This is a genomic window from Microbacterium sp. MYb64, assembly GCF_002979495.1.
Taxonomy (GTDB): Bacteria; Actinomycetota; Actinomycetes; order Actinomycetales; family Microbacteriaceae; genus Microbacterium; species Microbacterium azadirachtae_A.
In genome coordinates this window covers 1-54,895 of the sequence record NZ_PCOW01000021.1, presented here as the reverse complement: position 1 = coordinate 54,895, position 54,895 = coordinate 1, and the positions used below count along the sequence as shown (strand labels likewise).

Annotated in this window: 56 protein-coding genes (1 of these 56 cut by a window edge); 29 read left to right on the top strand and 27 right to left on the bottom strand. The window is 71.2% G+C overall.

Annotated features, from left to right (window positions below):
* Positions 1–1,511, bottom strand: the 5' portion of a protein-coding gene (locus CQ044_RS16005) for an NCS2 family permease (RefSeq protein ID WP_105689376.1). 34 nt of this gene lie to the left of the window's left edge; the window shows 1,511 of its 1,545 coding nt (coding positions 1–1,511); its start codon is at positions 1,509–1,511; the stop codon falls past the left edge of the window.
* 28 nt (positions 1,512–1,539) lie between these two features.
* Positions 1,540–2,049: a nucleoside deaminase gene (locus CQ044_RS16000; RefSeq protein WP_105689375.1), complete on the bottom strand. Its 510-nt coding sequence runs from the start codon at positions 2,047–2,049 to the stop codon at positions 1,540–1,542.
* A gap of 243 nt (positions 2,050–2,292) precedes the next feature.
* Between CQ044_RS16000 and CQ044_RS15995 the strand changes: the two genes are divergently transcribed.
* From CQ044_RS15995 to moaA, 5 genes are all read left to right on the top strand, one after another.
* Positions 2,293–2,700, top strand: coding sequence for a molybdopterin-binding protein (locus tag CQ044_RS15995; protein ID WP_045271894.1), 408 nt, complete (start codon positions 2,293–2,295; stop codon positions 2,698–2,700).
* A complete protein-coding gene (gene modA / locus CQ044_RS15990; RefSeq protein ID WP_105689374.1) occupies positions 2,697–3,512 on the top strand; it encodes a molybdate ABC transporter substrate-binding protein in 816 nt (271 codons plus the stop codon). Before CQ044_RS15995 ends, modA begins: the two co-directional genes overlap by 4 nt.
* A gap of 41 nt (positions 3,513–3,553) precedes the next feature.
* Positions 3,554–4,420 (top strand): ABC transporter permease, encoded by an 867-nt coding sequence (locus CQ044_RS15985; protein ID WP_105689373.1) that lies wholly within the window; start codon positions 3,554–3,556, stop codon positions 4,418–4,420.
* A 35-nt stretch (positions 4,421–4,455) separates the two neighbouring features.
* Positions 4,456–5,595: an ABC transporter ATP-binding protein gene (locus tag CQ044_RS15980; protein ID WP_181158345.1), complete on the top strand. Its 1,140-nt coding sequence runs from the start codon at positions 4,456–4,458 to the stop codon at positions 5,593–5,595.
* A gap of 180 nt (positions 5,596–5,775) precedes the next feature.
* Entirely contained in the window at positions 5,776–6,900 is a 1,125-nt protein-coding gene (gene moaA / locus CQ044_RS15975) for a GTP 3',8-cyclase MoaA (protein ID WP_105689371.1), read from the top strand.
* 194 nt (positions 6,901–7,094) lie between these two features.
* Here moaA and CQ044_RS15970 read toward each other — a convergent pair whose 3' ends face one another.
* Entirely contained in the window at positions 7,095–7,505 is a 411-nt protein-coding gene (locus CQ044_RS15970) for a molybdenum cofactor biosynthesis protein MoaE (protein WP_045271824.1), read from the bottom strand.
* Positions 7,502–8,665, bottom strand: a complete 1,164-nt coding sequence (locus CQ044_RS15965) for a ThiF family adenylyltransferase (protein ID WP_105689370.1) — start codon at positions 8,663–8,665, stop codon at positions 7,502–7,504. Before CQ044_RS15965 ends, CQ044_RS15970 begins: the two co-directional genes overlap by 4 nt.
* 91 nt (positions 8,666–8,756) lie before the next feature.
* On the opposite strand from CQ044_RS15965, the gene CQ044_RS15960 reads away from it, so the two are divergent.
* From CQ044_RS15960 to CQ044_RS15940, 5 genes are all read left to right on the top strand, one after another.
* Positions 8,757–9,014: a MoaD/ThiS family protein gene (locus tag CQ044_RS15960; RefSeq protein ID WP_105689369.1), complete on the top strand. Its 258-nt coding sequence runs from the start codon at positions 8,757–8,759 to the stop codon at positions 9,012–9,014.
* 23 nt (positions 9,015–9,037) lie between these two features.
* A complete protein-coding gene (gene moaC, locus CQ044_RS15955; RefSeq protein WP_105689368.1) occupies positions 9,038–9,508 on the top strand; it encodes a cyclic pyranopterin monophosphate synthase MoaC in 471 nt (156 codons plus the stop codon).
* Positions 9,505–10,008: a molybdenum cofactor biosynthesis protein B gene (locus CQ044_RS15950; RefSeq protein ID WP_105689367.1), complete on the top strand. Its 504-nt coding sequence runs from the start codon at positions 9,505–9,507 to the stop codon at positions 10,006–10,008. The genes moaC and CQ044_RS15950 overlap by 4 nt, the downstream gene beginning before the upstream one ends.
* Before the next feature lie 12 nt (positions 10,009–10,020).
* A complete protein-coding gene (locus tag CQ044_RS15945; protein WP_105689366.1) occupies positions 10,021–10,560 on the top strand; it encodes a YaeQ family protein in 540 nt (179 codons plus the stop codon).
* Positions 10,561–10,764: 204 nt separating this feature from the next.
* Positions 10,765–12,090 carry a serine hydrolase gene (locus tag CQ044_RS15940; RefSeq protein WP_258133344.1) on the top strand — a complete coding sequence of 442 codons (1,326 nt, stop codon included), beginning with the start codon at positions 10,765–10,767 and terminating at the stop codon, positions 12,088–12,090.
* 13 nt (positions 12,091–12,103) lie between these two features.
* On the opposite strand, the gene CQ044_RS15935 is transcribed toward CQ044_RS15940, so the two are convergent.
* Positions 12,104–15,403 carry an efflux RND transporter permease subunit gene (locus tag CQ044_RS15935; protein ID WP_105689364.1) on the bottom strand — a complete coding sequence of 1,100 codons (3,300 nt, stop codon included), beginning with the start codon at positions 15,401–15,403 and terminating at the stop codon, positions 12,104–12,106.
* A 145-nt stretch (positions 15,404–15,548) separates the two neighbouring features.
* On the opposite strand from CQ044_RS15935, the gene CQ044_RS15930 reads away from it, so the two are divergent.
* Complete coding sequence (locus CQ044_RS15930; protein ID WP_105689363.1) at positions 15,549–16,031, top strand: nucleoside deaminase; 483 nt, start codon at positions 15,549–15,551, stop codon at positions 16,029–16,031.
* A 13-nt stretch (positions 16,032–16,044) separates the two neighbouring features.
* Here CQ044_RS15930 and CQ044_RS15925 read toward each other — a convergent pair whose 3' ends face one another.
* A complete protein-coding gene (locus CQ044_RS15925; protein ID WP_105689362.1) occupies positions 16,045–16,410 on the bottom strand; it encodes a CrcB family protein in 366 nt (121 codons plus the stop codon).
* Positions 16,407–16,814, bottom strand: a complete 408-nt coding sequence (locus tag CQ044_RS19885; RefSeq protein WP_105689361.1) for a CrcB family protein — start codon at positions 16,812–16,814, stop codon at positions 16,407–16,409. The genes CQ044_RS15925 and CQ044_RS19885 overlap by 4 nt, the downstream gene beginning before the upstream one ends.
* Before the next feature lie 256 nt (positions 16,815–17,070).
* Here CQ044_RS19885 and CQ044_RS15915 point away from each other — a divergent pair, with 256 nt between their 5' ends.
* Entirely contained in the window at positions 17,071–17,811 is a 741-nt protein-coding gene (locus CQ044_RS15915; protein WP_146116809.1) for a Pr6Pr family membrane protein, read from the top strand.
* 2 nt (positions 17,812–17,813) lie between these two features.
* Here CQ044_RS15915 and CQ044_RS15910 read toward each other — a convergent pair whose 3' ends face one another.
* Entirely contained in the window at positions 17,814–19,199 is a 1,386-nt protein-coding gene (locus CQ044_RS15910) for an FAD-dependent oxidoreductase (protein ID WP_105689359.1), read from the bottom strand.
* 179 nt (positions 19,200–19,378) lie between these two features.
* Positions 19,379–20,269 (bottom strand): TipAS antibiotic-recognition domain-containing protein, encoded by an 891-nt coding sequence (locus tag CQ044_RS15905; protein WP_105689358.1) that lies wholly within the window; start codon positions 20,267–20,269, stop codon positions 19,379–19,381.
* 54 nt (positions 20,270–20,323) lie between these two features.
* Between CQ044_RS15905 and CQ044_RS15900 the strand changes: the two genes are divergently transcribed.
* The 4 genes from CQ044_RS15900 to CQ044_RS15885 all read left to right on the top strand — a co-directional run bounded on the left by CQ044_RS15900 (position 20,324) and on the right by CQ044_RS15885 (position 25,233).
* Positions 20,324–22,855 (top strand): glycogen/starch/alpha-glucan phosphorylase, encoded by a 2,532-nt coding sequence (locus CQ044_RS15900; RefSeq protein WP_105689357.1) that lies wholly within the window; start codon positions 20,324–20,326, stop codon positions 22,853–22,855.
* Positions 22,856–22,964: 109 nt separating this feature from the next.
* Positions 22,965–23,540, top strand: coding sequence for a hypothetical protein (locus tag CQ044_RS15895; protein WP_105689356.1), 576 nt, complete (start codon positions 22,965–22,967; stop codon positions 23,538–23,540).
* Positions 23,541–23,737: 197 nt separating this feature from the next.
* On the top strand, positions 23,738–24,589 hold the full coding sequence (locus CQ044_RS15890; RefSeq protein ID WP_105689355.1) for a DUF4097 family beta strand repeat-containing protein: 852 nt from the start codon (positions 23,738–23,740) through the stop codon (positions 24,587–24,589).
* Positions 24,586–25,233, top strand: a complete 648-nt coding sequence (locus CQ044_RS15885) for a PadR family transcriptional regulator (protein WP_105689354.1) — start codon at positions 24,586–24,588, stop codon at positions 25,231–25,233. Before CQ044_RS15890 ends, CQ044_RS15885 begins: the two co-directional genes overlap by 4 nt.
* 130 nt (positions 25,234–25,363) lie before the next feature.
* Here CQ044_RS15885 and CQ044_RS15880 read toward each other — a convergent pair whose 3' ends face one another.
* Positions 25,364–25,906, bottom strand: coding sequence for a universal stress protein (locus CQ044_RS15880; RefSeq protein ID WP_105689390.1), 543 nt, complete (start codon positions 25,904–25,906; stop codon positions 25,364–25,366).
* 160 nt (positions 25,907–26,066) lie between these two features.
* Here CQ044_RS15880 and CQ044_RS15875 point away from each other — a divergent pair, with 160 nt between their 5' ends.
* Together CQ044_RS15875 and CQ044_RS15870 are read left to right on the top strand one after the other, a co-directional pair.
* Positions 26,067–26,252 carry a DUF3073 domain-containing protein gene (locus CQ044_RS15875; RefSeq protein WP_045271809.1) on the top strand — a complete coding sequence of 62 codons (186 nt, stop codon included), beginning with the start codon at positions 26,067–26,069 and terminating at the stop codon, positions 26,250–26,252.
* Positions 26,253–26,385: 133 nt separating this feature from the next.
* Positions 26,386–27,210 (top strand): MOSC domain-containing protein, encoded by an 825-nt coding sequence (locus CQ044_RS15870; protein ID WP_105689353.1) that lies wholly within the window; start codon positions 26,386–26,388, stop codon positions 27,208–27,210.
* Positions 27,211–27,292: 82 nt separating this feature from the next.
* Here CQ044_RS15870 and CQ044_RS15865 read toward each other — a convergent pair whose 3' ends face one another.
* From CQ044_RS15865 to purM, 3 genes are read right to left on the bottom strand one after another with little or no spacing between them, the layout of a single operon-like run.
* Positions 27,293–28,639 (bottom strand): CynX/NimT family MFS transporter, encoded by a 1,347-nt coding sequence (locus CQ044_RS15865; RefSeq protein WP_258133342.1) that lies wholly within the window; start codon positions 28,637–28,639, stop codon positions 27,293–27,295.
* Complete coding sequence (gene purF, locus CQ044_RS15860) at positions 28,636–30,093, bottom strand: amidophosphoribosyltransferase (RefSeq protein ID WP_105689352.1); 1,458 nt, start codon at positions 30,091–30,093, stop codon at positions 28,636–28,638. The genes CQ044_RS15865 and purF overlap by 4 nt, the downstream gene beginning before the upstream one ends.
* A gap of 5 nt (positions 30,094–30,098) precedes the next feature.
* Entirely contained in the window at positions 30,099–31,214 is a 1,116-nt protein-coding gene (purM, locus tag CQ044_RS15855; protein WP_105689351.1) for a phosphoribosylformylglycinamidine cyclo-ligase, read from the bottom strand.
* 140 nt (positions 31,215–31,354) lie between these two features.
* Here purM and CQ044_RS15850 point away from each other — a divergent pair, with 140 nt between their 5' ends.
* The gene (locus tag CQ044_RS15850; protein ID WP_045271797.1) at positions 31,355–31,954 is read left to right on the top strand and encodes a hypothetical protein; all 600 of its coding nucleotides are present in this window, start codon (positions 31,355–31,357) and stop codon (positions 31,952–31,954) included.
* Between the two features lie 289 nt (positions 31,955–32,243).
* Here CQ044_RS15850 and CQ044_RS15845 read toward each other — a convergent pair whose 3' ends face one another.
* Both CQ044_RS15845 and CQ044_RS15840 read right to left on the bottom strand, forming a co-directional pair.
* Positions 32,244–32,561 carry a potassium transporter Trk gene (locus tag CQ044_RS15845; protein WP_105689350.1) on the bottom strand — a complete coding sequence of 106 codons (318 nt, stop codon included), beginning with the start codon at positions 32,559–32,561 and terminating at the stop codon, positions 32,244–32,246.
* A gap of 61 nt (positions 32,562–32,622) precedes the next feature.
* A complete protein-coding gene (locus CQ044_RS15840; RefSeq protein WP_105689349.1) occupies positions 32,623–32,991 on the bottom strand; it encodes a sterol carrier family protein in 369 nt (122 codons plus the stop codon).
* 38 nt (positions 32,992–33,029) lie between these two features.
* On the opposite strand from CQ044_RS15840, the gene CQ044_RS15835 reads away from it, so the two are divergent.
* Positions 33,030–33,728 carry a CoA pyrophosphatase gene (locus CQ044_RS15835; protein WP_105689348.1) on the top strand — a complete coding sequence of 233 codons (699 nt, stop codon included), beginning with the start codon at positions 33,030–33,032 and terminating at the stop codon, positions 33,726–33,728.
* 56 nt (positions 33,729–33,784) lie between these two features.
* Entirely contained in the window at positions 33,785–35,062 is a 1,278-nt protein-coding gene (purD, locus tag CQ044_RS15830; protein ID WP_105689347.1) for a phosphoribosylamine--glycine ligase, read from the top strand.
* 213 nt (positions 35,063–35,275) lie between these two features.
* On the opposite strand, the gene CQ044_RS15825 is transcribed toward purD, so the two are convergent.
* From CQ044_RS15825 to CQ044_RS15815, 3 genes are all read right to left on the bottom strand, one after another.
* Entirely contained in the window at positions 35,276–36,763 is a 1,488-nt protein-coding gene (locus tag CQ044_RS15825; RefSeq protein WP_105689346.1) for a DHA2 family efflux MFS transporter permease subunit, read from the bottom strand.
* Entirely contained in the window at positions 36,756–37,367 is a 612-nt protein-coding gene (locus CQ044_RS15820) for a PadR family transcriptional regulator (RefSeq protein WP_105689345.1), read from the bottom strand. The genes CQ044_RS15825 and CQ044_RS15820 overlap by 8 nt, the downstream gene beginning before the upstream one ends.
* 85 nt (positions 37,368–37,452) lie before the next feature.
* Positions 37,453–38,046: a GNAT family N-acetyltransferase gene (locus CQ044_RS15815; protein WP_258133341.1), complete on the bottom strand. Its 594-nt coding sequence runs from the start codon at positions 38,044–38,046 to the stop codon at positions 37,453–37,455.
* An 80-nt stretch (positions 38,047–38,126) separates the two neighbouring features.
* Between CQ044_RS15815 and CQ044_RS15810 the strand changes: the two genes are divergently transcribed.
* Together CQ044_RS15810 and CQ044_RS15805 are read left to right on the top strand one after the other, a co-directional pair.
* Positions 38,127–39,002 (top strand): phosphoribosylaminoimidazolesuccinocarboxamide synthase, encoded by an 876-nt coding sequence (locus tag CQ044_RS15810; protein WP_105689344.1) that lies wholly within the window; start codon positions 38,127–38,129, stop codon positions 39,000–39,002.
* A 122-nt stretch (positions 39,003–39,124) separates the two neighbouring features.
* The gene (locus CQ044_RS15805) at positions 39,125–40,471 is read left to right on the top strand and encodes a uracil-xanthine permease family protein (protein WP_105689343.1); all 1,347 of its coding nucleotides are present in this window, start codon (positions 39,125–39,127) and stop codon (positions 40,469–40,471) included.
* A gap of 12 nt (positions 40,472–40,483) precedes the next feature.
* On the opposite strand, the gene CQ044_RS15800 is transcribed toward CQ044_RS15805, so the two are convergent.
* The gene (locus CQ044_RS15800) at positions 40,484–41,230 is read right to left on the bottom strand and encodes a TetR/AcrR family transcriptional regulator (RefSeq protein WP_105689342.1); all 747 of its coding nucleotides are present in this window, start codon (positions 41,228–41,230) and stop codon (positions 40,484–40,486) included.
* A gap of 105 nt (positions 41,231–41,335) precedes the next feature.
* Between CQ044_RS15800 and CQ044_RS15795 the strand changes: the two genes are divergently transcribed.
* On the top strand, positions 41,336–42,211 hold the full coding sequence (locus CQ044_RS15795; RefSeq protein WP_105689341.1) for a DUF1266 domain-containing protein: 876 nt from the start codon (positions 41,336–41,338) through the stop codon (positions 42,209–42,211).
* Positions 42,208–43,281, top strand: coding sequence for a hypothetical protein (locus CQ044_RS15790; RefSeq protein WP_146116808.1), 1,074 nt, complete (start codon positions 42,208–42,210; stop codon positions 43,279–43,281). Before CQ044_RS15795 ends, CQ044_RS15790 begins: the two co-directional genes overlap by 4 nt.
* Before the next feature lie 121 nt (positions 43,282–43,402).
* Here the strand turns inward: CQ044_RS15790 and CQ044_RS15785 are convergent, their stop codons facing one another.
* The 4 genes from CQ044_RS15785 to CQ044_RS15770 form a co-directional block, all read right to left on the bottom strand.
* Positions 43,403–44,029: a response regulator transcription factor gene (locus tag CQ044_RS15785; protein ID WP_105689339.1), complete on the bottom strand. Its 627-nt coding sequence runs from the start codon at positions 44,027–44,029 to the stop codon at positions 43,403–43,405.
* Positions 44,026–45,324 (bottom strand): sensor histidine kinase, encoded by a 1,299-nt coding sequence (locus tag CQ044_RS15780; RefSeq protein ID WP_219844980.1) that lies wholly within the window; start codon positions 45,322–45,324, stop codon positions 44,026–44,028. Before CQ044_RS15780 ends, CQ044_RS15785 begins: the two co-directional genes overlap by 4 nt.
* Positions 45,325–45,443: 119 nt before the next feature.
* Entirely contained in the window at positions 45,444–46,478 is a 1,035-nt protein-coding gene (locus CQ044_RS15775) for a LacI family DNA-binding transcriptional regulator (protein ID WP_105689338.1), read from the bottom strand.
* Positions 46,479–46,481: 3 nt separating this feature from the next.
* The gene (locus tag CQ044_RS15770) at positions 46,482–47,957 is read right to left on the bottom strand and encodes a glycoside hydrolase family 1 protein (RefSeq protein ID WP_105689337.1); all 1,476 of its coding nucleotides are present in this window, start codon (positions 47,955–47,957) and stop codon (positions 46,482–46,484) included.
* Between the two features lie 313 nt (positions 47,958–48,270).
* Here CQ044_RS15770 and CQ044_RS15765 point away from each other — a divergent pair, with 313 nt between their 5' ends.
* From CQ044_RS15765 to CQ044_RS15750, 4 genes are all read left to right on the top strand, one after another.
* On the top strand, positions 48,271–48,792 hold the full coding sequence (locus CQ044_RS15765; protein WP_105689336.1) for an adenine phosphoribosyltransferase: 522 nt from the start codon (positions 48,271–48,273) through the stop codon (positions 48,790–48,792).
* A gap of 70 nt (positions 48,793–48,862) precedes the next feature.
* Entirely contained in the window at positions 48,863–49,111 is a 249-nt protein-coding gene (purS, locus tag CQ044_RS15760) for a phosphoribosylformylglycinamidine synthase subunit PurS (RefSeq protein ID WP_045271780.1), read from the top strand.
* The gene (gene purQ / locus CQ044_RS15755) at positions 49,108–49,815 is read left to right on the top strand and encodes a phosphoribosylformylglycinamidine synthase subunit PurQ (protein ID WP_105689335.1); all 708 of its coding nucleotides are present in this window, start codon (positions 49,108–49,110) and stop codon (positions 49,813–49,815) included. Before purS ends, purQ begins: the two co-directional genes overlap by 4 nt.
* A gap of 149 nt (positions 49,816–49,964) precedes the next feature.
* Positions 49,965–50,555 (top strand): dihydrofolate reductase family protein, encoded by a 591-nt coding sequence (locus CQ044_RS15750; protein ID WP_105689334.1) that lies wholly within the window; start codon positions 49,965–49,967, stop codon positions 50,553–50,555.
* A gap of 265 nt (positions 50,556–50,820) precedes the next feature.
* Here CQ044_RS15750 and CQ044_RS15745 read toward each other — a convergent pair whose 3' ends face one another.
* The 4 genes from CQ044_RS15745 to CQ044_RS15730 all read right to left on the bottom strand — a co-directional run bounded on the left by CQ044_RS15745 (position 50,821) and on the right by CQ044_RS15730 (position 54,768).
* Entirely contained in the window at positions 50,821–51,249 is a 429-nt protein-coding gene (locus CQ044_RS15745; RefSeq protein ID WP_045271777.1) for a DUF1761 domain-containing protein, read from the bottom strand.
* A gap of 247 nt (positions 51,250–51,496) precedes the next feature.
* Entirely contained in the window at positions 51,497–53,053 is a 1,557-nt protein-coding gene (locus CQ044_RS15740) for an SDR family oxidoreductase (protein WP_258133340.1), read from the bottom strand.
* A 145-nt stretch (positions 53,054–53,198) separates the two neighbouring features.
* Complete coding sequence (locus tag CQ044_RS15735) at positions 53,199–53,957, bottom strand: SDR family NAD(P)-dependent oxidoreductase (protein WP_105689333.1); 759 nt, start codon at positions 53,955–53,957, stop codon at positions 53,199–53,201.
* A 28-nt stretch (positions 53,958–53,985) separates the two neighbouring features.
* A complete protein-coding gene (locus CQ044_RS15730) occupies positions 53,986–54,768 on the bottom strand; it encodes an ATP-NAD kinase family protein (protein ID WP_181158343.1) in 783 nt (260 codons plus the stop codon).
* Positions 54,769–54,895: the final 127 nt, after the last annotated feature.

Genomic DNA, 54,895 nt, shown 5'->3' with positions numbered 1-54,895 from the left:
ACGAAGTAGAGCGCGAACCCGGCGGCGACGACCCACATCAGCCAGTGGACCTTCTTCGCCCGTCCGGAGAGGACGTTGATGAGCGCCCACGAGATGCAGCCGACACCGATGCCGTTGGCGATCGAGTAGGTCAGCGGCATCGTCACGATCGTGAGGAACGCCGGGAGGGCGACCGCGAAATTGGTGAACTTGATCTCGCGGATCTGTCCCATCATCATCGCGCCGACGATGACGAGGGCGGCCGAGCCGACCTCGATCGGCACCACGAGCGTGAGCGGCGTCAGGAACATCGACAGCAGGAACAGCACGCCGACCACGAGCGAGGCGAGACCCGTGCGGGCGCCCTCGCCGATGCCGGAGGCGCTGTCGACGTAGACCGTATTCGACGAGGTCGAGGTCATGCCTCCCGCGACGGCGCCGAAGCCCTCGACGACGAACGCGGAGCGCAGGCGCGGGAACGTGCCGTCCTTGTAGGCCAGGCCCGCGTTCTTCGCGAGACCGGTCATCGTGCCCATCGCGTCGAAGAAGTTCGAGAACACCAGGGTGAAGACGAGCATCGTCGCCGACAGTGCACCGACGCGGCCGAAGGCGCCGAACAGGTCGAACTGCCCCACCAGACTGAAGTCCGGAATCGTGACCAGCGAGCTCGGCAGCTCGGGGATCGTCATGTGCCAGCCGTTCGGGTCCTTGAACGAGGGGCCGAGCTGCAGCACCGCCTGGGCGATGAGCGCGACGATGGTGGTCGCGACGATGCCGATCAGGATGCCGCCAGGAACCTTCCGCGCCACCAGGATCCCGATGACGACGAGGCCCAGCAGGAAGATGAGCGTCGGGACCGAGGTGATGGATCCGTCGTTGCCGAGCTGCACAGGCGGGCCGCCGGGACCCGCGGTGCGGTTGACGAAGCCCGAGTCGACGAAGCCGATGAAGGCGATGAACAGGCCGATGCCGACGGTGATCGCGGCCTTGAGCGGCTGCGGCACGGCATGGAAGATCGCGGTCCGGATGCCGGTGGCTCCGAACAGCACGATCAGGATGCCGTTGATGACCACGAGCCCCATGGCCTCGGCCCAGGTCACCTGACCGACGACCGCGACCGCGAGGAAGGAGTTGATGCCGAGGCCCGCGGCGAGCGCGAAGGGCAGCCGTGCGATCACGCCGAACAGGATGGTCATGACGCCGGCGGTGAGGCCGGTCGCCGCGCCGATCTGCGCCGCATCCAGGGCGTGGCCCGCGACGTCCTTCGTGCCGCCGAGGATCAGCGGGTTCAGGATGACGATGTAGGCCATCGTGACGAAGGTCACGATGCCGCCTCGGATCTCACGACCGACGGTCGAACCGCGGCGGGTGATGCTGAAGAACCGGTCAAGGCCGTTCTTGGGCTCGACCTCGACGGTCGAGGTGGCACCGGTCTTCAGAGGAGGAAGCGTTTCCTCCTGGCGGGAGAACAGGGCCGTGGCCTCGTTCTCGGGTGTTCCCTCTGCTTCGGGGGTGGGAGTGGGGGACGTCATTGTCTTCTCCTGGATTCGTCGGGTCGGGTCAGTACTCGATACGGGTGGTGGTGAGGTTCCACTCGGTGAAGGGCGCGACGCGCTCCTCAGCGGGCAGGGCGATGTCGGAGACGGGCATGAGCGCCTTGTCCTCGGGCCCTCCCTCGAAATAGCGGTAGAACACCGCGTCGTCGAAGCCGGCGTCGGCGGCGTCGTCGCGGTTGGCCGCGAAGTACACGCGGTCGACGCGCGCCCACAGCGACGTCGCGAGGCACATCGGGCACGGCTCACAGCTCGTGTAGAGCGTGGCGCCGGAGAGGTCGAACGTGCCGAGCTGCTGGCACGCGTTGCGGATCGCGGTCACTTCGGCGTGCGCCGAGGGATCGAGGTTCGCGGTCACCCGGTTGACGCCTTCGAAGACCCGGCCGTCGGCCGAGACGATGAGGGCGCCGAACGGACCTCCGGCGTTTCGGACGTTGTCCGTGGCGAGGGCGACGGCCTGAGCGAGATACTCGGCGGGCGTCGCCGGCGCGGATGAAGGCGCACTGGTGCTGTTCATGGAGAGCTTCCTTGCTGTCGTCGCAGTGATACGGCTTCCGGTCGGGCCCCTCGTCGGGCCCTTCCTCGAGATAAGTACGTCGAACCGCTAGGTTGTCATCCCGCCTCCGGCTGCTGGTACGGCCTCGGGCTGGAATGACACTAACAGCGTTCCCCTGCCACGTCCACGGTTTTTTGGAACCCATATTCCACATCGTGATAATCCGTGTTGCTTCTCCGCATTCGCGGCGCTATGGTCGTCGCCATGACGCATTTTCGGATCCGCGAGGCTGCCGGCCTTCTGGGAGTCAGCGATGACACCGTGCGCCGCTGGGCGGCGGACGGCATCCTGACCCTGTCCACCGACGCGACCGGGCACCAGGTCGTGCCCGGCGCCGAGCTCGCCGAACGCGCCCAGGCGCTGGCCAGCGAACCGGATCCGGGCGACAACGTGCTGCGCAGCGCGCGCAACCGCTTCGTGGGCCTCGTCACCGCCGTACGCGTCGAAGGGCTGATGGCGCAGATCGAGCTGCAGAGCGGTCCGCACCGCATCGTGTCGCTCATGAGCGCCGAGGCCGCCGCCGAGCTCGGGCTCGAGGTCGGGAGCAAGGCCGTCGCCGTCACCAAAGCCACCATGATGATCATAGAAACCGAAAGGACCGAGTCACGATGACCCGATCCCCCCTCCCGTTCCGCCTGTCCGCGATCGCCGCCACGGCTCTTGCCGCAGCTCTCGCCCTGACCGCATGCTCCGGCTCGTCCCCCGCTGCGACGCCCACGCCCACCAGCACCGCCGCGGCCTCGACCGTGAGCGGCGAGCTCACCGTGTTCGCGGCGGCATCGCTGAGCCAGGCGTTCGACCAGATCACCACGGCCTTCGAGGCGGAGAACCCGAAGGTGCACGTCAACCCGATCACGTACGACGGATCTTCGACGCTCGCGACGCAGATCATCGAGGGGGCGCCGGTCGACGTGTTCGCCTCGGCGGATCAGAAGAACATGGACAAGGTGACCCAGGCGAGCCTCGCGGGGGATGCGCCGGTCTTCACGACGAACGTCCTGCAGATCGCGGTCGCGCCGGGCAACCCGCTCAAGGTCAAGGATCTCGCCTCGCTCGCGGACCCCGGTCTCAAGCTCGTGCTGTGCGCCCCCGCCGTGCCGTGCGGCAACGCCGCGAAGACGCTGCTCGACGCGGCGAGCGTGACCGTGACGCCCGCCAGCGAGGAGCAGAACGTGACGGCGGTGCTCGCGAAGGTCAAGGCCGGCGAGGCCGATGCCGGGCTCGTGTACTCGACCGACGTCAAGGCCGCGGGATCCGCCGTGACCGGCATCGCCATCGCGGGCGCCGACAAGGCGACCAACAAGTACCCGATCACGGTGCTCAAGGCCTCGAAGAACGCCGAGGCCGCCACCGCGTTCCAGGAGTTCGTGCTGTCGGACAAGGGCCAGAAGATCCTCAAGGATCTGGGGTTCGGCGGCGCATGAGAACGGGGGGCCGGAGGGCGCCGCGCGCGGTCGGGTCGTCGATGACGGCGGCCGCGCGCGGCGACTCCCCGACCCCGGATGCCGCCCCCTCGCTCCCCGCGTCCGTCCCCCGGCGGCGGGGGGAGCACCTGCCCGCCTGGTTGCTGATCCCGGCGATCATCGCGGTGCTGCTGCTGGTGCTGCCCTTCGTCGCGCTGCTGGTGCGGCTGGACTGGGCGACGGTTCCGGCGGCGATCACGTCTCCCGCAGCGCTGCAGGCGCTCGGGCTCTCCCTGACCACCGCCGCGATCGCGACCGTGATCTGCGCGATCCTCGGGGTGCCGCTCGCCGTCGCGATGGCGCGCAGTCCCGGCTGGCTGGCCTCGGTGCTGCGCACGCTGACCACCCTGCCGCTCGTGCTGCCCCCGCTCGTCGGGGGCATCGCGCTGCTCGCCCTGCTGGGCCGCAACGGACTGCTCGGCGGAGCGCTGGCCGTCGCCGGGATCAGGATCCCGTTCACGACCGCTGCCGTGGTGATCGCGCAGGCGTTCGTCGCGCTGCCGTTCCTGGTGATCTCGATCGAGGGCGCCCTGCGCGCGATCGGCACCGAGCACGAGCGGGTCGCGGCGGGTCTCGGCGCGAGCCGGTTCACGGTCTTCCGCAGGGTGACGCTGCCCCTCGCCGCTCCCGGGCTCATCGCGGGCACCGTGCTGTGCTTCGCCCGGGCTCTCGGCGAGTTCGGCGCGACCGCGCTGTTCGCGGGCAACGCCGCCGGGGTCACCCGCACCATGCCGCTCGCGATCTACACGGCGTTCAACGGCGCAGGGGTCGAGGAGGACACGGCGATCGCGCTGTCGCTCCTGCTGATCCTCGTCGCCCTCGCGGTGCTCGTGCTGGTGCGCGGCTGGCGGGCGGGGGCCGTGCGATGAGGGTCGATCTGAGCACGCGCCGCGGCGGATTCGCGATGTCCGCGGCGTTCGAGGCGCAGCCGGGAGAGATCCTCGCGGTGATCGGCCCGAACGGATCGGGCAAGTCGACGTTGCTGAACGCGATCGCGGGTCTCCTTCCCGCCGCCGGATCCGTCGCGGTCGGCGACCGCGTGCTCGACGCCCCGGCCGGCCCCGGTGCGGCACGCGGGATCCATGTCCCCCCGGCGCGCCGGCGCATCGCGCTGCTCGGCCAGCGCCCGCTGCTGTTCCCGCATCTGTCCGTGCGCGAGAACGTGGCGTTCGGGCCGCGCGCGCAGGGTGTTCCGCGCGCCGAGGCCCGGCGTCGCGCCGACCGGCGGCTGGAGGAGGTGGGGCTCGGCGGCCTCGCCGCGCGCCGTCCCGCGGAGCTCTCCGGCGGGCAGCAGCAGCGCGCCGCGATCGCGCGCGCCCTCGCCTCCGAGCCCGATGCACTGCTGCTGGACGAGCCGTTCGCCGCGCTCGACGCGCCGTCCGCCGCGCAGGCCCGCCGCCTGATCACCGCGCAGCAGGGCGAGAGCCCCGCGATCCCGATCGTGCTCGTCACGCACGACCCGATGGACGCGCTGATCCTGGCCGCGCGCACGCTCGTGATGCACGACGGCTCCGTGGTGCAGGGCGGCAGCACCTCCGAAGTGCTGGGGCATCCGCGATCGGAGTTCGTGGCGGCGCTCGCCGGCGTGAACCGCCTCGAGGCGGTCGGAGCGGATGACGGCGCCGTCTCCGCGGGCGGGCTCCTGCTCCGCGGACAGGGCCATGCGCTGCGGGTGGGCGAGGCCGGCAGCGTCGTGTTCGCACCAGGCTCCGTGCGGGTGGATCCGCTCGACGATTCCGGAGGCCTCGGCCGCTCCGCGAACCCGGAATCCGCCCCGGCGCCGAACCACTGGACGGGGCGCGTCGCGCAGCTCGATCCGATCCCCGGCGGGATCCGCCTGCACACCGCGGAGCATCCCGGCATCGCCGTGGACTGCCCGTCCACGCACGCCGTCGGCCTCGGCCTGCACCCCGGACAGCGCCTCTCGTTCCGCATCGACGAGGCCGATGTCTCGATCCGCGGCGACGCCGGCTGGCCCTCGAGCCGGTCCCTGAGCGAGCGGAGCGAGACGGTCCCTGAGCCAGCGGAGCGAGACGGTCCCTGAGCAAGCGGAGCGAGACGGTCCCTGAGCAAGCGGAGCGAGACGGTCCCTGAGCAAGCGGAGCGAGACGGTCCCTGAGCGAGCGGAGCGAGACGAAGGGCGTCCCGCGGCCTCGTGTTGCGCCACGCGGATCCCGCTCCCTCCCAGCGGTGCTACGGTTGCCCATCGAAAGGGGGCCGACCGATGACGATCTCGCCGCGATCACTCGAGACCGATGCCGCTCCGGCGCGCGCCGGCTCGTCCCCCGACGTCCCCCGAAGCGCTCGGAGGCTGCCCTCGACCGGCGTCCTCGACACCAGGGACCGCCCGCTGCGCGACCTGCGGATCTCCGTCACCGACCGGTGCAATTTCCGCTGCGTCTACTGCATGCCGCGCGAGGTGTTCGGCCGGGACTATGCATTCCTGGAACGGCATGAACTGCTCACCTTCGAGGAGATCGAGCGGATCGCGCGAGCCGCTCTCGCGAACGGCGTCCGCAAGCTGCGCCTCACCGGAGGGGAGCCGCTGCTGCGGCGAGGGATCGAAGATCTGATCGCACGGCTCGCGGCTCTGCGCACCCTCGACGACGCCAAGCCGGAGATCGCGCTGACGACGAACGGATCCGCCCTCGCCGTCAAGGCCGATGCGCTCAAGGAGGCGGGCGTCGACCGCGTCACAGTGTCGATCGATTCCCTCGACGATCAGCTGTTCCGGCGCATGAACGACGTGGAGTTCCCCGTCGCGCGCGTGCTGCAGGGCATCGACGCCGCGCAGGCCGCCGGCATGCCCGTGAAGCTCAACACCGTCGTCAAACGCGGCCTCAACGACGGCGAGATCCTGAGTCTCGCGGAGCACTTCCGCGGCACCGGTCATGTGCTGCGCTTCATCGAATATATGGACGTCGGCGCGACCAACGGCTGGAGCCTCGACGAGGTGGTCCCCTCGGCGGAGATCGTCGCGACGATCGACGCCCGGTTCCCGCTCGAGCCCGTCTCCCCCGCCGCCACCGGCGAGACGGCGAAGCGCTGGCGCTACGCCGACGGTTCCGGGGAGATCGGCGTGATCTCGTCCGTCACCAACGCGTTCTGCGGCACCTGCAACCGCGCGCGGCTCTCGACCGAGGGGCGCCTGTTCACGTGCCTGTTCGCGACCGAGGGCCACGACCTGCGCGCGCTGCTGCGCGGCGGCGCGGACGATGCGGAGCTCACCGCGACGCTCGCCCGGATCTGGGGCGTGCGCGACGACCGCTACTCCGAGATCCGATCGAGCCTCACCCCCGAGCTGCGCGCCGCCCGCGACCGCATCGAGATGAGCTACATCGGGGGCTGAGGGGGAGGGGTCTCGCCCTCCCCGCACGTCTCGCCGGTCGTCGACGCCCCCTCTGAGGATCCACGCCCCCTCTGAGATGCGTACCTGTGAGGGGGCGCCGGTCGCCAGAGGGGGCGTCGAGGCCAGGCCGCGCCCCAGAACGGCGCCCCAAGAACGGCGCCCCGCCCGGCGTCACCCCGCCGGAGGCGGGCCCGTCAGAGCCCGACCCACTCCGAGACGCCGTCGGCGTAGTGCTGGCGCTTCCAGATCGGCACGCCGCGCTTGATCTCCTCGACCAGGCGCTCGCACGCCTCGAACGCCTCCTTGCGGTGTCCGGCCGACGCGGCCGCGAACAGCGCGACGTCGCCGATCCGGAGGTCGCCCACCCGGTGCGCCGCGGCGACGAGCAGCCCGGTCTCGGCCGTCACGCGCTCCACGATCTCCTCGAGGAACCGCTCCGCGTCGGGATGCGCGCGGTAGTCCAGGGAGCGCACCGCCTGCCCGCCGTCGTGGTCGCGCACCACGCCGCAGAACATCACGGTCGCGCCGTGCGCCGCGTCGCCGACCGCCGCCCGGATGACCGCCTCGTCCAGGGGTTCGTCACTGATGATCGCGCGTTCGCTCATTCCGGCTCCGTCCGCTCGCTCGGCGCGTCCGCAGCGCCCGTGCCCGCGGTCTTCCCGCCGACGGCGGCGAAGGCCCTGATCCCGCCCGCGAGGTAGTGCGCGTCGATCCCGCGCTCGCGCAGCACGCGCACCGCACGCTGCGAGCGCGGATCCTTCTCGCAGAACACGACGACCGGCCCGTCGCCGAGCGCCCCCGGAATCGGCGCACCGCCTTCGAGCGCACCGAGCGGCAGCGCCGTGGCCCCCGGGATGCCCCGCAGCAGAGTCTCGTGCGGCTCGCGCACGTCGAGGAGTCGCACGTCGCCCTCGCGCCGCATCCGCAGCACCTCGGCGGCCGACAGCGCGGAGGCGTCGCCGGCGGCGGCCGTGCCGCAGAACAGCTCGTAGTCGATCAGCCCGTCCACGGCCGGCGCGTCCTCGGCCCGCTCGAACCCGATCTCACGGGTGCGCGCGGCGAGCGCGTCGTAGAACAGCACACGACCGACGAGCGGTTCGCCGATGCCCGTGATGAGCTTGACGACCTCGGTCGCCATGAAGGATCCGATCGCGGTGCACAGGCTCGCGAGCACTCCGCCGAGCTCGCACGACAGCACCTCGTCCGCGGCCGGCGGCGCAGGGAAGAGGTCGCGGAACCCGACCTCGGGCACGGCCACGCCGACCTGCCCCTGGAAGCGCAGGATGGATCCCCAGACCAGGGGCTTCCCGGCGAGGCGCGCGGCGTCGTCGGCGAGGTAGCGGGTGGGGAAGTTGTCGCTGCCGTCGACGAGGAGGTCGTACTCGGCCAGTATCCCCGGCAGGGTCTCGGCGGTCGCACGCTCCCGGTAGGGGCGCACCAGGATCTCGGGATCGATGTCGCGCACGGTGTCGGCGAGGGATCCGACCTTGGACCGTCCGATGTCGTCCATGCCGTGGCTGAGCTGACGGTGCAGGTTGGACAGCTCCACCACGTCGTCGTCGATGACGCCGATCGTGCCGACGCCGCTCCCCGCGAGCGCGGGGACGAGGGCGCTGCCGAGCCCGCCCGCCCCGATCACGAGCACGCGGGCCGCACGGAGGCGCCGCTGCGCGGTCTCGCCGAAGCCCGGCAGCATGAGCTGGCGGCTGTACCGGGCGATGTGTTCGGGCGGCAGTTCCGGCCCCGGCTCGACGAGCGCGATCATAGGATCGAGTGTACGCGGGGAAAGCCTCGCGGGACATTCTAATTTCCATGATGCGGATGCTGAATTCCGCAATACGGGCTAGATTGAGGACATGGCCACCATCACCGTGCGGTACTTCGCCGCGGCCGCCGAGGCCGCCGGACGCGATCAGGAGCAGCTGACCGTCGACGGCCCGGATGCCGCCTCGACGGTCGGAGCACTGCGCGCGGAGCTGCTCGGACGCTACGGTGAGCCGATGGCGAAGGTCCTGAGATCCGGATCCTTCCTCGTCGACGGCACGGTCAGCCGCGACGACGCCCGACCGCTGGGAGCGACCGTCGACATCCTGCCGCCCTTCGCCGGCGGCTGAGCACGCACGAGTCTGGAGACGTGATGAGCGAGCTGACGCACCTGAGGGCCGATGGATCCGCGCACATGGTGGACGTGACAGACAAGGCCGTGACCCGCCGCGAGGCGCGCGCGCAGGCCGTGCTGCAGACCACCGCGGACGTGGTCGCGAAGATCGCCGACGGCTCCCTGCCCAAGGGCGAGGCGCTCGGCACGGCCCGCATCGCCGGGATCATGGGCGCGAAGCAGACCTCGGCGCTCATCCCGCTCTGCCACCCGCTGCCGCTGAGCCGGGTCGAGATCGACCTCGTGCCGGAGGGCGACCGCGTGCGCATCATCGCCACCGCCGTCACGAAGGGCGTCACGGGCGTCGAGATGGAGGCGCTCACGGCCGCGAGCGTCGCGGCGCTCACCCTCTACGACATGATCAAGGCCGTCGACAAGCACGCCGTGATCGGCGACATCCGCGTGCTCGCGAAGTCCGGCGGCAAGAGCGGCGACTGGACCGCGGAGTGACCACGGAGCAGTCGTCCTCCCGGTCCGCGACCGTGCTCGTGGTGTCGACCCGTGCCTCCGCGGGCGTCTACGCCGACGAGACGGGTCCGATCATCCGAGCATGGCTCGCCGAGCGCGGGTTCGCGACCGAGGATCCGGTCGTCGTCGCCGACGCCTCCGTCGCGGACGCCCTCAGGGCCGCTCTCGAGGATGCTCCGGATCTGCTGCTCACCACGGGCGGCACCGGGCTCTCCCCCGACGACCGCACGCCCGAGGCGACCGCGGCACTTCTCGACCGCGAGATCCCCGGGCTCATGGAGGACCTGCGTCGCCGCGGCCTCGCCGCGACCCCTATGGCGCTGCTCACCCGCGGCGTGGCCGGAGTCTCGGGTCGTACGGTCGTGATGAACCTGCCGGGCTCGCGGGGCGGAGTGCGCGACGGACTCGCCGTGCTGGATCCGATCCTCGACCACCTGCTCGCCCAGCTCCGCGGCGCGGGCGACCACGGACGCACCCCGTAGGCTGAGACGCCTATGGCTATCGGGGCGACGATCCACACCTTCGACGTGCAGCTGGCGGACACCGACCGCGGCGTCTACGAGGACTACTCGCTGCGCGTGGCGCGGCACCCCTCCGAGACCGACGCGTACATGCTGACCCGGCTGCTCGCCTACGGGCTGGAGTTCACCGAGGGCGTCGCGTTCAGCGAGGGTCTCTCCTCCACCGACGAGCCCGCCGTCGTCGTGCGCGATCTCACCGGGCGCATCACGGGATGGATCGAGGTCGGCGCTCCGGACGCCGAGCGCCTGCACTACGGCAGCCGCCTGGCCGATCGCACCGTCGTCTACACGCACCGCGATCCGGCCAAGGTCATGGCGCCGTGGGAGGGCAAGCGGATCCACCGCGCAGAGGACATCCGCGTCTACAGCTTCGACCCCGGCTTCGTCGAGTCCGCCGTACCGCTGCTCGAGCGCCGCAACACCGTGACGATGACCGTCACCGAGCAGGTGCTGTACCTCGACCTCAACGGCACGACGCTGACGACCACGATCCACGCGCACGAACTCGGCTGACCCCGGGGCGCGATCTCCGGGCGTCATCGACATGATCGCGCCGGACCCCTACAGTGTGCTCAAGAACGTGTCTGGTCCGTACCCGACACCGCAGGGTCGCCCTCCCCGCCCGGGCGCCACCCGATCCGACGACGGCCGGCCCTGAGGATTCGCCCCGCTGGAGATCCGATTCCGCGCCCCGCGCGCAGCACGGAGGACGTCCCGATGCCCATGGTCGAACCGCACCGTCTGCGCCCCCGTGGTCAGCACCCCTCCCGGTCCCTGAGCTCCCGGTCCCTGAGCTCGCGAGGCGCGGTGGCCCTGGCGAGCGCCCTCCTGCTCGTCCTGACGGGATGCACCGCCACTCGCACCGCACCGCCCTCCCCCCGTGCGCCGTCCTCGGCCGCGGCGATCGATCCGGCGGCGTGCGTCCCCGACCCCGCGGCGGTGGTCGACCGCCGGCCAGGCACCGCGACGAAGGGGAACCTCTCCCCCGCGCTGACCGAGTCCCTCGACGCCGCGGCCTCGGCAGCGTTCACCGCGACGACCGCGCCGGGTGCGGTCGTCGCGGTGCGGTCCCCGAAGGGCACCTGGGTCGACGCCTACGGCGTCGCGGATCTGACGACCGGGGCGCCGCTCACCACCGACGTCCACCATCGGATCGGATCGGTGACCAAGACGTTCACGACGACGCTGATCATGCAGCTGGTCGCACGCAAGAAGCTGTCCTTGAGCGATCCGATCAGCACCTACGTGCCGAATGTGCCGAACGGATCCGAGATCACGATCCTCCAGCTCGCGAACATGACCAGCGGCATCGCCAACTACACCGACGATCTCGAGTTCATGAAGCTGTATCTCACCGACTACAGCATCATCTGGACCGTCGACCAGCGGCTGGCGACGGCTTTCGCGATGCCCCCGACGTCCGCGCCCGGCGCCGAGTTCCACTACTCGAACACCAACACGGTGCTGCTCGGGGAGGTCGTGGAGAAGATCACCGGGCACACGCTCGCCGAAGAACTCCAGCGACAGATCTTCGATCCGCTCCGCCTGACCGCCACCTCGTACCCGCTGGCCAGCGCTGTCATGCCCGACCCGCATGCGCACGGCTACACGAACCTCGGGATCGTCTCCGGCGCGATCAGCGCGGATGCGCCGCTGCGGGACACCACCGCCTGGAACGTCTCCCAGGCCGGCGCATCCGGGGAGATCATCAGCCGCGTCGACGATCTGCTCACGTACGGACGCGCTCTCGGCACCGGGCAGGGGCTGCTCCCCCGGGACGCGCAGATCCAGCGGCTTTCATCCATCCCGGTGCCCTCGGGCTACGGCATCGGCATGAACTGCGTGCAGGGCTGGATCGGCCACAACGGGCAGGTGCCCGGCTTCAACACGGCGCTGTACTACGACACCCGCACCGACACCACGGTCGTCGTCGAGGTCAACGGAGACCACCCCACCGGAACGACGGGGACGACTCCGGCGGACGCGATCTTCTACGCCGTCGCAGCCGCCCTCGGGCGGGGCCTCGAAGGGCCGACCGGCTGACCGCACCGCGGACTCAGTCGGACTCTGGCTTCTCCTCGGCGGGGTGCTCCGTGACGGACTCCTCCTCGGCGGGCTGACCGTTCTCGCGCAGCTCTCGGCGGGTGGGGTGGTGCGGAGGCGCCGAAGCGTCGTCCGCGGAAGACGCCTCGGTCGAGGCCGAACCGGCGAACACCGCGCCCGCACCGGCTCCGGCGAGCACCGCGCCCGCATCGGCTCCGGCGAGCGCCGCGTCAGCGCTGCCCCCTGCCTTCGCCGCGCGCTTGGCAGCCCGGCGTTCCCTGGCGCCCTCGACGAGGTTGTAGAGCGTGGGCAGCACGAGCAGCGTCAGCACGGTCGACGACACCAGGCCGCCGATCACGACGATCGCGAGCGGCTGCGAGATGAAGCCGCCGTGGCCGGTGATGCCGAGGGCCATCGGGGTGAGCGCGAAGATCGTGGCGAGCGCGGTCATCAGGATCGGCCGGAGGCGCCGGGATCCGCCGGCGATCGTGGCGTCGTGCGCGTTCATGCCCTTCTCGCGGTACTGGTTCACCAGGTCCACGAGCACGATCGCGTTGGTCACCACGATGCCGATGAGCATGAGCACGCCGATGAGGGACGCGACGCCGAGCGGCACGCCGGTCGCGATCTGCAGCAGGATGGCGCCGGTTGCCGCGAACGGCACCGAGCTCAGCAGCAGGATCGGCTGCCGCAGCGACTTGAAGGTCGCCACCATCACGATGTAGACGATGAGGATCGCTGCGAGCATCGCGAGCCCGAGCTGGCCGAACGCGTCCTGCTGCTGCGTGACCACTCCGCCGAGCGACGCGTCGGCACCGGAGGGGAGCTTCGCGCTCGTGATCGCCTTCGACACCGAGGTCGAGGCGCTCGCGAGGTCGTTGCCCTTCGGCGTCACCGAGACGGTCGCGGTGCGCTGCCCGCGCTGGGTCGTGACCGACGCCGGGCTCTCGCTCTGCTGCACGGTCGCGATCTGGTCGAGTCGGATGAGCCCTGCCCGGCTCGGGATCGTCAGCGCCTTCAGCTCATCGACCGTGGTCGGCGGGTTCGCGCTCTGCAGGTAGACGGTGAGCGAGGATCCATCGATCTCCACGGATCCGATCTGCTGCGGACGCATCGCCTGCGAGACGATGCCGCCGACCGCGACCTCGCTGAGGCCGTGCTGCGCGGCGGCCGCGCGGTCGACCTGCACCGAGATGAACGGCAGCGAGGCAGAGAGGTTGCTCGTGACCTGGTTGACGCCAGCCGAGCCCTTGAGCTCCTTCACGAGTGCGTCGGTCGCATCGGTCAGCGTCTTCTCGTCCGGCGCGGTGATCTTCACCTGGATGTCGCTGGACCCGAAGCCCTGGGAGGCGGCGATCGTGATGTCGCCGACACCGTCGAGCTTCTTCACGGCCGCGCGCACGTCCGCCTGGACGGTCTCCTGGTTCGCCGACGGATCCGTCGTGATCGAGTAGGTGATGCCGGATCCGCCGCCGGAGAACGCGTCCCGCAGGGCGGATCCGCTCGAGCCGATCGAGACCTGCACGGTCTTGATGCCCTTGATGTCCTTGATCGCCTCCTCGACCTTCTGCGCCGCCTTGTCCTCGGCGTCGAGGCTGGGCGCCTGGCCCAGCGACTGCGTCATCGTGAAGGTGTTCTGACCGCTGGATCCGAGGAAGTTCACCTTCATGAGCGGGGCTGCGGCCATCGTGCCGATGAGCACGACGACAGCGAGGACGAGCGTGATCCACGAGTGCCGGAGCGTCCAGCGCAGGATCGGCAGGTACGCCTTCTGCAGCCGGGTCGGCGGGGCATCCTCGTGCTCGGGGTCGATCGCGTGACCGTCCGCGCCGAGCAGCGGCTTGCCGGGGCGCAGGAACCAGTACGCGAGCACGGGCACGATCGTGAGCGCGACGAGCAGCGATGCCGTCATCGCGATGGTCACCGTGAGCGCGAACGGGCGGAAGAGCTCGCCGGTCATGTCGCCGACGAAGGCGATCGGCAGGAACACCGCGACCGTCGTGATCGTCGAGGCGGTGACGGCCATCGCGACCTCGCGCACGGCGCTGATGATCGCGGCCTTCTTGTCTGCGCCCTGCACGTAGTGCCGCTTGATGTTCTCGATCACGACGATCGAGTCGTCGACGACGCGGCCGATCGCGATCGTGAGCGCGCCGAGCGTGAGGATGTTCAGCGAGTACCCGAAGGCCTGGATCCCGATGAAGGTGATGAGGACGCTCGTCGGGATCGAGATCGCGGTGACGAGCGTCGAGCGCACCGACAGCAGGAAGATCAGGATCACGATCACCGCGAAGACGAGGCCCAGCAGGCCCTCCTGGGCGAGCGACTCGATCGACTGCTGGATGAACGGCGCCTGGTCGAACACCGTCGTGAACGTCGCGCCGGGCAGGTCCTTCTTGAGCTGCGGGATCAGATCGGTGACGGCCTTCGACACGTCCACCGTGTTCGCGGACGGAAGCTTGGTCACCGCGATCGTGAGGGCCGTCTTGCCGTCGACGCGAGAGAGCGACGTGACCGGATCCCCGTCGATCTCGACCTTCGCGACGGATCCGACCGTGGCGCCCGGCGTCGTCCCGCCGATGAGCGGGATCGCCTGCACCTGCTCGACGCTCGTGAGCTTCTCGCCGGTCTGCACCGTGAGCGTGTTGTCGTTCTCGGTGATGGATCCGCCGGGGAACAGCGTGCCGTTCTGCTGCAGCGCATCCTTGATCGCGCTCGAGGGGAGCCCGGCCGCCAGCAGTGCGGTGTTGTCGGGTGTGATCGTGAGGCGCTTGCCCTGCCCGCCGACGAGGGAGGCGGCGTTCACGCCCTTGAGCCGCTCGATCTTCGGGATGACCGTGTTCGTGAGGCGCTGCTGCGCCGTCTCGGCGTCGGAGAACCCGGTCACCGCGAGCTGGATCACGGGGAAGTCGTCGATCGACGCGGTGATGACCTGCGGATCCACGCCGTCGGGCAGCTGCGACTTGATGCGCCCGATCGCCTGGTTGATCTTCTGCTCGGCGGTCGCGAGGTTGGTGCCGTACGCGAAGGATGCCTGGATCACGGACGAGTTGGTCGTGCTCGTCGCCGTGGACGTGTCGAGACCCGGAACGCCCTGGATCGCGGTCTCGATCGGGGTGGACACGTCGTGCTCGACGACCTCGGGCGAGGCCCCGGGGTAGCTCGCGACGATCGCGAGCTGCGGGAACTCGATCGACGGGATCAGCTCCTGCTTCAGGTTCGTGAGCGCGAGACCGCCGAACACCGCGGCCACGATCGTGATGAGCGCGATCAGCGCGCGGTTGCGCAGGCTCAGAACGGCGAGCTTCGACACGGGTCCCCCTTCGTAGCCCGGTGCGGAGGATCGGGCGTACAGGCCAGATTCTAGAACCCCCGGGTATCGTCCTCGTCACAGCCGACGTCCGGCGCCTCTGCAGCGGCACCCTGGACGCGCACGAGCGCCTGAATACGATGGCACCATGCAGCTGAGCGCAGACGATCGTCGCTTCCTCGATCTGGCCGTCGAACAGGCCAGGATCGGCTGGGCTGAGGGCGGTATCCCGATCGGCGCCGCGCTCGTGCACGACGGTGAGGTGCTGGCCGTGGGCCGCAACCGCCGCGTGCAGCTGGGCAGCGTCATCCGCCACGGCGAGACGGACTGCCTGGAGAACGCGGGCCGGCTGCCGGCGCGCGTCTACCGGGAGAGCGTCCTCTACACGACCCTCTCCCCCTGCTACATGTGCGCCGGCACCGCGACGCTCTACGAGATCCCGCGCATCGTGATCGGCGAGAACCGCAGCTTCCAGGAGTCGGAGGCGTGGCTGCGCTCGAACGGCAAGGAGCTCGTGATCGCCGACGACGCCGACTGCATCGCGCTCATGGACCGGATGATGCGAGAGCGTCCAGAGCTGTGGGCCGAGGACATCGGCGTCGAGGCGAGCGACCTCGAGTCCCGCTCCTGAGCGGGACTCGCGCCTAGCCCGCGAGGGCGGTGCCGAGCGTGAGCCCGGCGACGGCGGCGAGCACGCCGAGGATCAGCATGCCCACGGCGTTGAAGAGCGCGGCCCGCGAGGATCCGTCCCGCCACAGCGCGACCGTGTCGAGCATGGCCGTGCTGAACGTCGTGTAGCCGCCGAGGAGGCCAGCCCCGACGATGAACGCCGCCCCGGGGAAGCCGCCCGTGACCACGCCCAGTGCGAAGGATCCGGTCAGGTTGATCACGAGCACGCCCCAGGGATACCGGGTGCCGACCAGTCGAGCGACGCCGAGGTCGACGAGGTAGCGCAGACCAGCGCCGACGCCTCCGGCGAGCGCGGCGTACAGGAAGATCAGCGGGCTCATCCGTGCGCCTGCGTGTGCGAGGAGCGGGGCCGGGCGAGATCGAGTCCGAGCGCCGCGGCGCCGAGGCCGAACACGAGGCTGCTGATCGCGTAGGCCGCGGCGAGCCAGGGCTGAGCGTGCCACAGCGTGACGCTGCCGACGGCGAACGCGCTGTAGGTGGTGAAGCCGCCGAGCACCCCGGTGCCGAGGAGGATCCGGACGCCGCTCGACGACGGCAGCCGGGCGGCGAGCACCCCGATGAGGAACGCGCCGACGACATTCGCGATGAGCGTGGCCCACGGGACGGCGCCGAGGCCGCTCCCGCCCGGAGCCGGCATCACGAGCCCCAGCCCGAGCCGCGCGGCGGAGCCGATCACGCCCCCCGCCACGACGAGCGCGAGACGGAGCGGCACGGGCGAAGTCACGCCCGCCAGCCTAGACCCGGGTCCCTTTCGGGGACCCTGCTCCGGTTTCGGGGCGCCCTTCGCTGCGTTTCGGGGTGCACTTGGCTGGGTTTCGGGGTGTTTCGGGGCGCACCTCCCCGTCTTGGGGCGCACCCCGCCACGAAAACCCGGCCGCACGCGCCCCAAAACGACAGAGTGCGCCCCCGAACCCGGCCGTGCACAGGCTCGAATCCCCCGGATCCGGACCGGGCACATCGGGGTTCCGTAGACTCGGCCGGTGACGGGCGACCCGACCCGAGGGCCGTCGAACAGCCCGGCCGAGGAGGACGACGCGCGAGTGACCATGAGGATGGCCTTCGGCTGGTCGCGTCTGCTCACCGCGGGCGTGTGCGGAGTCGCCCTCGTCGACCGTCTGTTCTGGGGCCTGGGCTCGCAGACCATCGCCGGCCAGAACTACCTCGCGTACCTCACGATCGAGTCGAACATCGTGTTCGCGATCCTCGCCCTGATCGCCGGGATCATCGCACTGCGCACCCCGGAGGATCCGGCGTGGCTCACCACCGCCAGGGCCGTCGTGCTCAGCTGGACCATCACGGCCGGCCTCGCGTTCGCCCTGATCGTGTGGCAGGCGGGCCTGCACGGCATCCCGATCTGGGTGCCGTGGTCGGACATCGTGCTGCACTTCGTGCTTCCCGCCTGGACGATCATCGCCTGGGTCTTCGGCCCCGGCCGGCGTGCCGCATCCTGGCGGATCGTGCCGTACGTCGTCCTGTACCCGGCCCTCTGGGGCGTGTTCACGATCTGGCGAGGGGGCGTGGTCGGCTGGTACCCGTATTACTTCCTGGATCCGCGACAGGTCTCGGGGACGCCCGAGATGATCCTGACGTGCGCGATCGCCCTGGCGATCTTCGCGCTCGTCGCCAGCGGCCTCGTCGCGCTCAGCCGGCTGCACACCATGGCCAGGACGGATCTGCACCGCGCGCCCAGACCCGACGGGGGCGAGCCGGATCCCGCCTGAGCTCAGGGCGTGGGCGTCGCCGAGACGAAGAACCGGAGGGACTCGCGCACGGCGGCCTCCGCGTCGCCGTCTCCGAGCTTCGCGAAGGCCTCGGCCTCCGGCCCGCCGACCAGGCCGACGAGCACGGGCCTGCCGGTCACGGGCTGCAGGTTCAGCCAGGTGCGGATCGGGCCGTCGCCGCCGACGACGTGCCAGATGTCGGCGTCGACCTTCCAGAAGGCCTCGTCGAACTGCGCCCACACGGTCTCGACGTATCCCGAGGCGAGCGCGGCGATCGCACCCCGGTGGCCGAACGGCAGCGGGGGCGCGAACTCGATCGCCTGATGCTGCAGCACGCCGAGCGGAGCGGTCACGACGACGCGGTCGAAGGACAGCGACTCGCCCGTGCCCAGGCGCAGGCTCACCCCTGAGTCGTCGTACGCGATGCGCGTCACGGGCGAGGCGAGCGTGACCTTGATGCCGTCGAGCGGCGAATTCACGAGCACGCCGACATCGCCGTCCGCGCCGACGAGCGCCTCAGGGACGAATGCCGGCGGGAACCAGCTCGATGCCTTCGCGGCGTCTGCGCCGGTGGTCGCCTGAACCCAGGCGAGAGCGGCGGCGAGCGCGGGATCGGCAGGATCTGCTCCCGCGGCGCTGAGCGCGGCGTCGATCGGGACGTCGGAGGGCGCGTTCGCCGCCTTGTCGACGGCGTTCCGCAGCGGTCCCGCATCGATCGCGGGTGCGGCGCCGTCCTTCGACCAGCCGGTCGGCCGGTCGAACGTCACGCGGTGGACCCCCTGGGCGGCGAGCTCGCCCCCCAGGGTTCCCGCACCCTCGCCCGCCGAGAGCCAGGCGCCGAGCTGCACCGGGATCGGCCATGCCTTGTCGGCGACCGAGCGGATCCGGCCGCCGGTGCGCTCGCGCGCCTCGAGCACGGTCACCGTGCGCCCCGCATCGGTGAGAGCGCGGGCGGCGGCGGCCCCGGCGGCGCCCGCGCCGACGACGGCGATGCGCTCGCCGCTGGTCGAGGCCGCGATGAGCTGGGCGGCGGCGCGCTGGCCGGAGTCGATCGCGCCGGGAACCGTTCCGGGGTGATCCGGATCCGTGGCCTCTCCGGCGAGGAACACACGGGCGCCGATCGGCACGGCGAGATCCTTGCGCAGCTGCGGCGTCGTCCCGGCGGGCAGATAGCTCATCGCCCCGCGGGAGTACGCGTCCGTCGACCAGGTGCTGCGCATCCAGGCCGCCGGCTCCGGTGCGGCGCCCGGCGTGACCGTCGGCGTCGGCGAGGGCGGGGCGGTGGTCGGCGTCTTCGTCGGCTGCGGCTCCGGCGTGCAGGCCGCGAGGAGCACCGCGACGGCACCGGCCCCGGCGCCGACGAGCAGGGTTCGCCGCGAGATGCCCATCGTGGTGCCAGCCTATCCCGGGTCCGTTCGGCGGCGCCCGGGGGTCGTTGAGCGTCCTTCGTCTCGCTGCGCTCGCTCAGGAACCATCACCGGTCCCTGAGCGAGGAGCGCCCGCTCAGGAACCCACCACCGGTCCCTGAGCGAGGAGCGCAGCGACGAGACGAAGGGCGCAGCCATCCTTACAGGTTGCCCTCCGCGTAGATGCGCAGGGCGTCGCGGACGAACTCCGCGCCGACTGTGCCGGCCGTTCCCGATCCTGCCGCCGCGGCCCGGTCGGCGTCGGTGGCGTAGTTCGCGCCGAAGCGCGGATCCGCCACGTACATCTCGCCGAGGCCGATGACGTACGCCTTGCGGTCTCCGGCCGCGCCGTAGGCGGGGGTGCCGGGGATGCCGGTGAGCCAGTCGACGTGGCGGCGGGCCACGTCCTGCGCCTCGGGCGATGCCGGGTCCGTGCCCGCTTCGGCGAGCGCGATCCAGCTCCGGTTGAGGTCGGCGACGACCGCCTTCCACGCGTTCTGCCCCTCGGCGCCGAGCCCGCGCCACCAGCGGTCGCTGTCGGCGTAGGCCTTGGTGCCCCAGCGGGACTCGACCTCGTCCTTGTACTGGGTGTGATCGAAGCCGTCGAACATGTCGTCAGGCATGAGTGCTCCTCCTTCTCTGAGTGTGGTGATGGTGTTCTCTACCGACGCGATCTGCCGCGCCAGCCTGGTCTGCTCCGCGCGCAGCAGCGCGAGGTGCTTCTCCAGGGCCGCCGCCTCGATCGAGGCGCCCGCCTTCCGGTCCGCCCCGGGCGCTGCCGCCGCTTCGGGCGGCTCGGCGACCGGACCCGGCGACCGGACGGCTCCTGGCGCTCCGACGACCTCGGCGATCGCCGGCAGGCCCAGCCCCAGCTCGCGCAGCAGCAGGATGCGCTGCAGGCGCAGGAGCGCGCCCTGGTCGTAGTGGCGGTAGCCGTTCGCGGCGACCCGCGTCGGCGGCAGCAGACCGATGTCGTCGTAGTGCCGCAGGGTGCGGCTCGTGGTGCCGGTCAGCCGTGCGATCTCCTGGATCGACCAGTCCCGATTCGTCATGCGATCCTCCTTCCGTCGTCGATATGACCAACCGTAGAAGTTGACGTTGCGTTAATGTCAAGCGCATCGGGAGGATGCGACGGATCCCTGCGGTACGTTCGTCGCGTGACCTCCTCTGATGCCACCGCCCCGCACCCGCCCGTTCCCGCGCTCGAGCTTCCGCCGACCGCGGACGGCTTCACGGCGCAGTTCCTGCGCAACCTGAACTTCGACGGCGGGGTGACGCTCGCCGACGCCAGCACGAACGACCGCTATCTCGCCCTCGCCCGCACGGTGCGCGACTATCTGATGCTGCATGCGCTGGCCGATCAGCAGCGCCAGGCCGGGGCGCAGGCCAAGGCCGTCTGCTACCTGTCCGCGGAGTACCTGCTCGGCAACCAGCTCGACAACGACCTGCTCGCGGGAGACCTTGCCGGGGTCGCGGCGGACGCCATGGCCGCCTGCGGGATCGACCTCGACGAACTGCGCCGGCACGAGATCGAACCGGGCCTCGGCAACGGCGGTCTCGGACGCCTCGCCGCGTGCTTCATCGACTCCCTCGCCACGCTCGGCGTGCCGAGCATCGGCTACGGGATCCGGTACGAGTACGGCATCTTCCGCCAGACGTTCGAGGACGGCCAGCAGGTCGAGCAGCCCGACGCCTGGCTCACGCTCGGCGCCCCCTGGGAGCAGCCCCGTCCCGAAGCGGCGCAGACCGTGTCGTTCGGCGGCCGCACCGAAACGGTGGACGATGCCGGAACCGTCCGGTCGCGATGGATCCCGGAGTGGAACGTCAGCGCCGTGCCCTACGACTACCTCGTGCCGGGGTTCAGGAACGGCCGCGTGAACACCCTGCGGCTGTGGCGGGCGAAGGCGACGGACGCCTTCGATCTGCGCATCTTCAACTCCGGCGACTACGAGCAGGCCGTGCGCGCGCAGACCTTCGCCGAGAACATCTCCAAGGTGCTCTACCCCGAGGACTCCACCCCGCAGGGCAAGGAGCTGCGCCTCCAGCAGCAGTACTTCTTCGTCGCCGCGTCGATCCGCGACTTCCTCGATCGGCTGCCGGAGGACTTCGACCTCGCGCGGCTGCCGGAGCGGGTGATCTTCCAGCTCAACGACACCCACCCCGTGATCGCGGTGCCGGAGCTCATGCGCGTGCTCGTCGACGAGCGCGGCCTGACCTGGGACGCGGCCTGGGCGGTGACGCAGCAGTGCTTCGCGTACACCTGCCACACGCTGCTGCCTGAGGCGCTCGAGGTGTGGCCCGTCGAGCTGCTCGGCCGCCTGCTGCCGCGGCACCTGGAGATCGTCTACCGGATCAACGAGGAGTTCCTCGCCGCGGTGCGCGCGCGGTTCGGGGACGACGAGATGCGGATCCGCGACATGTCGATCATCGCCGAGTTCCCGGTGCGCGCCGTGCGCATGGCGTATCTCGCGACCGTCGCCGGCAGCAGGGTCAACGGCGTGGCCGAACTGCACTCGCAGCTGCTGCGCGACAAGGTGCTGCCCGCGTTCGCCGAGTTCTTCCCGGAGAAGTTCACCAACGTGACCAACGGCGTCACCCCGCGCCGGTTCCTGCGGCTCGCGAACCCCGGCCTGTCCGCTCTCATCACGGACGCGATCGGCGACGGCTGGGTCACCGATCTGGAGCGGCTGCGCGAACTCGAGCCCCTCGCCGAGGACGCCGCGTTCCGTGCGGCGTTCGCCGCGGTCAAGGCCGCCAACAAGCGCCGTCTGAACGACGTGCTGCAGGCGCGCGACGGGATGCGGGTCGGCGACGGCCACCTCGTGGACGTGATGGTCAAGCGCCTGCACGAGTACAAGAGGCAGCTGCTCAAGGTGCTGCATGTGGTGAGCGAGTACGAGGGCGTCGTGTCCGGCCGCATCGCGCTCGCGGACCTGCAGCCGCGCACCGTGCTCTTCGGCGCGAAGGCCGCCCCCGGGTACGCGATGGCGAAGCGGATCATCCATCTCATCAACGCGGTCGGATCCGTCGTCAACACGGATCCGCGCCTCGACGGGCGCCTCCAGGTGCTGTTCCCGCCGAACTACAACGTCACGCTCGCGGAGAGCGTGATCCCCGCGGCCGACCTCAGCGAGCAGATCTCGCTGGCCGGCAAGGAGGCGTCGGGCACCGGCAACATGAAGTTCGCGCTCAACGGCGCGCTCACGATCGGCACGGACGACGGCGCGAACGTCGAGATCCGCGAGCTCGTCGGCGACGACAACTTCTTCCTGTTCGGGATGACCGAGCCCGAGGTCGCCGATCTCGCCCAGGCCGGTTACCACCCCGCTGCGTTTTACCAGGAGGATGCCGGGCTCCGCCGCGCGATCGACCTCATCGCCTCGGGGGCGTTCTCCGGCGGCGACCGCTCGGTCTTCGAGCCCGTGGTCTCGAACCTGCTCTACGAGGACCGGTTCATGGTGCTCGCCGACTACTCCGCCTACATGGCGGCGCAGCAGCGCGTGGATGCGGCCTACGCCGACGAGGACGGCTGGACGCGCGCCGCGATCCTCAACGTCGCCCGCTGCGGCTTCTTCTCCTCCGACCGTTCGATCCGCGACTACATCGACCGCATCTGGCACACCCCGCCGACGAGCTGACGACAGCGCCGTGGCGGGGGCGCGGCGCTGGCGCTGACGGCCAGCGGTTCGCGTGCCACTCAGCTGACGCATAGGCTTGCGACACGCACGTTCCACCGGAGGGGACCCCATGACTGACGAGACCACGATCGCCGCGCGCAGACTCCCGCGACGCACCATCCTGAAGACCACCGCGTGGTCGATCCCGGTGGTGGCCGCCGCCGCTGCCATGCCGCTCGCCGCGGCTAGCGTGGCTGCAGACCTCGTACTGGCGCCGCAGCCGGTCGGCGAAGGCATCACGGGCACGAGTCCGGACGGTCTGAGCAACTATCAGCTCGGCTGGACCTCGCGTTACACCGCGTCCACCTCCGGCGCCGTCGCGACCCCCGCCGGGGCGATGATCGCGATCAGCTTCGACTCCCGCGTCTTCGCGGCGGCCAACGCGAGCAGCGGGCCCGTGAGCCTGGTCCTGGCGAGCAGCTCGACCACCGGAAACGTCACGACGGCGATGTTCACCGTTCCCGACCCGATCCCGGCATCGGGCGGTTCGATCGTGATCACCATCGGCTTCGACGCGGGAGGTGCGCCCACTCCGCCGTGGTACACCGACGTGCAGCCGATCACGGTCTCACTGCTGCCCCCTTCGGGTTACACGGACGCGATCCCGGCGAACAACACGCACACGTTCAGCCCCGTCTATTCCTGAGCCCGGAGCCTGACGCGCCCACCGGCGCCTGACAAACCACATCCTGCATGAGACACCACGTCTGTGGTGGTGCCTCATGCAGGATGTGGTTTCTCGTCGACAACCTCTTGACAGACTCGAGATATATCGTGATACAGTGATCGAACACGATATATCTCGATCGGTGGGATCGGGATCACTGGACCAGGAGAACAGACATGACCGAGAAGTGGCTCATCGCCCCCGGGCAGGAGCGCGTGATCGACATCGAGCGCGCGTCGAAGCTCAAGATCGGACTCGTCGGCGGACAGGTCGACGTCATCGCGCACGACGAACCGGGGATCAGGATCGAGGTGCACAACGTCACCATCAAGGACCTGCGGGTCGAATCCGACGGCACCCAGATCGAGATCGATCACCCGCAGATCGGCTGGGACAACTTCCTCGAGGTGTTCCGCAACTTCGGCGCCGGCGGCCCCAAGGCCGAGATCAGCGTCGCCGTCCCCCGCGACATCGCCCTCAACCTGGGCGTGGTGAGCGCGGGAGCCCTCGTCTCCGGCCTCACCGAGGATGCCCGCCTGAACACCGTCTCCGGCGACCTCATCGTCGACACCCACACGGGCGACCTCAACGTCAACACCGTCTCGGGCGATGTGCAGGTGCGGGGCCTGTCCGGATCCGCCACCGCGAACACCGTCTCCGGCAGCGTCGCGCTGACCGGCGAGGTCCGCAAGGCGACGATCGACAGCGTCTCCGGCGCGATGCTCATCGACGCGACCGGTCCCGTGAACACCGTGTCGCTGAACAGCGTCGCGGGCGACGCGACGGTGCGCCTGGACGAGAACCTCGCCGCGAACTACGTCACCCGCACGATGAGCGGCCGCGTCACCATCGACGGCGTGCCGCGCGGATCGTCTGGCCCCTCGAACTTCACGGGATCCCGTGGCGAGCTGTCCGGATCCTTCGCCGACGTGCGGGCGAACACGGTCTCCGGCGACATCACGGTGCTGCGCCGCGACGCCGCAGAGGCCCCCGTTTCGTTCACCTCCGAGGGAGAGGATCTGCTGTGAGCCCCGCGGTCTTCTCCCACGGCGATCTGCGTCTGTACCTGCTCGCACTGCTGGCCGAATCGCCGCAGCACGGGTACGGCATCATCCAGGCGCTGACCGACCGCACGGGAGGCACGTACACGCCGAGCGCCGGCACGATCTACCCCCGCCTCGCGAAGCTCGAGGAGGAGGGCCTCGTCACCAAGACCGTCGACGGCCGCACCACGATCTACGCGATCACCGAGGCCGGCCGCGCAGAGCTCGCCGCCCGCGAGGGCGACCTGCAGGGCATCGAGGCGGGGCTCAACGATTCGGTGCGCCTCATCGCGAACGAGGTGCGCCAGAGCGTGCAGGAGGCCATGAAGAGCCTCCGCGCGGATCTCGCCGCCGCGGCCCGCGAGGAGCAGAAGGGCGCCTCCTCCTCGTCGTACCGGGAGGCCTCAGCGCGTGCCGACGAGCGGATCGCCAGTCGCGAGGAGCTGCGCCGCGCGGATGCCTCGATCAACGAGTTCCGCGCCAGGGTGCGCGCCGACCTGCGCACGCATGTCGCGAAGGGCGGCCTGCTGCCGACCAAGGTCGTGAGCGACCTCGACACCGCGCTCGACACGGCGGCGCGCTCGGTCACCGCCGCCCTCGCCGCCGCGGGGCTCGCCAGCGGTCGCTGAGCGAGCGCGGCCGAAGGCTAGGCCGTTTTGGGGCGCATCTCGCTCGTTCGGGGCGCGCTACGCCGCGGATCTGCGGCGGGACGCGCCCCAAATCGGCATTCCACCACCACCCGGAAGGATCCCGGGGTCGTCACTCGGCCCAGGGGTCCTTCTTGTCGTCGGCGATCGGCTCCTCGAGCGGGACGACGAGGATCGGCCGGGACTGGCGGTGCGAGAGGCGGGCCGCGACGGATCCGGTGAAGAACTCGCGGATCGACTCGCCGATCCCCCGGCTGCGGGTTCCGACCACGATCAGCTGCGCATCCAGCGCGCCGGCGAGGTGCTTGATCGCGAGCGCCGGGTCGCCGACGAGCTGGCGGGCCGTCCAGGTGAGGCCGGATCCGGCCAGCACCTTCTCGACCTCGCGGCGCAGCTCCGCGAACTCCTCCGCCCCGGTGTCGATGTTGAGGTCGATGGGCGCCGAGTGCACCATCCCGTCCGGATCCTCGAACGTCACGAACCGGGTGACGTCGACGTGCACGACCACGAGGGCGGCACTGAGCAGGCCCGCATAGCGGATGGCCTCGGAGAGCACCCGCGGGGGCTGACCCGGCCGCAACGCCACGATCACGGCCTTCTGCAGCTGCGGATCCTGCAGCTCCTGATCCTCGGGGGTGGAGGCGGTGTCGCTCATCTCGTCGTTCCCTTCGGTGCGGCGGTATCGGGGACCCGTCACGGCGAGGTGAGGTGGCCCGCGTGCTATCCTGGATGCTACTCTTACCGGCCGCGAGCCGGTGCCGGAAATAGACAGCGAGCCCGTTTCGCCCGCTGCTTACAGTAAGGGGGTCTCGCGCATGGGCCGTGGCCGTCAGAAGGCAAAGCACACCAAGATTGCCCGCGAACTGAAGTCGTACAGTCCGTCGGTGAACTACTCGGCGCTGGAGCGCGAGCTGGGTCATCCGGAGAACGAGGACCAGTACGTCGACAAGTGGGCGGATCAGTACGCCGACGAAGACGAGGACGAGCTCGAAAAGGCCTGAGCCTCGTCGTTCGAAACCCCGCCCGAGTCCGCTTGCGGCGGGGTTCGTCGTTGATTCCGCGGGTGCGATCCTTCCCGAGCCGTCTCGCATCCCCCGGTCCTGAGTGCCCGCGCGGCCCTGCGAGGATGGATCCATGCCTCACGTCGTCGCGCTCTACCGCCACCCGGTCAAGGGGTTCACGCCCGAGAAGCTGCCCGCGCTCACGGTGCAGGCGGACGGGCGGATCGCCGGCGATCGCGTGCTCGCATTCCGCTTCGGCGATGCGGCGACCCCCGAGGAGCGCGACGGGCTGGATTATTGGCCGAAGTCGAAGGGGCTCGCTCTCGAGACCTTCCCCAGACTCGCCGCGCTGCGGCTGGAGTACGACGAGGCGGCGCAGCGCATGCGGATCGACCACGCCGGGACGACGCTCGTCGAGGCGGGACTGGACCAGGACGGCCGCACCGCGCTCGTCGAGGCCGTGACGGCCTTCGTGCTCGACTCCCCCGACGGCAAGCGGCTGCAGCGCGCCGGGCGCCTGCCCCTGGCCCTGGTCGGCGATGGCGAGAGCTCTCGCTTCCAGGACCGCGGCCGGGGCTACGTCTCCGTGCACAGCGAGGCCAGTGTCGCAGCCCTCGGCACCGCGCTCGCGCAGGATGTCGATGACCGCCGGTTCCGCTCGAACGTCGTGATCGGCGGCGTCGACGCGTGGGACGAACTGGACTGGCAGGGCGAGGTCACGATCGGAGACGTGCGTCTCGCCACGGCGGGACCGATCGTGCGCTGCCTCGCGACGCACGCGAATCCGGACACCGGCGAGCGCGACGCGAGCGTGCTGAAGACGCTCACCGGATCCCTCGGGCAGGACGAGCCGACGCTCGGCCGCCTGCTCATCCTCCCGGGGGTGAGCGGAGCCGTGGGCGACGACGCGGGCATCGGCGGCACGATCCGCGTGGGCGACGAGGTCATCGTCGGCTGAGCCGCGAACGGGGCCGCGCGATGTCGCGGCAGCCCCGACACGGGCGGGGTCATGCGAACGCATCCCGATCGAGGACCGGTGCCTACCAGCGTCGGCCGTGCCGGCGCTCCCAGTCCGCCTCGACCGTGCGCGGGCGCCCGACGATCACACCGGCGGGGATCGACAGCACGAGCATGATCGCGAGCACCCACAGCGGAACCTGCCAGCCGCCGGTGGCGGTGTGCAGCACTCCGAGCAGCACCGGGAAGACCGCGGCCACCGTGTAGCCGAGGCTCTGCACGAACCCGCTCAGCGCCACGGCCGTCTCCGACTCGCGCGCACGGATGCTGATCAGCACGAGCGCGAGGGGGAACAGCAGGCCGACCAGTCCGAACAGGCTCACCCAGAGCCACGCGATCTCGGGCCGGTTCCAGAGGATCAGCCCGAGCGCGCCGACGAGCCCGCCGAGCGCGCCGATGATGTAGAGCGGCGTCGTGGCACGGAAGCGCACCACGAGCAGCGGCACGACGAGCGATGCGGGCAGGCCGATGAACGCGAACAGCGACAGCAGCGGACCTGCCGCCTGCGCGCTCACGCCCTCGTACTGCACGAGGATCGTCGGCAGCCACGCGAACGAGGCGTACGTCATGGTCGAGGAGGTCGCGAACACCGCGGCGAGCGCCCAGGCCAGCGGGATCCTGGGCATTCGCGCGAAGATGCGTCCGTTCGAGGGAGCCACCACGATCGGCCCCGTCGCGGCGGCGACCGCGTCCTCGAGAGAGACGTCGCGGCCCTCGCGGATCCTCTCCTCCTGCTCCGGTCCGGGATCCGGATCCGCGGCGGTCTCATCCCGCGGTGCACCGATCCGCTCGCGCACGAGCATGACGATCCACGGGATCGTGCCGGCGAGCGCGAACACGGCCCACATCGAGAGCGAGGTGCGCCATCCCGCGGTCTCCGCGATCGGCACGGCGACGAGCGGCGGGAGGAAGGTCGAGAAGGCCATGACGGTCGTGTAGACGGTCATCATCAGGCCCATGCGGTCGGCGAAGTACTTCTTCACCAGCGGCGGCATCAGGATGTTCGCCATGCCGACGCCCGCGAAGACGAGCGCGGTCGCGATCACGAGCGTCACGGCGTTCACCGCGACGCCGCGCGCGATGAGTCCGAGCGTCACCGCGCTCAGCGCGATGACGGCGACCCGCTCCAGGCCGAGCCGGCGCTCGAAGAGCGGCGTGAGCAGGCCGAACAGCGCGAAGCACACGGGCGGGGCCGTGCCGATCAGGCCGATGATCGCGGGCGAGAGCGGGAAGTCCCGCCCGATCAGGTCGACGACCGGGGACAGCGAGGCCACCGCGGAGCGCAGCGAGAACGCGCACAGCACGATCCCGAGCACGGCAAGGGTGCGCCCCTGCCAGAGCGGACGGGTCTGCAGTCCGCCTGCCGTCACGAGGTCTGCGACCCCTCGAGCCAGCCCAGGTACTCCTCCGTGACGGTTCCGGTGACGTACCGGCCGTCGAAGGGGCTCATGTCGAGATCGCCGAGCTCGGATCCCTCGGTGATCGCGGCCTTGAGGTCCTCGACCTCCTGGTACACGAGGCGGTCGGCGCCCAGCACCTCGGCGATCTCGGGGATCGTGCGGCCGTGCGCGATGAGCTCGTGCTTCGACGGCATGTTGATGCCGTACACGTGAGGGTGACGGATCGGCGGAGCCGCGGAGGCGAAGATCACCGACTTCGCGCCGGCGTCGCGCGCCATCTGGATGATCTGCTTCGAGGTGGTGCCGCGCACGATCGAGTCGTCGATGAGCAGCACGTTCTTGCCCTTGAACTCGGTCGACATCGCGTTCAGCTTCTGCCGCACGCTCTTCTTGCGCACCGCCTGGCCGGGCATGATGAAGGTCCGGCCCACGTAGCGGTTCTTGTAGAAGCCCTCGCGGTACTCGATGCCGAGCTTGCGGGCGACCTCCATCGCGGCCGGGCGCGAGGAATCGGGGATCGGCATGACGACGTCGATCTCGTCGAGCGGCACGTGCTTCGCGATCGTGTCGGCGAGGCGGTCGCCCATGCGCAGGCGCGACTCGTAGACCGAGATGCCGTTCATGACCGAGTCGGGGCGGGCCAGGTACACGTACTCGAACGCGCAGGGAGCGAGGACTGGAGCCTTCGCGCACTGCTTGGAGAACAGCGTGCCCTCGTTCGTGATGAAGACGGCCTCACCGGGCTCGACCTCGCGGACGACCTCGTAGTCGCCGTTCTCGAGCACGAGCGACTCGCTCGCGACGACCCACTCCTCCCGGCCGGCCCTGATGCGCTTGCCGAGGATCAGCGGGCGGATCCCGAACGGATCCCGGAAGGCGAGCAGCCCGTAGCCGGCGAGGATCGCGATGACGGCGTAGGCGCCCTCGATCCGCTCGTGCGTGCGCGCGACGGCCTCGAAGATGCGCTCGGAGTCGAGGTCGACGGTCGAGGTCGTGGTCTGCAGCTCGTGCGCGAGCACGTTCAGCAGAAGCTCGGTGTCGCTCGAGGAGTTCAGGTGACGGCGATCGCGGTGCGCCATGTCGGCGGTGAGCTCACGCGTGTTGGTGAGGTTGCCGTTGTGGATGAGGACGATGCCGTAAGGCGCGTTCACGTAGAACGGCTGGGCCTCCTCCTCGCTCGAGGCGGTGCCCTTGGTGGCGTAGCGGACGTGGCCGAGGCCGACGTTGCCGAGCAGCGAACGCATGTCGCGCGTGCGGAACGCCTCGCGCACCATGCCTTCCGCCTTGGCCATGTGCATGACGCCGCTGGGCTCCGCCGTCGCGATGCCGGTCGCGTCCTGCCCGCGGTGCTGCAGCAGAAGGAGCGCGTCGTAGATGTCCTGGTTGACCGGGCTGTGCCCGACCATTCCGACGATGCCGCACATGGGTGTCAGTTCGCTCCGTCCGCGTAGGCGCCGACCAGGCGCACGGCACCGCCGTCGACGCCCTTGGCGCCCTGTTCGAAATCGCCGGCCGGGCGCGCGGCCACGGCGTCGAGCCGCACCGTCCCGACCTGCCAGGTGTCGATGCCGCCGGCCGTGAGCGCCTCGGCGATCGCGGTGGCGGAGGAGGCGTCGACGACCGCGAGGAAGCCGATGCCGAGGTTCCAGGTGCCCTCGCTCGACTCCAGCGTCGAGCCGGCCAGGTCGCTCAGCACACGGAACACCGGAGCGGGCGACCACGTGGAGCGGTCGACCTCGGCCCAGGACCCCAGCGGCAGGACGCGTGCGAGGTTGGCCGCGATGCCGCCGCCGGTGACGTGGCTGAGGGAGTGCACGGCGCCGTCGAACTGCTCGGCGATGCCGAGCAGCGGCGTCGTGTACAGGCGGGTCGGGGTCAGCAGGGCCTCGCCCCACGTGGCGCCCAGGTCGACGGCGCGGTCGCCGTAGCCGATCCCGGCCTTCGCGAGGATGTGCCGCACGAGCGAGTAGCCGTTCGAGTGCAGGCCGCTCGAGGCGAGGGCGAGGACGACGTCGCCGTCCTGCACGCGCTCGGATCCGAGGATCCGGTCCGCCTCGACGATTCCGGTCGCGGCGCCCGCGACGTCGTAGTCGTCGACGCCCAGCAGCCCGGGGTGCTCGGCCGTCTCGCCGCCGACGAGGGCGGTGCCGGTGAGCTCGCAGGCCTCGGCGATGCCGCGCACGATGTCGGCGATGCGCTCGGGGAAGACCTTGCCGCAGGCGATGTAGTCCGTCATGAACAGCGGCTTCGCGCCGACCACGACGATGTCGTCCACGACCATGCCGACCAGGTCGTGCCCGATCGTGTCGTGCTTGTCGATCGCCTGCGCGATCGCGACCTTGGTGCCGACGCCGTCGGTGCTCGACGCGAGCAGCGGTCGGCGATAGCCGAGCAGGGCGGAGGCGTCGAAGAGACCGGCGAATCCGCCGACCCCGCCGAGAACCTCTGGTCCGTGCGTGGCACGGACGGCGGACTTCATGAGTTCGACGGCTCGATCGCCGGCTGCCGTATCGACGCCGGCCTCAGCATAGGTGCGGGAGGACACCCGACAATCCTACCGGCGGGCGGCTGTGCGGTCGCCCGCCGGTACGCGCTCGCGGAGGCGGAGCCGCGCCCGGGATCCGCGTCCGCGATCGTGACCCGCAAACAGGCCCCGCGCGGCCCGGAAATCCGTACGATGGGCGCATGGTCGACAAGCCGCAGTGGCTGGTGCGCGAGGAGGCCGGGATCCCGGTGCTCATCGCGCTCGCGCTGCGCCAGCGACTGGGGATCCGGATCCCGGCAGAGCTGCCCACGTTGAGGGACCACCCGCTGCGCGCCTTCGACGACGGCGGGGTCGACGACGCGCTCGAGCGGCAATGGCGGGCGTACTGGGACATGACCGTGGAACCGGAGACGCATCCGTCCCGGTCTCCGCTCGAGCTCATCGACGGCTTCGACACGATCGTCGCGCTCCCGGCCGTGGGTGCGGAGCGACTGCGCGCGGCGATCGCGCCGCTCGCCTCCGAGGTGGTGCGCTACGCGAACGAGGCGCAGCAGCGCTACTCGCGCTCCGTCTCCGGCACGGGCGATCCGTACCGCGCCTACGCCGCCGCGCTCGCGGAGTTCGAGCGCGACACCGGACGCCGTGCGCACTCCTTCGAGCTCAACGTGCACGTCCTGCCGCTCGCGCAGCGCGGGATCTGGCGCATCGGGGCGTTCAGCATCGCCGTGACCGACAGCCTCCGGCACGACCCCGTGGACTTCGACAGCGCGATCCGCCCCGTCATCGCCGAAGTGGCGTGAGCGGAGCCGTTCGGGTGCGGGCAGCCTCGCTGCGGATCCGGCGCCGGTTTGGGGCGTGAACTGACGGTTTGGGGCGCGCTAGCGCCGCCGAACGGGGTCTGGCGCGCCCCAAAACGTGGAGGTTCGCCCCAAAACCGACCCGGACCGTTCGGGGCGTGATCTCACGGTTTGGGGCGCGCTGGCGCCGCCGAACGGGGTCTGGCGCGCCCCAAGACGTGGAGGCGCGCCCCAAAACCGGCCGGGCCAGGATCCGGTCTTCGGCGCCAGGGCGCAGTGGGGCCCCGGCGGGCTACTCCGCGACGGTCTCGCGGTCGACGCGCACCACGCGCTCGCTGTGACGGGCGGCGCGCTCGAGGATGAGCGCGAGGACGCCGAGCAGGGCGACGCCGACGGGAACCGTCCACAGCAGCAGGAAGCCGAACACCTGCCCGAACGGGTAGGCGACCTGCGTCGCCTCCGATGCGTCGAAGTTGCCGAACACCGTCAGCACGAACGCGAGGACCACACCCACACCCACACCGATGCCGAGGAAGACGCCCCAGCGCGGCGCACGACGGACGCGCGCCTCGACGATCTCGGGCGTGCGGTCCGGCTGCGGCGTGCTCATGCGTCCATTGTCCCACGCGCACCTGTGGGGTGGTCCGCGCGAGAGCGACCCCACCGCGCGATCACGGGCGCAACGGCAGCAGCTCGGTGAGATCCGCACGGGTGCCGGAGGCGTGGATCCGACCCGCATCGAGCGCGGACGCCCAGGTCTCGGATCCGGTCGCGACCGCGATCCACGTGGCCGGATCCAGCTCGACGACGTTCGGCGGGGTGCCGCGAGTGTGCCGCGGACCCTGCACCACCTGCACGGCGCCGAACGGCGGCACGCGCACCTCGACGCTGTTGCCCGGCGCCTTCTCGTCCAGCAGCTGCAGCAGATAGCGCACGGCCGTGGCGTAGTCGGAGCGGGCGGGCTTCCTGCCGGCGGCGAGCGCCGCACGGGCGGCGTCGAGCGCCGCGCGCCCCTCCGTCGTGTCGATCCTGCTCGCCATAGGTCCATGCTAGGCACCACGGGCATAGGCTCGGCACGATGACTTCCTCCGCCGAGACACCCGCCACGGACACCGCCGGGGCGCGCTCCGACCTGCTCGCAGCGGCGGCGAAGGGCGCGCTCGGTCTCGGCCGCTTCCCCGGGGTCGACGACGACGCGCACGCCGCGTCCGTGCTGATCTTGTTCGGCCGCCTCGACGACGAGCCGTCGGACGCGGCTGCGGTCACGGTGCCCGCCGATCTCGACGTGCTGTTGCAGCGCCGTGCCGCGACGCTCTCCTCGCATCCGGGCCAGGTCTCGTTCCCGGGCGGCCGCCGGGAGGATGAGGATCCAGATCCCGCCGCGACGGCCCTCCGCGAGGCGCAGGAGGAGACCGGGCTGGATCCGGCCGGCGTCGAGATCCTCGCGACGCTCCCGGAGATCCCCCTCGCCGCCAGCAACCACCTCGTCACCCCGGTGCTGGGCTGGTGGCGCGAACCCTCGCGGGTGGTCGCGGTGGATCACGCCGAGACCGTGCAGGTGTTCCGCGTGCCTGTCGCGACACTGCTGGATCCGGCGACCCGGTTCACCTCGACGCTCACCCGGATGGGGCAGACCTTCCGGGGCCCCGCCTTCGACGTCGACGGCACGATCGTGTGGGGCTTCACGGCGATGGTGCTCGACGGCGTCTTCGAGGCCGCCGGCTGGACCCTGCCGTGGGGCCGCGCCGACGAGCGCCCCATCCGCCTCGAGGTGTGACGGCCGCACGGCTTCACGACCGTCATCGGCGGGCGCCCGCTCGGTAGGCTGACGGGGTGAAGATCCTCGTCCTCGGTTCCGGTGCCCGTGAGCACGCGATCATCCTCGCCCTGCGCGCCGAGCGGAAGGGCCACGAGATCCTCTGCGCCCCCGGCAACGCCGGGATCGCGCAGGACGCGACGCTGGTCGAGGTGGATCCGATGGACGGCGCGGCCGTCCGCGCGTTCGCCGACGAGCACGGCGTCGACCTCGTCGTCATCGGCCCGGAGGCGCCGCTCGTCGCCGGCGTCGCCGACGTGGTGCGCGCGCACGGGATCCCGGTCTTCGGGCCCGGCCGCGCCGCGGCGCAGCTGGAGGGATCCAAGGCGTTCGCGAAGCGGATCATGGAGGCGGCCTCGGTGCCGACCGGCCGCGCCGTGCGCGCGGCGACCGCGGCCGAGGTCGAGGCCGCGTTCGACGACCTCGGCGCCCCGTACGTGGTCAAGGCCGACGGACTCGCCGCGGGCAAGGGCGTCATCGTCACCCCCGACCGCGCCGCCGCGCTCGCCCACGCCGAGCACTACCTTCCGCACGGCCCCGTGCTCATCGAGGAGTTCCTCACGGGCCCCGAGGTCTCGCTGTTCTTCCTCAGCGACGGCGACACCGTCCGTGCGCTGAGCCCCGCGCAGGACTTCAAGCGCGCCTTCGACGGCGACGAGGGGCCGAACACCGGCGGCATGGGCGCCTACTCGCCGCTGCCCTGGCTCGACGAGCAGTTCGGCAGCGAGGCGGCTTTCGTCGAGGAGGTCACCCGCACCGTGGCCCTCCCCGTCGTGAAGCAGCTCGACGCCGAAGGCACGCCGTTCATCGGCCTGCTCTACGCCGGCCTCATCCTCACGCCGAACGGCGTGCGCGTGATCGAGTTCAACGCGCGCTTCGGCGACCCGGAGACCCAGGTGGTGCTGCCGCGTCTGCGCACCCCGCTGTCGCAGTTGCTGCTCGCGGCCGCCACGGGCACGCTCGAGGACCAGCCGCAGCCGGAGTTCCGCGACGATGTCGCGATCACCGTGGTGCTCGCGAGCGAGGGCTACCCCGAGGCGCCGCAGACCGGCCGCCCGATCGAGGGCCTGGCCGAGGCCGCGGCCGTCGACGGCGTCAGCGTCGTGCACGCGGCGACCGCCGGCCCCGACGCACCAGGCGGCAACCTCATCGCGACCGGCGGCCGCGTGCTGAACGTGGTCGCGACCGGATCCGACTTCGCCGACGCCCGCGCCCGGGCTTACGAGGCGCTCGGCCGGATCCGCCTCGACGGCGCGCACCACCGCACCGACATCGCCGCGCGCGTCGCGCAGTAGCTCGGGCCGGGAGCGCACTCGGCCCGGGAACGCACTCGGGGCCGGGACGCGCCGCACCCGCGAACGTCGACGCCCCCTCGCCGTATCGACACCCCCTCGTATGGACGTCCACACGAGGGGGTGTCGATGCTCAGAGGGGGCGCCGACGAGAAGAGCGCCGCGTCGGCGGGACACCCGCGCCAGCAGGAGCACCGCGTCAGCAGGCGCGCCGGGTCACCTCTTCACGAGGTGCGCCGGACGCTGCATGAACAGGACCCCGATCACGCCGACGAGCAGGACGGCGGCGGGCAGGATCATCGACTGCGCCATGGCGGAGGAGAACCCCGCCACCACGAAGTCGGGCAGCTTGCCCGCGCCGAAGTCGCCGCCCTGGCTTGCGGCCCCCGGAAGGTTCGCCTCCAGGCGGCCCTGCATGAGCGCGGCGATCGCAGCCGAGCCGAGCACGGACCCGATCGTCCGGGTGGTGTTGTAGATGCCGGCGCCGGCGCCCGCCTGACGCGGCTCGAGGTTGCGCGTGGCCGTGGTGGCCAGCGGCCCCCACATGCCGGCCTGGCCGATGCCCATGAGCGCCGAGGGCAGCAGGAACATCCAGATCGGAGTGTCCGGGTTCATCAGCAGCCCGTACCAGATCAGGGCGACCGTCGTGAGGCCGAGGCCCGGCACGAGCAGGACGCGCGGATCGACGCGGTCGAGGATCCGGCCCGCGATCGGGGCGAGCACGCCGGACAGCACCGCCATCGGGATCAGCAGCAGCGCCGCCTCGGTCGGCGTGAGACCGCGGGCGAGCTGGTAGAAGAACATCATCGGCAGCGACATCGAGGTCACCGTGAACCCGACCGTGGCGATCCCGAAGTTCGCGACCGAGAAGTTGCGGTCGCGGAACAGGCCGAGCGGCACCAGCGGCTCGCTGCGGGTCTTCGCCTGCTGCCAGATGAAGACCGCCATCACCACGACGCCGGCAGCGATCATCGCCCAGATCCACCCGGCCCAGTCGTAGTGCTGGCCCTCCTGCAGCCCGAACACGATGAGGAACAGGCCGAGCGCGCTGAGCACGACGCCGACCATGTCGAACCGGTGCTCGTGGGTCTTCAGGCGCGGGACGAGGATCCAGGCGAGCACGAAGCCGATCACGCCGACCGGGAGGTTGATGAAGAAGATCCACTCCCAGCCGAACGCGTCGACGAGCAGACCGCCGGCGAGGGGGCCGACGAGCGTGGCGACACCCGCCGTCGCGCCCCACAGGCCCATCGCGGCACCGCGGCGCTCGGCCGGGAAGGTGCGCGTGATGACCGCCATGGTCTGCGGCGTCATCAGCGCGGCGCCGAGGCCCTGCACGGCCCGGAACGCGATCAGCATCCCGAGCGAGTTGGACAGGCCGCAGCCGAGCGAGGCCAGCGTGAAGATCGTCAGGCCGATCAGGTACATGTTCTTCGGACCGAAGCGGTCGCCGAGGCGTCCGGTGATCAGCAGCGGCACGGCGTAGGCGAGCAGGTAGGCGCTGGTCACCCACACGACGTTGTCGAGGTTGTTCGTGGACGGGTCGAGCGCGGCCTTGATGGCAGGGTTCGCGACCGAGACGATCGTGGTGTCCACGAGGATCATGAAGAAGCCGATGACCAGCGCCCAGAGGGCGGGCCAGGGGCTCTTCGGCTTGTGGCCGACGGCGTAGGCGCCGGTCGACGTACCGATGGTTTCAGCCATTCTGGTGTGCCTTTCGCTTGGCAAGAAGGTGGTCCGGATCCGGCCCCCACGAGAAGTCGGGGGAAGAGATCCGGGGGATCAGGGTGCCGAGCCAGTCGATCTCCGCCTGCAGCATCAGGCGGTGCCGGATCGGCTCGAGGAGGTACTGCTCCGGCACGTCTCGGGTCCCGGCGCCGTCGAGCGAGGCGCAGATCGTCGCCAGCTCCTCGCGGAGCAGCGCGAGCCGCTGCGTGAGCAGCTCGACGGTCTCGTCCCGGTCGAGGTTGTGCGCCTCGGCCAGGGCGACGCGGAACGGAGTCTGCCGCCGGCTGCCGCCGAGTTCTCGGCGCACCCATTCGCGCACCGCATCCGCGCCCGCCGGCGTGACCGCGTACGTCGTCCGCTCAGGGCGGTTGCCGTCGCGATCGACGCCGACCTCCTCGAGCAGTCCCTGCCCGTGCAGGCGGGAGACGGTGTGGTACAGCGTTCCGTTGGAGATCGGGATGATCCGGTCGTCACGACGGGCGCGCAGCAGCCGCGCCATCTCGTACGGGTGCATGTCGCCCTCGCTCAGCAGCGCGAGCACCATCACCCCTAGAGAGGTGAGCGCCGGATCCTTCACCATCACTCCATCCCGACTAGTCCATCTGGACTAGTCCGTCAACGACTATACGCCGGACCTGATCCGGACGCCAGCGTTTCTCGCGCCCTCATCGCAGGGCCGCGGTGAGCTGGGCGGGCGTCAGCGCACGATCCGCATAGACGAGGCGCTGGACGGCCGGATCCGGGTTGCCCAGATCCGGAGCGCGGTGCACGAGTCGAAGCCCGACCCTCTCCGCCACCGCGGCGGAGGCGCGGTTGTGCTCGACGAGGTAGGCGATGACCGGGACTTCGGGGGCGACTTGCGCCGCGGCCTCGAGTGCGGCGCGGGCCACCTCCGTCGCGTACCCGCGGCCGTGGTGATCCGCGGAGAGGCGGTAGCCGAGGTTCCACACGCGCGCCGGCCCATCGGGCCCGGCGTCGGGCGCGTCGGCGCCGAGCATCGTGCCGCCGCCGTTGCCGATGACCTCGCCGGTCTCGCGCAGGCGCACGATCCAGGATCCGAGTCCGTGGATCCGCCAGCTGGACTCCCAGCGCTCGATCATGGCGGCGACCCGTTCCGGCTCGGTGGGCCGCAGGCTCGGGAAGTGCGTCCAGACGCGGGGATCGCTGTAGATGGCGAAGACGGCCTCCAGGTCGCCCGGCTCCGGCCGGCGCAGGCTGAGACGGTCGGTCAGGATCTCGAAGGGGATGTCGGCGCTCACCCGAGCACACTAGGCCCGGCCTCGGACATCGCAGGCCGCCTCCGTGACCGACCCCGCGGCACGCCCGCGATAATGGACGCGTGAGCACACCCCTCGAACTGTCCGGCTGGCGTCACCTCTACTCCGGCAAGGTCCGCGATCTGTACGCTCCGGAGGATCCGGCGGACAAGCGGCTGCTGGTGGTCGCGAGCGATCGGGTCAGCGCGTTCGACTTCGCGCTCGAGCCGCCGATCCCGCACAAGGGCGCCCTGCTCACGGGCCTCAGCCGCTGGTGGTTCGACCGGCTCGCGGAGGGCGCGGATCCGATCGCCAACCACCTCGTGGACGGCGACGTCCCCGCCGAGGTCGCCGATCGCGCGATGCTCGCCCGGTCGCTCGAGATGCTGCCGATCGAGTGCGTGGTGCGCGGCTACCTGACCGGATCCGGCTGGCTCGAGTACCAGCAGAGCGGCACCGTCTGCGGGATCCCGCTGCCCGACGGACTGGAGAACGGCGACCGGCTGCCCGAGCCGCTGTTCACGCCCGCGTACAAGGCGCCGATGGGCGAGCACGACGAGAACATCACCTTCGAGCGCACCGCAGAGATCGTCGGCGCCGAGCGCGCCGCCCAGCTGCGCGACCTGTCGCTCGCGATCTACCGCCGCGCCGCCGCCGTCGCCGAGGAGCGCGGCCTCATCCTCGCCGACACGAAGTTCGAGTTCGGCGTCGATGCCGACGGCGTCCTCCGCCTGGCCGACGAGGTGCTGACCAGCGACTCCTCCCGATACTGGGACGCCGAGTCCTGGCGGACCGGATCCACCCCCTCCGCGCGGATGGCGAGTTTCGACAAGCAGATCGTGCGGGACTGGCTGAGCGCCCACTGGGACAAACAGGGCACCCCGCCCGTGCTGCCCGAGGAAGTGGTCACGGAGACCGCCGCGCGCTACGCCGAGCTGCTCGACCGCCTGACGGCCTGACCGGGCCGGCCGGGCCGGCGGGGCCGGCGGGGCCGGGCTGACCCGTCGCCACGACGCGAGCTCCCAGGGAACGCCCAGGATAGGGTTTCTCCAGCCCCCTCCCCCGATCCCGAGGAGTCCGCATGTCCCTGTGGAAGATCCACGGCGACGGACGCACCGTCGAACCCGGCGCCGTCGTCCGCCCCGATGAGCGCCTGAACTGGCCCGCCACGATCGCGATCGGCGTGCAGCACGTCGTGGCGATGTTCGGCGCGACCTTCCTGGTGCCGATCCTCACCGGCTTCCCGGTGCCGACGACCCTGCTGTTCAGCGGCGTGGGCACGATCCTGTTCCTGCTCATCACGCGCAACAAGCTGCCCAGTTACCTCGGATCCTCGTTCGCGTTCATCGCCCCGGTGACCGCCGCCACGGCCGCCCACGCGACGGGCGGCGACAGCGGGATCGGCGCGGCCCTCGCCGGCATCGTCGCGGTCGGCGTGCTGCTGGCGATCATCGGCGTCGTCGTGCACGTCGCCGGAGTGAAGTGGGTGGACCGGTTCCTGCCGCCCGTGCTGGCGGGCACGATCGTCGCACTGATCGGGTTCAACCTCGCCGGCGCCGCGTACGGCAACTTCGCCAAGGCGCCCGTCACCGCGACCTTCACCCTCGCGATCACGATCGTGTTCGCGGTGCTGTTCCGCGGATTCCTGGGCCGCATCTCGATCTTCCTCGGCGTGATCGCGGGCTACATCTTCGCCGGGTTCCGCGGCGAGCTCGACTTCTCCGCGGTCGACAAGGCGGCCTGGGTGGGCCTTCCCACGTTCCACTTCCCCGACTTCGGAACGCCGAGCGTGTGGAGCGGCATCGCGATGTTCCTCCCCGTCGTGCTCGTGCTCATCGCTGAGAACGTCGGTCACGTCCGCGGCGTCGCGACCATGGTCGAGGATCCGGAGATCAACGCGCAGACCGGCAAGGCGCTCATCGCCGACGGCGTCTCGACCACGATCGCCGGCTTCTTCGGCGGATCCGGAACGACCACGTACGGCGAGAACATCGGCGTGATGGCGTCGACCAGGGTGTACTCGACCGCGGCCTACTGGGTCGCCGGCATCGCGGCGATCCTGCTCAGCCTCTCGCCGAAGTTCGGCGCGATCATCAACTCGGTGCCTCCGGGCGTGCTCGGCGGCATCACGACCGGGCTCTACGGCCTCATCGGCGTGATCGGCATCAAGATCTGGGTCGACAACCGCGTCGACTTCTCCCGTCCCGTGAACCAGTACACCGCTGCGGTCGCCCTCGTCATCGCGGTCGGCGGGTTCTCGATCGCGATCAAGGACTCGGGCTTCGTGCTCGGCGGCATCGTCATCGCGACCGTGGCCGCGATCGTGATCTACCACGGCGGCAACGCGATCGCCCGGCTGCGCAAGTCGGGGGCGGACGATCCCCGCCCGCTCGAGGCCGTCGGCCCGATGGGCGGCGACCCCGCCTGATCGGCACCCTGATCAGCGCGAAGCCCGCGCGCGTGGCTCGGATCCCGAGCCCGGCGCGGGCTTCGTCCTGCCGGGGAGGAGAGCCGCAGGCTCCGGCAGACCGTAGCGGCGGTGCACCCAGCGGCGCGCCTCCTCGAGCGGATACGAGTCGCCGTAGACGATGCACTGCCCGACGATCCCGTCGAGCACGCTGCGGAGCATGATCTCCTCGAGCGCCGGATCCGCGTCACCGCGGTCGCGGAAGATCGATCGCACGGCGTCCTCCGCGGCGACGACCCCCGCCATGTGCCGTCGCTCGCCCTCCGCGAACAGCGCCCGCGTGGTCGGCTGCTGCTGCAGTGCGACGACCACGCGCTGCAGCGGGAGGGCGACCGCGGTCATGCCTAGTGCGGTGTCGATGATGGCCGCGAGCCGCACCTCGGGGGGAAGCGATGCGGCGGACGGCGGCGGGATCTGCTCCTCGGCGGTCCGCGCAACGCCCCGGTCCGCCTCGCCGGCGCCGCCCGGCACCGGCGGCGGGCCGCTGTGCGCGATGCCGAGCAGCATGTCGAACCAGCGGTCGATCACGGCATGGACGAGCTGCTCCTTGCCGCCGAAGTAGTAGTTGACCAGCCCCTGCGCGACGCCCGCGCGCCCTGTGATGTCGGCAATCGTGGCGCCGTCGATCCCGCGCTCGGCGAAGACGTCGATCGCCGCCTCGAGCAGGCTCTCGCGCGAGCGCTCCCGGGCGATGCGGTTCTGCTCCGGGGAGCGGGCCATGCGCCGTGCCTTCCGGATCCGTTTTCCGGGTGACGGATCCTTTCGCTACATTAATCACTGAATATTCATTCAACCTACAAATCCCCCCCACACCGGAGGACCCTCATGCACGGCAGCGCCCGCGTCGATCTGAACGACCTCGGCAGCCTCATCGGCTGGCTCTTCGCCCAGTGGTGGGTGTGGGTGATCGTCGGTGTGGTCGTCCTGTTCTTCCTGGTGGTCTGGATCATGCCTGCCGCGAAGGTGAAGCCCTCCGAGGCGTACTCGACCGACGACCGCGAGGCGAACGAGATCGCCCTGGGCTTCCTGCAGATCGTCAACCAGCCGTCCGGCCCGTGGAACGACCCGACCGCCTCCGCGCTCAGCGCGGGCGAGAAGAAGCGGCTGGTCGAGATGTGGGGCGTCGCGACCCGTGAGGAATGGCTCGCCGGCATCGAGCGGCTCGTGACCGTCCGGCGCCGCCGCGACGTGTGGGTGACGTGCCTCGCCATCCGTGCGGAGCTCGCGGGACGCCTCGGCCGCGTGCCGAAGTCCAAGGAGTGGACGGCCGCGATCATCGAGGCCGGCGGTGACAAGCGCGACGCCCGCACCTTCGTCGCGGCGATCGAGGGCGTCGAGACGCAGGTGCGCAAGCTCGTCGGCAAGGACATCGTCACGCCCGACGTCTACGTCCGCACGCTCGACGGCTACGCGCTCGGCCAGGCCGTCGCGCTCGCGACCTGGGGCGTCGCCCTGGGCCACGCCGACGTGCCGGAGGCACGGGCGATCATCCACCGCATCAACGAGGAGGGCCGCCCCGCGTTCTCCTCCTGGGCCGACTTCGGCCTGAGCTACATCACGGGCCGCGTGATGCACTGGAGCGACGGCGTGATCGGCGAGAAGACCTTCGACAAGTTCGGCGACGGCTGGTCCGAGTTCAAGGCGGCGTCCACCGCGAAGCGCAACGGGCCGTGGGCTTCCCTGCCCTGGCGGGTCGGGTGAGCGAGGGGCACAGGAGCACGGATCCGCGCGCCGCGGAGCCGATCAGGGTCGACCTCTCGGCTCTGCGGACCCCGCCGGGCATGCGCACGCTGCTCGCCTACGAGCGTGCGGCGCGCATCCCCCTGCATCGGCGCTTCTTCGCCGTGCTCGCCGGGGTGCTGCTGCTCACGGCGGCGATCGTGGCCGGGCTCTGGTGGCTGGGCTCGATCGGGATGCTCGCGCGGGTGCCGCTGCTCGCCGTGTTCGGCGTCTTCTACGGCGTGCTGGGGGCGTTCGGCTTCGTCTGGTACGCCGTGAGCCTCTCCCGTCGCGCGCGCCTGGCGATGTTCGCGTGGGCGAACGGGTGGGCCTATGCGGATCTGCTGCAGGGCACCCGACGCCCGGGTTCGGCGTTCACCCGCATGCGCCGCTCGATCGAGCGCGGCGTGATCGCCTCGGAGGACGAGCGCATCCCGTTCGAGCTGGGCGTCGCGCATTCGGTCGGCGGTCGGGACGAGGCCGCGACCGTGCAGCGCCCCTTCGCCTTCATCGAGCTGCCGCTGCCCGCGAAGGTCCCGCACATCGTGCTGCGCAACCGGCGCCGCAGCATCGTGCCCACCCTGGGGCTGGGCGGAGCACGGATGGACCTCGAGGGGCACTTCGCGTCGACCTTCCAGCTGCTCGTGCCCGAGGGCTATCAGCGCGACGCCCTCTACATCTTCACGCCAGACCTCATGGCGCGGGTCCTGGATCTCGGCGCCGGCGCCGAGCTCGAACTGGTCGAGGACCGCGCCTACGTGTATCTGCCCGGCAGCACCCGGTTCGACCGACCGGACGTGATGCAGGGGACCGTGCAGCTCGCCGAAGAGCTGCACCGACGCTTCGCGGCGCGCACGGGCCCGTACCGCGACGAGAGCACCGGCCCGATCGAACGACCGGAGGGCGTGGCGATCGGGTTGGGCGGACAGCGCCTCGGCGGACAGGGCGTGTCCCTGCTCGCGGTGGCCGGCGTATCGGCGGCGGTGATCCTGTCCGCAGGGATCACGGCGTTCGCGCTGTTCGGCGGGGCGATCCTGCGATCAGGGGGTTGACCGCAGGCGCCGATCTCTTGGGGGGATCGGCGACCGACGCCCCGTCTCCTGCGCTGTGCACGGCAGGGAGGCGGGGCGCTTCGGCGTCCGCGGTGGAGACGGCACCCCGAGCCCGCCGCGGTCAGCGCCGGATGATGCGCTGCTCGATCGCGGCGGCCACAGCCCCGGCCCTGGTGTCGACGCCGAGCTTGCCGTAGATGTGGGAGAGGTGCGACTTCACGGTCGCCTCCGAGACGAACAGCGTCTTCGCCAGCTCGCGGTTGCCGAGTCCATCGGCCAGCAGCTCGAGCACCTCGACCTCGCGCTCGGTCATGCGCGGCTCCGGCGAGGCGGCGCGGCGCATGAGCACGGCGGCGACCGAAGGGGCGAGTGCCGGCTCACCCCGGAAGACCGCCTGTATCCCCGCGAAGAGCTGGTCCGGCGGCGCGTCCTTGAGGAGATAGCCCGCAGCCCCGGCGTCGAGGGCGCGCAGGATGTCCGACTCGCTTGCGTAGGTGGTCAGCACGAGCACGGCGGGCGGATCCGGCAGCGCGCGGATGCGACCCGTCGCGACGATCCCGCCCTCGCCGTCGCCCAGGCTCAGGTCCATGAGCACGACATCCGGCCGCTCGGCCTCGACCGCCCGCACGGCGTCGGAGGCGTTCGACGCCTCCCCGACGACCACGAGGTCGTCCGTCGACTCGAGCAGCGCGCGGACGCCCGCCCGGACCACGGGGTGGTCGTCCACGAGCACGATCCGCAGCGTCATCGGCTCTCCTCCTGCGGATCCGGATCGGATCCGCGCTCGCCTTTCGGATCCGCTCCGGATCCGTCCTCGCCGAGGGGGAAGACGAGAGACAGCGTCGTGCCCTCCCCCGGGGCGCTCTCGACCTGCAGTTCGCCGCCGAGCTGCGCGATCCGCTCCGCCATCCCCGGGATGCCCTGGCCGCGGCCGGTCGCGCGGCGCTGCGCCGCCCTGGCCGACATCGCGGAGGGCCGGGCGTCGAAGCCGACGCCGTCGTCGCGGATGTCGAGGCGCAGCTCATCGGGCTGCGCGGTGAGGCTCACCACGGCCCTGCTCGCACGGGCGTGCTCTGCGACGTTCGCGAGCGCCCCGCGCACGGTCCGGATGATGGCCGACGCCACCGGCAGCGGCACCTCGGTGGCGGTGCCGTGGCTGCGGAACTGCACGTCGATGCCGCGCCCCGCGGCCTCCTCGACCACCCGCGCGAGGGCGGCGGGGAGGGATCCAGCAGCGCCCTCGAGCTCGCCGGGGGCGAGGTCGCGCACCACCCGGCGCACCTCGTCGAGCGCGGAGCGCGCCGTGCCGGCAGCCGCGCGCACCTGCTCCCTTGCGGCCTCGGGACGACGCTCCCAGCCCTGTTCGGAGGCCTGAAGCAGGAGGTTGATGCTGGACAGGTCCTGCCCGACGGAATCGTGGATCTCGCGCGACAGCCTCGCGCGCTCGGCGAGAGCGCCGGCGCGATGCTGCGCGGCGGAGAGGTCGGCCTGCGTCGCGGTGAGTTCGTCGAGCAGCTGCTGACGGGCGCGCGCCTCGCGGTCCAGCGCGCGGTAGGCGACGATCGTGGCGAACGCGATCCCGATCGGGCCGGCGACGAGCGTGGGGTCGAACAGCGCGGACAGGCGCAGCTCCGCGACGATCACCACCGCGGTCATCGCCGTGATCGCGGTGGTCGCCGGCCAGAACGGGAGGATCTGCAGCACCGCGAAGGCGAGCGGGACGGCGCACCATCCGAACGACGGGGCCACGAGCGTCAGGGCCGCCCAGAGCACGCACACCACGAGAGCCCACGTCGCAGGCCACGCGCCGCGACGGGGGACGAGCCCCTGCAACACGGCGGCCACGACCAGTACGGCGGCGCCGGCGAGGACCGGCACCGCGTTCTCGCCCTCGCCATGTCGGAGCACGTACCGGATCCCGCTGACCACGATCAGCGCGATGAGCACGATCTGCAGCGCGCGCCCGAATCGCACCGGAGCGAGGATCCCGCGCACGCCGTCGCCGAGGGGCGCCTCGTGCTGCGCCTCCGACCGCGGTTCCATGGGCTCAGCCTACGAACGCCGCAGCCCGCTCCGCATCAGCCGATCGGCTATGCGTCGAGTCGCTATGCGTCGGGTCCTGCCGGGCTCGCGGAGCCGAGGCCGACGGGCCCCGACCCGCCTCACGCCGACCCGCGCACCACCAGCTCGGTGCCGAGCGTCGTGCGGTGCGCAGGCGCGGCCCCGGTGAGCCGATCGATCAGCATGCCCGCGAGCGCCTCGCCCTGCGCATGCATGGGCTGGCGGATCGTCGTGAGCGGCGGATCCGTGGAGAGCGCCACGGGCGAGTCGTCGAAGCCGACGATCGCGACGTCCTCGGGGATCCGCAGGCCGGCGCCGCGGAGCGTGCGCAGCACGCCGCGGGCCATGAGGTCGCTCGCCGCGAAGACCGCGTCGGGCAGCGCTCCTCCGGGTTCGGCGGCGCGCCGCAGCAGCCGCTGCGCCGCCCGCGCCCCGCTGGCCTCGGAGTAGTCGCCCGCGATCTCGGCGAACGGCTCCAGCCCGTCCTCGGCGAGGCGCTCCCTGAATCCGGCGAGCCGGTCCACGGCGCCCGCCATCGACAGCGGTCCGGTCACGGTCGCGATCCTCCGCCGCCCGATGTCCCGCAGATGCTGGACGGCCTGCCGGCCGCCGGTGACGTTGTCCACGTCCACGAACCAGTCGTCCTCGCCGCCGTTCGTGCGCCGGCCGCCGAACACGACGGGCACCGCCTCGACGATGCGATCCACGAAGGCGTCGCTGTTGTGGTGCGACAGGATGATCGCGCCGTCCACTCCGCCGTTGCGCACGAAGCCCGTCATCCGGCCGCCCGGGTCGTCGCTCGCGATCAACAGGTTCAGGATGTAGTCCGAGCGCGCGATCCGGTCGCTGATCCCCGCCACGACGGCGCCGAAGTAGGGGTCGCCGAAGAAGCGCCGGGTGTCCTCCGGCACGACGAGTGCGATCGCGTGCGTCTGCCGCAGGGCGAGCGAGCGCGCCGCCCGGTTGGGGACGTAGCCGAGGCGCGCGATCGCATCCTGCACCGCGGCGAGCGCGTGCGGGCTCACCGCGGTCGACCCGTTCACGACCCGCGACACCGTCGATCGCGAGACGCCCGCCGCGGCCGCGACCTCCTCGATCGTGGCGCGCCCGGCGCTCGACCCGATCCCGTCGTCCATGTCTCAGACCGCCCGGGCGGCGATGATCCTGGCGTACTCGCGCCCGGAGTCCTTCACGATCCGCTCCTGCGTGTCGTAGTCGACCCGCACGATCCCGAACCGCTTGCCGTAGCCCCAGGACCACTCGTAGTTGTCGAGCAGCGACCACGCGAAGTAGCCGCGCACGTCGACGCCCTCCTCGATCGCGTCGTAGGTCGCCGCGACGTGCTCGCGCAGGAACATGGCCCGTTCCGCGTCGTGCACGACCCCGCCCGTCCTGACCCCCGTCGCGGGGTCGGCCACGCGTGCGCCCTCGACCTCGTCGTCGTACGCCGCGCCGTTCTCGGTCACGTAGAGCGGCAGCCCCGGCGCGTACTCGGTGCCGAGCCGGCGCAGCAGCCGGGTGAGCCCTTCCGGCTGCACCTCCCAGTCCATGCCCGTCCGCGGCAGCCCGCGCTCGACCCAGTGCACGTCATCTGCGGCGGGGAACGGAGAGCGCGTGCGGCGCACGTTCTCTCCCTCGACGCCGCCGTCGTGCGGCGTGCCCTCGCTGCCCGGCTGCGGCGTCCCGGAGAGGAGCTCCCCGTGGTAGTAGTTGACGCCCAGGCAGTCCAGCGGCGCGGCGATGGTGTCGAGGTCGCCCTCGTGGATCGCGGCGGCCCAGCGGCGCACGGCGATCGGATCCACCTCGCGGATGTCGGAGACGACGTCGGCCGGGTACGCGCCGCGGAGCACAGGGTCCAGAAACCAGCGGTTGAACTGCCCGTCGATGCGGCGCGCGGCGTCGACGTCGGCGGGATCCCGGGCGTCGGCGGGATCGGCGACCGTGAGGTTCAGCGTGATCCCGAGGTCGAGCTGCGGATCCCGTTCCCGGAGCGCACGCACCGTACGACCGTGCGCGAGCAGCAGGTGGTGCGCGGCGAGCATGCCGTCCTCGATGCCGACCCGCCCCGGCGCGTGCACGCCCGCGGTGTAGGACAGGAACGAGGAGCACCAGGGCTCGTTGAGCGTGGTCCAGTGCTGCACCCGGTCGCCGAGCGCGTCGTGCACGCTGAGCGCGTATTCGACGAAGCGCTCCGCCGTGTCACGGGAGGTCCAGCCGCCCTTCTCCTCGAGCGCCTGGGGCAGGTCCCAGTGGTACAGCGTGAGCCAGGGCACGATGCCGCCCGCGAGCAGCTCGTCGACGAGGCGGTCGTAGAACGCGAGGCCGGCGGGGTTGACCGCGCCGCCGTCCGGCCGCACGCGCGCCCATGAGGTGGAGAAGCGGTAGGCCTGCAGGCCCAGCTCGCCCATGAGCCGCACGTCCTCGGCGTACCGGTGGTAGTGGTCGCACGCGACGTCGCCGGTCTCGCCGTTCAGCACCGCACCGGGTTCGCGGGCGAAGGCGTCCCAGATCGATGCGGTGCGGCCGTCCTCGAAGGCGGCGCCCTCGATCTGGTAGGCAGCGGTGGCGGCTCCGAACAGGAAGCCGTCGGGGAATCGGCGGACGGACGTGTTCAAGGGCGCTCCTTCGCTGGTGCGTCGTCGGGTCGGCGCGGTGGTGGATTCGCGGCGGGTTCGCGAGGGGGTGCTCCTCGCGAACGCTCGAGCTGTGAGGCTCGGGCTGCGAGGTTCGGACTTCTTGAGCGCCTCCCCGGCGGTCCGGTTCAGGCTATGGGAGCGCTCCCACGATGTCAACGGGCACGGTAGCCCCGCCGATCCGGGTGGAACTCAGTCACTTCGTGCACGCGTAGCCCGTTCGGCGATCTGCAACCCCCGATTCGACTGAGTTCGGCACACCACGCATACGAGACTGCCCGCGTACCCTGGACCGGTGACCTCCTCGCCCGCGCTCGTCCGTGCCGAATCGCTCATCCGCTCGATCCCGGACCACCCGGAGCCGGGCATCCTGTTCCGCGACATCACGCCGCTGCTGGCGGACCGCGAAGCGCTGCAGGCGACGACCGAGGCGCTCGTCGCGCCGTTCCGCGGATCCTTCGACGTCGTCGCCGGGATCGAGGCGCGCGGCTTCATCCTCGCCGGAGCCGCCGCGATCGAGGCGGGGACCGGCTTCGTGCCGATCCGCAAGGCGGGCAAGCTGCCCCTGCCGGCCGCGTCCGTGGACTACGCGCTGGAGTACGGCACGGCCACGATCGAGATGCACGACGACCTGCCCGCGGGATCCCGCGTCCTGCTCATCGACGACGTGCTCGCCACCGGCGGCACCCTGGCCGCGGGGCGCAGGATCGTCGAGCAGCTCGGCTATCACGTCGCCGGGATCTCCGTGCTCTTCGAGATCGACGGGCTCGGCGGCCGCGACGTCGTCGGCGACGTGCACACGGTGTTCCGCAGCTGACCGCGGTCCGGCCTCTCGCCGGACGGTAGACTGGACGCGCCCTCCCGCCCGCGACATTTCGGAGCCTCGAATGCCCACCATCGTCGTCGACGTCATGCCCAAGTCCGAACTGCTCGACCCGCAGGGGAAGGCCGTATCCGGAGCTTTCGCCCGCACCGGCGTGACCGCGTTCAGCGACGTCCGCATCGGCAAGCGCTTCGAGCTCACCGTCGACGGCGAGGTCACCGACGATGTCCTCGCCGAGGCCCGCCGGATCGCCGAAGAGGTGCTCTCCAACTCCGTGATCGAGGACGTGGTCGGCATCGAGGTCGCCGAATGACGGTGCGGATCGGGGTCGTCACCTTCCCCGGATCCCTGGACGACAGGGACGCCCAGCGCGCCGTGCGCATCGCCGGTGCCGAGCCGGTCGCGCTCTGGCACGGGGCGCACGACCTCGACGGCGTCGACGCCGTGATCCTGCCCGGCGGCTTCAGCTACGGCGACTACCTGCGCTCCGGCGCGATCGCCGCGCTCTCGCCGATCATGACCGAGGTCAAGGACGCTGCCGCCAAGGGCATGCCGATCCTCGGGATCTGCAACGGCTTCCAGATGCTCGTCGAGGCGCACCTGCTGCCCGGCGGCCTGATCCGCAACGACCACCAGCATTTCGTGCGCCGCGACCAGAAGCTCACGGTCGAGAACGCCGACACCGCCTGGACCCACGAGTTCACGCGCGGGCAGGAGATCATCATCCCGCTCAAGAACGCCGAGGGCGGCTACATCGCCTCCGACGAGACGCTCGACCGCATCGAGGGCGAGGGCCTCGTCGCCTTCCGCTACGCCGGCGTGAACCCGAACGGATCCCTCCGCGACATCGCCGGCCTCACCAACTCCGGCGGCAACGTCGTGGGCCTGATGCCGCACCCCGAGCACGCGACCGAGCCCGGCTTCGGCCCCGACACCTCCGCCGCGATGCGCAGCGGCGTCGACGGTCTGCCGTTCTTCACGAGCGCGATCGCCGCGATCGCCCGCGTCGCCGCCTAGTCTCCTACTTTCGAGTCGTCCCCGTCAGCGGCGCCTATGGCGTCCGCTCACGGGGACGGCTCTGTTGATGAGGGGCACCACGAGGGGGCGTTGCGCCTGCGGAGGGCCGGGGTTAGCGTCGAGAGCGTCCCCGACGATGGGAGAGGCGCATGGCCGGCCGGTTCGTGTACTGGATGAACGTGTCCCTCGATCTGCGGATCGAAGCCGCCCCGGGTGACGAGGGCGGCGGCGACTGGATGCGGATCGACGAGGCGCTGCATCGCGAGTTCAACCGCCGCGCCGAGGACCTCGCGCTCATGGTGCAGGGCCGGCGCGTGTTCGAGATCATGGAGTCGTTCTGGCCCGCCGCGCGCGACGACGCCTCGCTGCCCGCGTTCATGCAGGAGTACGGCGCGATCTGGACCGACAAGCCGAAGATCCTCGTCTCGCGCACCCGCACCGAGGCTCCGTTCCATACGCGGGTCATCGGAGAGGATGCGGTATCCCGGCTCGCGGAGGTCCGCGCCGAGACCGAGGGCAGCATCGGCGTGGGCGGGGCGACGCTCGCCACCGCGTTGCTCGAGGCGGGGCTTCTCGACGAGCTCCTGCTGTTCACGCATCCGGCGATCCTCGGATCCGGCCGCCCGCTGTTCGACGATCCGCGCCCCGGCGAGACGAGAGCGCCAGTGATCCTCGACCTGCTCGAGCAGGCCTCGTACGACCAGGGCGTCGCCCTGCACCGCTACGCGATCCGCCGCTGACGGCTCTCGCGCAGCGGTGCTGTGCTTGCCCTCGCCCCCTCCGGTTCCCCCCCCCATTTCGCGGTCGTCCCCATCAGCGGACGCTATGGGCTCCGCTGACGGGGACGACTCGAAGTGGGACGGGCCACCAGAGGGGGCAGCAGGGCGGAGCCGAACCGAGGGCCGGCGGCGCGGTCGGCCGAGGGCAGCGCGGTCAGCCGAGGCGGGCGGTGCGATCAGCCGAAGGTCGGCGGACGGTGAGGTCAGCCGAGAGTCGGCCGTGTGGTCAGCCGAGGGCCGGCGGCCAGACGCCGATCAGGACGGCCATCACCACGACCGTGACGAGTTCGTGCGCGATGTTCATCACGGTCAGCGAGCTGGGGCGCCCCTCGAACGCGTCGTGCGTGATGAACCGCGCCGCCGTGAATCCCATCCACAGCGTGATCGCCGTGACGAGCGCCGAGAGGAAGAAGGATCCGCCGTAGAAGTGCCAGGCGATCGCCGTGGCCCCCGCGAGCACCCAGGCCGTGAGGAAGCTCACGATCACGGTCGCGATGATGGCGAGGACCGGGCTGCCCTTGGGATTGTCGAGGTCGACCCCCGCAAGGCGGGCCCAGCGGGTGCCGAGCACGCCGCGGGCGTACCAGATGGATCCGACGACCATGCTCGATGCGGTCGCCAGCAGAACAGCCCAGTAGTTGATCTCGGGAACCATGACAGCCTCCTCGGTCGGTGCCGGACGCTGGCAGCGACCCGGTGCGCTCAGAGTACCGCCGCGGATCCCCGGCGCCACGCCGCCTCCGCCGAGACGGCGCGGCGCGCCCCGCCGTGCCCTCCACCTCGCGGTCGTCCCCATCAGCGGACGCTATAGGCGCCGCTGACGGGGACGACTCGAAAGTAGGAGGGCAGCGCGACGCGGGAGGGCAGCGCGAAGCGAGGGGGCAGGCGCCACAGGCCCGCGCTCACCAGGGGCTGGACTCGTAGTCCTTCAGGAACACGCCGTGGACGTCCTCGCCGGACTCGCCGCGCACGATCGGGTCGTACACGCGGGCCGCGCCGTCGACGAGGTCGAGCGGGGCGTGGAAGCCCTCCTCGGCGAGGCGCACCTTCGTGTAATGCGGGCGCTCGTCGGTGATCCACCCCGTGTCGACGGCGGTCATCAGGATCCCGTCGGTCTCCAGCATCTCGCCGGCGCTCGTCCGGGTGAGCATGTTCAGCGCAGCCTTCGCCATGTTCGTATGGGGGTGTCCCGGACCTTTGTACCGGCGGGAGAACTGGCCCTCCATCGCCGAGACGTTCACGATGTGCTTGCGTCGGGCGGGCGACGCTGCCATCGCCGGACGCAACCGGCTGATGAGCAGGAACGGCGCCGTCGTGTTGCAGAGCTGCACCTCGAGCATCTCGAGCGGATCCACCTGCTCCACGCTCTGCACCCAGCTGTTCACGCGGTTCACGTCCGGGACGAGGCCGCCCGCGTCGATCGCCGTGCCGTCCGCATGCTTCGCGAGGGAGGAGGATCCGGGCGCCATCGCGAGCCGGGCCAGCTCCTCGGCGGTGAGCGCCTGCCCGCCCCGCTCCGCGATCGTGCCGCCGAGCGACGCGATCGACAGCAGCGGGTGCGCGTCGACCGACGCCTGCAGCGCCTCGGGGTGGGGATCCGCGGTGTGCCCGAAGGTCTCCATCTCTGGCAGCGGCCCGTTCGGGAGCGGTTGCAGCTCGGCGTCGGCGAGCAGCGAGTACGCGCCGGGCGAGCGGCGCACGGTCTGCGCGGCGTTGTTGATGAGGATGTCGAGCGGGCCCTGCGCCGCGACCGAGTCGGCGAGCGCGATCACCTGGGCGGGGTCGCGCAGGTCGATGCCGACGACGCGGAGCCGGTGCAGCCAGTCGGCCGAGTCCGGGAGCGCCGCGAACCGGCGCACCGCGTCGCGCGGGAACCGGGTCGTGATCGTGGTGTGCGCGCCGTCGCGGAGCAGCCGCAGCGCGATGTGCATGCCGATCTTGGCGCGCCCTCCGGTGAGCAGCGCGCGCTTGCCCGCGAGGTCGGTGCGGGCGTTGCGCTTGCCGCGGCTGAACCGAGCGCAATCGGGGCAGAGCTGGTGGTAGAATGCGTCGACCGTCGTGTACGACTGCTTGCAGATGTAGCAGTTGCGGGGCTTCAGCAGCTCGCCGGCGGTCGGCGCATCCGTCACGCTGCTCTCGAGGTCGAGACCGCGCGTCTCGTCGTCGATGCGGTCCGGAGCACCCGTCGCGGTCGCCGCGATGACAGCGCGGTCGGCCTCGGCGATCGCATCGCGGATCTCCCGGCGACGGACCCGCTTGGCGGCCTTGAACATGGCCGAGGTCCCCCGGCGGACGGCGATGAAGTCGGGGTGGTCCTGGTCGAGCCCGTGAAGCTCCGCGAGCACCCTGAGGGTGGTCGCGAGGTCGGTCGGGTCGATGCCGGATCCGACCGCGTCGTCGCCTGTCGTGGCGCTGAGGTCGCTCTGCGTCGACGGGGCGTCGGAGGGGGCGTCGGTCATTGTCCCGATTTTACGCGAGCCTGCTGGGTGAGAGCCCGAGTGCCGAGTGCACGGACCCATGCCGAGTGCACGGCTTCCTCACGTCGAGGAGCCGTGCCCTCGGCAGGATCCCGTGCACCCCGCAGGACCGCGCGCCGCAGCAGGCTCAGGCGATGCCGCCGCCGTCCACGACGAGGGCGGATCCGGTCACGTACGACGACTCGTCGCTCGCGAGCCAGACGACGGCCGCCGCGATCTCGGAGGGCTGGCCCATCCGGTTCAGCGGGCGCTCCGCGGCCTCGGCGAGGAAGCCGGCCTGATCCTGGCCGAGCTGGCGGGCCTCGTCGCGGAGCATGCCGGTGTCGACGTCGCCCGGGTTCACCGAGTTCACGCGGATGCCCTGCGGGCCGTGGTCGATCGCGAGCGCACGGGTCATGTTCACGACCGCGCCCTTCGACGCGCAGTACGAGAGCGCCTGGCCGCCGCCCTTGAGCCCCCAGCCGGATCCGGTGTTGACGATGGATCCGCCGCCGTTCGCCGCCATGATCGGCACGACGTGCTTGCACATCAGGAAGATCGCGCGCACGTTCACGCCGAACACGCGGTCCCATTCCTCGACCGTGGTCTCGACCGCCGTGGTGCGCCGGATGATGCCGGCGTTGTTGAAGACGACATCCACGCCTCCGAAGCCGTCGACGACCGAGGCGACGACGCGCTCGATGTCGGCCTCGCTGGAGACGTCGGCGCCGATCGCGACCGCGGAGCCGCCCGCCGCGCGGATCTCCTCCGCGACAGCCTCTGCGGCCTCCGCGTTCAGGTCGACGACGGCGACGTTGGCGCCCTCGGCCGCGAAGGCGAGGGACGTGGCGCGGCCGATGCCGCCGGCGCCTCCGGTGACGATGGCGGTCTTGTTCTGCAGACGCATGGGGTGCTCCTTGCGGGTCGGGTACGGGTCAGGGGACGAGGGCTTCGGGTGCGGCGACAGCGTAGAACGCGGAGGCTGCGGCGCCGGTGATGACGCGGATGTGTCCGGCGAGGGAGGCGTCGACCTCGGGATCGCCGGTGTCGACGAGGAGCGGACGTCCGCCGAGGTCGACGAGCTTCTGCTCGGGGGCGACGACGAGGAGCGGATCCGCCCCGAGCGCGCGGATCACCCGCGGGGACAGCTGCTGGTTGCCGCGGCCGAGCAGGAACCCCTGCCCCCCGATCACGGTGACCACGGCCTGGGCGGGGCCGGCCGCGACCTCGGCGAGCAGCCGGCGCTCGTCGGCGCCCGCGGCCACGAGGCGTCCGTCGAGCACGACGTCCACGCCGAGCGGGGTCTTCGCGATGCCGAGCTCCGCGGCGATCCGCGCCGTGGTGCCGCCGGGGCCGAGCAGGTATCGCACGCCCGGCCGCATCGCACGGACGGCGCTGCGCGCGGCGGCGGCGACCGCCTCCTGCTCGGTGACGGGTGTGGGCGCCTTGCGCGCCTGGGTGCGCCCGAGCCGCTGCGGCACGCGCAGGCTGCCGTAGAGCACCGGCTCCACCCTGGCGCGGCGGAGCGCGGCCTCGTCGACGTCGAGCACCTCGCGCACAGCCGTCGGCACAGTCCCGGATCCCAGCCAGTCCGCCGCGAGGGCGCCCGCCGCGACCGGGGTCACGGCGAAGACGGGCGAGTACATCTTCACGCCGGCGGGGATCCCGAGCACGGCCGGCTCGGCCCGTTCGGGTCGCACGGCACGTTCGGGGCGCACTCCCACGTTTTGGGGCGTGTCACGACCGTCCACACCGGCGCACGGCGCCCCAAACGGCACAGGTGCGCCCCGAACCGGATCCCCGGAGCCAGCCACTGGGCCCACCGGATCCCCCTCCCCCGACGCC

What these genes read in the sequence shown, in the direction of transcription:
- CQ044_RS16000 (WP_105689375.1), bottom strand. Translation starts at nt 2,049, where the DNA reads ATGAACAGCACCAGTGCGCCTTCATCCGCGCCGGCGACGCCCGCCGAG.
- CQ044_RS15995 (WP_045271894.1), top strand. Translation starts at nt 2,293, where the DNA reads ATGACGCATTTTCGGATCCGCGAGGCTGCCGGCCTTCTGGGAGTCAGC.
- modA (WP_105689374.1), top strand. Translation starts at nt 2,697, where the DNA reads ATGACCCGATCCCCCCTCCCGTTCCGCCTGTCCGCGATCGCCGCCACG.
- CQ044_RS15985 (WP_105689373.1), top strand. Translation starts at nt 3,554, where the DNA reads ATGACGGCGGCCGCGCGCGGCGACTCCCCGACCCCGGATGCCGCCCCC.
- CQ044_RS15980 (WP_181158345.1), top strand. Translation starts at nt 4,456, where the DNA reads ATGTCCGCGGCGTTCGAGGCGCAGCCGGGAGAGATCCTCGCGGTGATC.
- moaA (WP_105689371.1), top strand. Translation starts at nt 5,776, where the DNA reads ATGACGATCTCGCCGCGATCACTCGAGACCGATGCCGCTCCGGCGCGC.
- CQ044_RS15970 (WP_045271824.1), bottom strand. Translation starts at nt 7,505, where the DNA reads ATGAGCGAACGCGCGATCATCAGTGACGAACCCCTGGACGAGGCGGTC.
- CQ044_RS15965 (WP_105689370.1), bottom strand. Translation starts at nt 8,665, where the DNA reads ATGATCGCGCTCGTCGAGCCGGGGCCGGAACTGCCGCCCGAACACATC.
- CQ044_RS15960 (WP_105689369.1), top strand. Translation starts at nt 8,757, where the DNA reads ATGGCCACCATCACCGTGCGGTACTTCGCCGCGGCCGCCGAGGCCGCC.
- moaC (WP_105689368.1), top strand. Translation starts at nt 9,038, where the DNA reads ATGAGCGAGCTGACGCACCTGAGGGCCGATGGATCCGCGCACATGGTG.
- CQ044_RS15945 (WP_105689366.1), top strand. Translation starts at nt 10,021, where the DNA reads ATGGCTATCGGGGCGACGATCCACACCTTCGACGTGCAGCTGGCGGAC.
- CQ044_RS15940 (WP_258133344.1), top strand. Translation starts at nt 10,765, where the DNA reads ATGCCCATGGTCGAACCGCACCGTCTGCGCCCCCGTGGTCAGCACCCC.
- CQ044_RS15930 (WP_105689363.1), top strand. Translation starts at nt 15,549, where the DNA reads ATGCAGCTGAGCGCAGACGATCGTCGCTTCCTCGATCTGGCCGTCGAA.
- CQ044_RS15925 (WP_105689362.1), bottom strand. Translation starts at nt 16,410, where the DNA reads ATGAGCCCGCTGATCTTCCTGTACGCCGCGCTCGCCGGAGGCGTCGGC.
- CQ044_RS15910 (WP_105689359.1), bottom strand. Translation starts at nt 19,199, where the DNA reads ATGGGCATCTCGCGGCGAACCCTGCTCGTCGGCGCCGGGGCCGGTGCC.
- CQ044_RS15905 (WP_105689358.1), bottom strand. Translation starts at nt 20,269, where the DNA reads ATGACGAATCGGGACTGGTCGATCCAGGAGATCGCACGGCTGACCGGC.
- CQ044_RS15900 (WP_105689357.1), top strand. Translation starts at nt 20,324, where the DNA reads ATGTCAAGCGCATCGGGAGGATGCGACGGATCCCTGCGGTACGTTCGT.
- CQ044_RS15895 (WP_105689356.1), top strand. Translation starts at nt 22,965, where the DNA reads ATGACTGACGAGACCACGATCGCCGCGCGCAGACTCCCGCGACGCACC.
- CQ044_RS15890 (WP_105689355.1), top strand. Translation starts at nt 23,738, where the DNA reads ATGACCGAGAAGTGGCTCATCGCCCCCGGGCAGGAGCGCGTGATCGAC.
- CQ044_RS15880 (WP_105689390.1), bottom strand. Translation starts at nt 25,906, where the DNA reads ATGAGCGACACCGCCTCCACCCCCGAGGATCAGGAGCTGCAGGATCCG.
- CQ044_RS15875 (WP_045271809.1), top strand. Translation starts at nt 26,067, where the DNA reads ATGGGCCGTGGCCGTCAGAAGGCAAAGCACACCAAGATTGCCCGCGAA.
- CQ044_RS15870 (WP_105689353.1), top strand. Translation starts at nt 26,386, where the DNA reads ATGCCTCACGTCGTCGCGCTCTACCGCCACCCGGTCAAGGGGTTCACG.
- purF (WP_105689352.1), bottom strand. Translation starts at nt 30,093, where the DNA reads ATGTGCGGCATCGTCGGAATGGTCGGGCACAGCCCGGTCAACCAGGAC.
- CQ044_RS15850 (WP_045271797.1), top strand. Translation starts at nt 31,355, where the DNA reads ATGGTCGACAAGCCGCAGTGGCTGGTGCGCGAGGAGGCCGGGATCCCG.
- CQ044_RS15845 (WP_105689350.1), bottom strand. Translation starts at nt 32,561, where the DNA reads ATGAGCACGCCGCAGCCGGACCGCACGCCCGAGATCGTCGAGGCGCGC.
- CQ044_RS15840 (WP_105689349.1), bottom strand. Translation starts at nt 32,991, where the DNA reads ATGGCGAGCAGGATCGACACGACGGAGGGGCGCGCGGCGCTCGACGCC.
- CQ044_RS15835 (WP_105689348.1), top strand. Translation starts at nt 33,030, where the DNA reads ATGACTTCCTCCGCCGAGACACCCGCCACGGACACCGCCGGGGCGCGC.
- CQ044_RS15825 (WP_105689346.1), bottom strand. Translation starts at nt 36,763, where the DNA reads ATGGCTGAAACCATCGGTACGTCGACCGGCGCCTACGCCGTCGGCCAC.
- CQ044_RS15820 (WP_105689345.1), bottom strand. Translation starts at nt 37,367, where the DNA reads ATGGTGAAGGATCCGGCGCTCACCTCTCTAGGGGTGATGGTGCTCGCG.
- CQ044_RS15805 (WP_105689343.1), top strand. Translation starts at nt 39,125, where the DNA reads ATGTCCCTGTGGAAGATCCACGGCGACGGACGCACCGTCGAACCCGGC.
- CQ044_RS15800 (WP_105689342.1), bottom strand. Translation starts at nt 41,230, where the DNA reads ATGGCCCGCTCCCCGGAGCAGAACCGCATCGCCCGGGAGCGCTCGCGC.
- CQ044_RS15795 (WP_105689341.1), top strand. Translation starts at nt 41,336, where the DNA reads ATGCACGGCAGCGCCCGCGTCGATCTGAACGACCTCGGCAGCCTCATC.
- CQ044_RS15785 (WP_105689339.1), bottom strand. Translation starts at nt 44,029, where the DNA reads ATGACGCTGCGGATCGTGCTCGTGGACGACCACCCCGTGGTCCGGGCG.
- CQ044_RS15780 (WP_219844980.1), bottom strand. Translation starts at nt 45,324, where the DNA reads ATGGAACCGCGGTCGGAGGCGCAGCACGAGGCGCCCCTCGGCGACGGC.
- CQ044_RS15775 (WP_105689338.1), bottom strand. Translation starts at nt 46,478, where the DNA reads ATGGACGACGGGATCGGGTCGAGCGCCGGGCGCGCCACGATCGAGGAG.
- purS (WP_045271780.1), top strand. Translation starts at nt 48,863, where the DNA reads ATGCCCACCATCGTCGTCGACGTCATGCCCAAGTCCGAACTGCTCGAC.
- purQ (WP_105689335.1), top strand. Translation starts at nt 49,108, where the DNA reads ATGACGGTGCGGATCGGGGTCGTCACCTTCCCCGGATCCCTGGACGAC.
- CQ044_RS15750 (WP_105689334.1), top strand. Translation starts at nt 49,965, where the DNA reads ATGGCCGGCCGGTTCGTGTACTGGATGAACGTGTCCCTCGATCTGCGG.
- CQ044_RS15745 (WP_045271777.1), bottom strand. Translation starts at nt 51,249, where the DNA reads ATGGTTCCCGAGATCAACTACTGGGCTGTTCTGCTGGCGACCGCATCG.
- CQ044_RS15740 (WP_258133340.1), bottom strand. Translation starts at nt 53,053, where the DNA reads ATGACCGACGCCCCCTCCGACGCCCCGTCGACGCAGAGCGACCTCAGC.
- CQ044_RS15735 (WP_105689333.1), bottom strand. Translation starts at nt 53,957, where the DNA reads ATGCGTCTGCAGAACAAGACCGCCATCGTCACCGGAGGCGCCGGCGGC.